The sequence below is a fragment of the Myroides sp. NP-2 genome (assembly GCF_014145665.1).
Classification (GTDB): Bacteria; Bacteroidota; Bacteroidia; order Flavobacteriales; family Flavobacteriaceae; genus Flavobacterium.
Map to the genome: position 1 here is coordinate 1 of NZ_JACHTD010000016.1, position 57671 is coordinate 57671.

A 57671-nucleotide genomic window follows, 5' to 3' on the forward strand; every position below is an offset into this window, starting at 1 on the left:
TAGTGTGTTGGAACTTACCGTTTCCTAAGTCTACTAAGCTGTCAGTTTTTGATGTAATTACCTGGATGATCGCATCGTAAACATCACCTTTGTTTGTAATATTGTTTACTACGTCTTCTGTTAAAGCAATAGTTGTGATTGCGTTTCCTGCTGCATCTTTGAAGATGTATGAAGTATTTCCGTTTGCGTCAACTACTTTCTCTACGTTTACTGTGTTGATATCAAATTCAACTACATCTCCATCAACTGTAGTGTGTTGGAACTTACCGTTTCCTAAGTCTACTAAGCTGTCAGTTGAACCATCAAGCTGTGCTTTCAGTTCTTCTAATGCATTTTGAACATTTGTTGAAGTAAAACCATTCGTTGAATTATCAAAAGCGATAGAACCCGCATTTGCATCGATTTCTCCTACTTTAGCTCCAACTGAATTGGTAAATTCGTATTTATTTGTCTTTGTATTTAAGGATACGCTTACTTCTTTTGGATCAATGGTTACACCTGTTGCTCCTTGTTTAGGAGTTCCATCAGCATTGATTTCGTTTTCATTGTAGTACGTATACGAACCGTTAGCGTTTTTCACTAAAACAGTTACGGTTTCGTTTGCTTTCACTACGGTATCTTTAGACACCCAGCTTACATTTCCAGCAGCATCGGTTACTAAGATCGTTTCATTTGCTCCTTTTTGGATTTGGGTAATTTGCAGTGTTCCTCCAATTTGAGCTAAATCAAATTTATCTTGGTTGATCGTTAATTGAACATCTTTTAGAACAACACCTGCTCCTACAGACACAGCTAATAACTCATTGGCAGAAGAAAGTTCTTTTCCTTCTACATTCGCTGCAGCAATATTTTGGTATACTACAGTACCGTCAGCTTGAACTACAGGAACTTTTCCTTGATCAGCTGCCTCTGCTCCTAATTTTTCAGCTGTAACTGATCCATTTTGGAACATTTCCGTAGCTAATTTATCTACTAAACTTACAGTAGAAGAAACTCCATTAACAGTAGAAACTAAATCCGTTCCGTTCAATGCTAAAACATTGGTTGTTATAGCATCATTTGCAGACCATACTACGTTTCCATTTGTATCAACAATTAGTACATCACCTGCATTTCCTGCTTGAATCTGGCTTACATTTAATGCACCACCGATGTTTTGCAAGCTTAATTTAGACTCGTTGATATCTAAACTTGTTGTTTTTAAAACAGCACCTTTTCCATCTGTAACAACGATTTTCTCGTTTCCTGTTAAGTCTTTAGCGTTAACTGCTGTTTCAAGATTTACAGTTAAATTTCCGTCTGCATCAATGTCTAAACCACTTCCTGCTTTAACAACACCTGCTACGTCTCTTGTTGCCGTAGGAACATCTAACGTATAGGTAATGGTATTATTCGTTGTCGTTTTCGACACTTGAATATTCTTACCTGCTTGTAATTCAGTCACATATTGATTCTCTTTCACAAGAGCATCTACATCAACATTGTGAGCTGCATTGTTTTCATCTGTATAAACTAGCTGTCTATTTGTAGTATTGTACACTAATGAAGTTAACGATTGTTCAACTTTCACCAATTGTTTCAATACATTGTATAAATCAGTATCTGTTTGATTGTTGATTACTTCAATAATATCACCGATAACAGTGATGTCTACAGCAGTTCCAGCTTCATTCGTATACGTATACTTACCAGGTTGAACACGTACTAATGTAGTAACTGTTTCTTGTGCTGCCACTAAATCTTTTAATGCTAAAACTGTTGGATTACCAGCTTCATCCATAAAGGTGATTGTACCCGCTGTGTGGTCAATCGCGATAGAAGTAACTGTTTCAAACGTTTTTACTGCATTTTTGATATCAATAGTAACAGCATTCCCTGCTTCATTAGCATAAGTCATTACTCCTGTAGCTGGATCGTAACCTAAAATAGTTACGGTTTCGTTTTGTTTAACAATTTCTTCAAAGTTGATTTCAACTTTGTTCCCACTGTCATCGATATAATATAATTTATCCCCTTCATAAATTACATTACCTGCTGTAGTATTAATTATGTTTTTGATAAGGTTTTCAACCTTATCTCCTTCCATTTGTAATATATTTTCAAAGTTATTCACCACAATTGCAGGAATGTCACTTTCTGTTGTTAAACGTTGCCATTTATCAACAAACCAGTAGTAATACCCTGGAGTGATTGCAGTATTAGTAGTTGTATTGAATACTAATAAACTGTTTATATTTCCATTGGTGATTGTTTTAGTATCTTTTGTATCTTTTAAAGACACATTCGGAATTAACAATCCACGATTACTAGCTTCAACTGTTAACTCAGCTGATTTATTAGGAGTAGCCGTTCCAATTCCCACCTGTGCGTTTGCAGACATAGCCCCCATTAATAGAGCAACTGGTATTAGTCTTTTTTTTCATAACTGAATATTTTGTGTCGTTTTAGTCTAAATTATATTATTGTACTTTGTGATAAATATGTGGATTAGTAATTAAAGGTCCACCGCCTTCTACTGGTGTAATCGTAGGATTACTATTGTTGATTTCCGTTCCAGAATTCGCTTCTACTGCTTTTTCTTTCGGAGACTTACCAACTACTTTCGCTTGATTCGTAACTTTTTCTGCATTGATATCTTCATCAGTTACATTATAGGTTGCTGTGATCGTCCAAGATTCTCCAATGGCTAGTGCTCCATTGGTGTCTGTATAGTTCACCTTGTAGTTAGCACCAAATAAAACATCGGTTAATTCAACTTCTTTCAGCGTTACGTTTCCAGTATTCTTCACTACGAAAGTGTAGTTAATTACACCATTGCCATGATCTCCATCTACTTCATCATTGAAGATTCCTGTTTTTACCAACACAATTTTTGGACTTTGAGGTAATATAGTCACTGTGCAAGTTGAACAATTTGTATGTTCAGGATCTGGTAGTGGATACTCAGGATCTGTAGGTGCAATTGGATTTGGATCTATAGAAACCGTATGAACAGGTACATTATTCGAATCCTTACCATCTGCATTTGCTAAATTGAATACCCCTCCTCTATCGATATCTTCTTGCGTTAGTACATATACTCCAGAAAATGCATCTGTACGTACTTCATTTTCTGCAAGAACAATTGGGTTTCCTACGATCGTAATTTTTGGATCTGTTACTTTAACATTAGTCAAGGAAATATTTCCTGTATTTTTTAATGAAAAAGTATAGTGTATCTCATCTCCAACATTAACAAGACCATTATTATCTTTATCAACATAAGTACCGACTTTTTCTAACGCTAAGCCTGGTTCAGGAATGATGACAATTTTACCACACATGTCAATAACATTCCCTGTTGTCTCACAATCGAAAGTATGAATCATATCTTCAGCTGCAATTCCATCCCCCATACTTCCGTAGACTTTATGTCCTACATAACAGTAGCGATCATCATCATTAACAATCATTCCTGTATGTCCTCCAACCTCAACATAAACAGCGCGGTTATTACCTAGTCCTTGTGGCTCAGTCGCCGCACGAACAAAACCTATTGCTTGAGGTTGACCTAGCATTTGATAGCCGTTCGATCCCCAAAAATAAACGCGTCCAAATTTATTAATTGCTGCAGCTGCTGCTTCGTAAGTTGAATTATCTTGTGCACTTATATATTTAATATCTAATAATTCCGCACCGTCTGTCCCTTTTACTGTTTGCCAGTTTACTTGCTCAGGTGTAGTATCACCTATACCTAATTGTCCACGACTGTTGTCTCCAATAGAATATACTTTTCCATCATTGGAAAGCGCGAAATAACTAACTTTATTATCTTCCCCAACTCCAGTGATACCAATCATTTTAGGTTCACCTGCAAAAGGTGCTTGTACTTCCACAGCCAAACTTTGTGTACTGTTTGTCACTGCAGCAGTTCCGTTGTATATTTTAGAACCCCATGCGTAGTATTTACCTGTTGACGTATAAGCAAAACCACCACTGTTGTGTAACTTCATCATTACAACATTAGATAAGGGTGTATTTTGTGCTGTACTTACTGTATGCCATTTCTTATCGGCATTCCAATAATTATCACCATACAAAGCTGACTTAGAACCCGTTACCATTATTTTTCCATTAGTAAGTAACAAGGCCAACCCTCCATAAGAAGCAGTCATATATTTAATATCCTCTGTTCTAACTCCTTCTGGTAATTCTAACTCTGTAAAAGCAGTATAATCCGTATCATTTTGTAAATCAGCATTTTTAAGCTTATAATCCGTGATTTTAGTACCCCATCCATATAGTCCGCCCGTAGTTAAAAGAAAGAACTGATTTTTAGCATAGTACTGAGAGCTCATCGTCGCCATTAAAGGACTTCCTTTATAGTGGAATCCATTAGCAAAGCTTATATCTGTAGGTACTAAGAAGTGTTCAAACGATTTTCCACTAGGCTTTGTTTGCTCTCCAAAAATTTGGAATCCAGTTGCCGTTTTAATAATAGTGGAGTGGTAACCAGAAATGAACTTATCACCATCATACTCACAAAAATCAGGACCTACAGGTTTAGTGAAGTCAATTAATCCTTCAGCTTGTTTACATTTTACTCCTGCCACTGCATCAGTTAATCCTGCTGGCCAAAAAGAACATGTACTTGCCTTAGCATTAGGTCCACAATAACTCGGTCCCATTTGTAAAGTAGTAACCGAATTCATCGCAATCACATTCACTTGATCCGAAGTTGTCAATTTACTACCTTGTCCGCCACTTGCTTGTGCTTTTACAATAAAATAAGACTTAGCTTCTCCTTTGCCTGCGTAGGTTACTACGGGGTAAGTTGTTGTATTCTGCTTGTACGTTTTACATACTTCTACAACAGAAGAATCGTACATTTCGATATTAACTTTTCCGTTTGTAGGCTCAAACTGCTCCAAAGACTCTGTAATAGTAAAATAACTATTCTCTTTCATAATAATCTTAACATCACCAGTTGCTCCTGCTCCTAACTTAGCAGATCCTGTCAATTCGATCCCTCCTCTCGGACAAATACTAACAACACCGCCACTTTGCGTGTAAGTACCGTTTATCTTTAATTTTGCGTTAGACTGAACGTACAAGGTTGCTCCTTGTTCTATTTTCAGGTCATTATTAATAGAAACTTCCCCTGTAACACAGTATACTTTACCTCTAGTTAATACTTGTGAAGTATTCGAATTTTCTAACTCAATCGCTCCTTCAGGACAACCACAAAAATTAGGATCAATAACTTGAGAAGATACAGTTGAAGTTAACTGATCATCAGATACAAGATCTTGTATTTTAGTAGGTAAGCTACTTTTTACAATCGTTGCAGTATTTTCTAATAAACCATTTTGTTGTGCTTTTTTCACTTTTCCTTTAATCGTAATGGTAGCTGTAGCTAAACGACTCAAGGTTACATCAACATTGTTCAATGTAGTACTGTTTCTAGGAATATTAATAGATGTTCCTGTATGACCATTGTTTGATGCTGTGATAGAAGTCACTTCAAAAAACTCGCTAATTGCAGCTAAGTCATCATTCAATTTGAATCGCAACGTTTCTACGTTTTGTCCTTTGATATCGATGGTATAAGTTAAATCCTCACCAACATTAGCCATGGTTTTATCTACAGTTTTCTGCACTACTACTCCACCTGGTGTAGTAGCAAATAAATTGCGGATCTCATGGTAGTTTGTATTTCCACCAGTTGAAGCACCAAAGCCCAGCTTAAATAATGCCGGTGGCACTTGATCGTAACTATAGGTAAATACATCTGTAAATTGTCCACCAACTGTAGTGGCCCAACGCACAGCAACATCATATTTCCCTGTCGTTGTATTTTTGTTCATTTCAATCTGCACTCGTCTATAGTACTGACTATCAGACGGACGTGTTCTCGTCGATGTTCCATAATCAATGCGTGTGCCTGATGAAACCGTTTTCAACATTTTATTTGTATTCGCACCAGATGTTGCGTTTTCTACAGTATGACCACGCAAGGTAAATTGATTCGGTGTGCGATTCTGATTTCCTTGTTTTCCTTCTGAAGTTGTAGCAAAGTTCCCATACTCATCAATACCTAATCCTAAGTACCCTCCTTTTAAACCTTTGATACCTCTATTATTTCCTAAATCACGAGGAGCATAACTTAAAGATCCACCATATCCTCCTACGCGAAAAGTAGTACGATCAATTGTTCCGTCAAAAAGAAATACACTAATACCATCTGCATTATTACCTCCCCATGTCTTGTATTCAAAATCAATGAACACCCCACGTCCAGAAGGAAAAGCTTCATCAATAAACGCATAACCGCTTCGGTCTCCTTCCGCTTCTGTTAAACGCAACCAGCCTTCATTATCGTTATCTATGAAATTGCCATTTTTCTTCGTAGCAGCAGTCAAATAGGCTTTATGATTATTATAACCTGTTCCTAAAACAATATTATTTCCAACCTCCTTGCTTCGGAAATTTTCACTCACCAAGAATTGCGCGTACGACTTACTCCCTATTCCTAAGAACAGTAAACCGATCATCAAAACTTGTAGTAGTACCTTTTTGTTCATGTTTCTTTTTTTCATAATTTTCTCGAACAAACAACTTTATTGTACACAAAATTGTTCTCCCTAATAGTTTTGCCAAAATTCAAGATTATATCCTCATTTTGTGTTTCAAATTATTAGTACGCACTACTTTCCAACAAATTGAATCCATACTAAATCACTCAATACCAACATTTTACAAAGAGTTAAAAAGAATCAATGTTTCAATTTCTATACGCACGAAAAAAACAATAAAAACCTGATAAAAATCATAGAAACAAAACTCCTCTGCTCCAATCAGCTGACAAAAAACTAATTTCACACCAACTTCATGGAGCAGAATCACAAAAAAATCAAAAAAAAACCACTTCTTTTGAGAATAATGCCAAGCTTCATCCTTGCCATTATTCTTCTATCTGATTTCCTGATTAAAAATTCAAAAAAAACGTTCTACCCAACTGGAAGCACCTACAGCCCAACGACAACTAAACAGAGAAAACGACCTTTATAAATTACCGCTAAGGCATTATTTTTCTTTTTTCGATACTATATACATTTCGCGTTAAAATAACGCAACAGAACGCTTGTATGGATGTTTGGGAAAATATTTTTGGCTTTTCGGACTTTTTTGTGATCCTTTTTATCATCCTAACTAGCCATAAAGACAACACAACAAGTGGAGTAGCGGAACAAAGCCAGTATACTTTTCTTTACCAAGAGAATAAAGCACAAACAAAAAGCAGCTACATTTTTACCAAATGCTAGAAATAAAAAAACCACGCCCGAGGGCGTGGTTCGTATTGTATGTTAGGTGTATTCGTTTACTTTGCAATCGTATGATACACGTTCAATGCTTCTTTTAAAATCGCTGCTGAGCGAATCAAATCTTCTTTTTTCAACACATAGGCCATACGTGCTTCATTTAATCCAACACCAGGCGTGGAATAGAATCCTGCTGCAGGAGCAATCATTACCGTAGCACCATCTAAGTTGTATTCTTCTAACAACCATTTAGCGAAGTGATCTGCATCTTCCACAGGAAATTTAGCGACACAATAAAAAGAACCATTTGGCACGGTTACTTCTACTCCGTCAATTTCTTGTAAAGCTTTAATAAATATATCACGACGCTCTTTGTATTCGGTGATTACTTCGTCAAAATACGATTGTGGCGTATCTAAAGCTGCCTCTGCTGCAATTTGCTCAAAAGTAGGCGGAGAAAGTCTCGCTTGTGCAAATTTCATAGCAGCATCCATTACTTCTTTGTTTTTTGACACAATACATCCAATACGCGCACCACACATGCTGTAACGCTTAGACACCGAGTCAATCATAATAGCGTGATTCGCCAATTCAGGAAAAGTCATCACAGAGATATGTTTAAATCCGTCATAGGCAAATTCGCGGTAAACCTCATCGGCAATTAAGAACAAATCGTGCTTGATCACCAAAGCAGCTAATTGCTCCATTTCTTCTTGAGAATATAAATAGCCTGTTGGGTTTCCTGGATTACAAATTAAGATGGCCTTCGTTTTAGGGGTAATTAACTTTTCAAACTCTGAAATAGCAGGTAAAGCAAATCCCGTGTCAATCGTTGACATGACTGGAACAATAGTTACACCATTTGAAGTGGAAAACCCATTGTAATTCGCATAGAACGGTTCTGGAATGATAATCTCATCACCTGGATCCATCGTACTGCCCAACGCAAACATCAACGCCTCTGATCCACCAGTTGTAATGATGATTTCTTGTGCGTTTACATCAATTTGATGGGCTTGGTAATACTTGGCTAATTTCACTCTATAGCTTTCAAAACCAGCAGAGTGGCTGTATTCTAAAACTTTAATATCTGCATCTTTTACCGCTTGCAAAGCGTCTACTGGAGTTTTAATGTCAGGTTGACCAATGTTTAAATGATAAACATGATGTCCTTTTTGTTTCGCTTTTTCAGCAAAAGGAACCAATTTTCTAATCGGAGACTCAGGCATTTGAATACCTTTTTGAGAGATTTTTGGCATGGTTAATTTTTTATTAATTCACTAAATAGCGACCAATCCTTGTTGATTTAATAATCATCGATCAAATGAGGTAAAGATCTTTGCAAATTTAGTTTTTTTTACGCATAAAAAAAGTAAATTTCATTCCTAAATAATAAGTTAAATATACGGGTTTACTGGGCATTTTGGTTATTTTTGTTCCATTATAAAAACAACGTATCAACAACTCATGGATAAAAAAATCATATCTTTTTTTTCCTCAACCCGACTAATGGCTGTTCTTTTCATTGTATTTGCAGTAGCCCTTGCCCTGGGAACTTTTATTGAGGATCGCTACAACACCACAACCGCTCGGATTCTTATTTATAATACCAAATGGTTTGAAGTTATCATGCTTATTTTCTTGATTAACTTTATCGGAAATATTAAACGTTACCGTTTACTAACCAAAGAAAAATGGTCCACCTTTATGTTGCACGCTGCCTTTATCTTAATTATGATTGGGGCTTTCATTACGCGATACATCAGTTTTGAAGGGATGATGCCTATTCGAGAAGGTGAAACAGCGGACAGTATTTTTTCAGACAAAACCTTCTTAACGGTAATGGCTGATGGGGAATACGAAGGAGAAACTAGAAGACGTACTTTCGAAATGGATCAGTACTTCTCTCAAGTGACCAACAACCATTTCAAAATGAAAAAAGACTTCAATGGCATTCCTTTTGAAGTGGAATACAAAGACTTTATCATGGCTGCTGAAGACGTAATTGAAGCAGACCCGAATGGAATAAACTACTTAAAATTAGTTGAATCTGGTGACGGTGAGCGTCATGAACACTACCTTGAAGAAGGAAAAGCGGCGAGTATTCACGGCATCCTATTCGGCTATAATGCACCTACAGAAGGGGCAATCAATATTACTTCAGAAAATGGAGAATTCTTTATCGACTCTCCCTTTGAAGGAAATTATATGGTCATGGCAGATCAGTCTACTGGACAAGTAACTGCCAATGAAAAAGCACCTTTAAACTTCCGCTCTCTTTATACCATGGCAGGTACGCAATTTGTACTACCTGAATTGCCAATGAAAGGAAAAACAACGGTGGTTTCCAACGGAGATTTCAAGGATCAAATGACTGCTGATGCATTAGTGGTAACTGTGCGCTCTCAAGGACTTGAAAAAGACGTAGTCTTAAAAGGGAAAGCAGGTAGAATGGGTGAACCTCAGGCTATTCAACTTGGTGATCTTGAATTTACGTTACTCTATGGTAGTAAGGTATATACGACGCCTTTCCAAGTGCGCCTAAACAAATTTATCGCTGATAAATACCCTGGAACGGAAAAAAGCTACTCTGCTTTTGAAAGCCAAGTAACAGTACTAGACGGAGATAACTCTTTTGACGCGCGTATTTATATGAACAATATTTTAGATTATCAAGGATACCGCTTCTTCCAAGCGCAATTTGACCCGGATGAAAAAGGAACCATTTTATCTGTTAATCACGATTTCTGGGGAACTTGGATTACATATATCGGCTACTTCTTCCTTTACGTAGGTTTAGTATGGATCTTATTTGACAAAAATTCGCGTTTTGCTGATTTAAAACGCAAATTGAACAAAGTAAGAGAGAAAAAAGCATCCATGTTAACACTGCTGTTGCTGTTGTTCTCAGTAGGAGCTTCTGCTCAACACATGCACGCACCTCAAAAACCAAGTGCTGCTGTAATTGACTCTATTATTCACGCCAATACCGTAAGCAAAGAACACGCTGCTAAATTCGGTTCTCTAGTTATTCAAGATTACGGTGGACGTATGAAACCTATTAATACGTTCTCTTCTGAATTATTGAGAAAAGTATACAAAAAAGAAAATTACCAAGGATTAACACCGGATCAAGTATTCTTATCCATCACCCAATATACAATTGCACAACAAATGGAAGGTGCACCAAACTTCTGGTATTTTGCACCTATCATTGAGCTACAAAGAGGGAATGATAAAATTACCGAAGTTTTAGGTTTGCCAAAAGGAACTAGACATGCTTCTTTCGTTGACTTTTTTGATGAAAAAGGAAACTATAAATTAGTAAAATACGTAGACGAGGCAAACCACGCAAGTGTGAAGAATAAATTCCAAACAGATTTCTTGGATTTAGACGGTAAAGTAGCCTTGTTAAACGCTGCTTTTACTGGAAGAATGTTAGCAATCTTCCCTATTCCTAATCACGATAACAACAAGTGGATCTCTCCACTAGAGTTAAACGAATCAGGGATGACAGGAATGGATTCTACTTTTACTAAGAATATCTTATCTCGCATGTATGTGCCAGCTTTGTTTGACGCAAAACGCTCAAATGATTATACCAAAGCAGACGAATACCTAGAACACATCAATACGTTCCAGCATTCGTATGGTAAAAACATTATGCCTTCAGACAACAAGATTAAATTTGAAATTTTATACAACCAATACGATATTTTCAAAACGTTGTATAAATATTATATGGCGGTAGCTGTATTCTCGTTTATCTTTATTATTTGGGCGATCTTAAAACCAAATCGATTTGCAGCAAAAGCAATTAAAATAGGGGGTTGGTTAACACTTACCTTATTCATTATCCACACTTTAGGTTTAGCCGTACGTTGGTATGTATCTGGTCACGCACCTTGGAGTGATGCCTATGAATCAGTAATTTATGTAGCATGGGCTACTACCCTATTTGGTTTGTATTTCGGTAAAAAATCCGAATTGACTATTGCTTCTACAGCCTTCGTTACAGGAATGATCTTATGGGCTGCCCATCTAAACTACATGGACCCAGCTATTTCTAACTTACAACCTGTATTAGACTCGTATTGGTTAATTATCCACGTGGCTATTATTGTAGCTAGTTATGGTCCGTTTACATTGGGTATGATATTGGGAATTGTCGCATTAATCTTAATGATCTTAACTAATAGCAAGAACAAAAAGAAAATGGACCTCAATATCAAGGAATTAACCTATATCAATGAAATGGCACTTACCGTTGGTTTAGTACTATTGACTATTGGAAACTTCTTGGGAGGTCAATGGGCAAACGAAAGTTGGGGACGCTACTGGGGATGGGACCCTAAGGAAACTTGGGCACTAATCAGTATCATGGTATACGCTTTTGTTATCCATGCGCGCCTTGTTCCAGCCATGCGCGGTACTTGGTTATACAACTTGTTTAGCATCCTAGCCTTCTACTCTATCATGATGACCTATTTCGGTGTAAACTTCTATTTAAGCGGACTACACTCGTATGCATCAGGGGATAAAGTAATTACTCCTGCCATTATTTGGTGGTCTATCGGCTTCGTAACCCTACTGAGTATTCTATCGTTTATTCAGTACAGAAGACACTTAAAAAAATAAGTACAATTCATACTATGTAAAAAAAGCTACTCGACTTCGAGTAGCTTTTTTTTTTGGCGTTTTCTTTATCCACTTTTGCCAATACTCCCTTAATAGTCTTCAGCCGATTAAAAAGTCTACCTCTACCTACCAAACACATCCTCTATCTTTCTGCCCTCAACTAAAAAACGTGCGTTACTATCTCCTTCATTCAACTCTTGGTGAAGGCGCATATTTTTGATTAATCAAAAAAAAAGAACAGTATTGTTATCTGCTTGCTTCTCCATATCGCTACAAATACATTAACAACAATACTTTATATTAAATAAACATAGTATTCAAATATTTATAGTTAATAAGATTAAATATTAAACATATATTTCAAAAATATACACTATTTTAATCTACTTAAAAAAAACAACCCAATTTTGGAATACAAAAATGCAAAACACTAGGAATCACAAGCCCTTAGATTGGTAATTCTAATCGAATTCTAATCTACTTTTAATTTCTTATTAATGCGACTCCAAAGCCCTTGTAATATGGGGGTAGTAATTTTGAACTATAAATTATGAGCAAAATGTTTAGACGTATACTAACCGCCTCAGTTTTTGTTTTTTCTACGTATATCGCCGTAGCTCAAAAGCAACAACAAGAGCAAAAATTGAGCAAACAAGAGATAGAGACCTTGTTTCTCGAACAAAATTTCGATTTACTAGCAAAGCGATTGGAAATATCCCAAGCAGAAGCCCAACTGATTCAAGCGCGATTGTGGCCAAATCCTACCTTTGAAATTTCAGAGGTAAACGCCTGGCGTACTACAGACATCGAAGAGCAACCAAACATAGTTGGAAACTGGGGATCTTCTCAACAAATCTCACTGCGTTTAGAACAAGAAATAGAAACCGCTGGAAAAAGACGCAAGCGCATTGACCTACAAAAACTGACCGTCGAAGAACGAAAAACAGATTTTGAAGTTATCTTACGCGAAACAAAACTCGCCTTGCGCCTAACGCTTACCAACATCCAAATGTTGCAACAACAACAATCGGTATATCAAAAACAAATCGACAATACTTCCTTGCTTATATCTGGTTATAAAAATCAGTTAACCCAAGGAAACATAAGTCACAGTGAATACATTCGATTAAAAGCCGCACAGCTGCAGTTTAAGAAAGAACTCGCCGATGCATCCAAAGACTTAGAAGAAGCGCGTAAAGATTTAAAGAACTTCATCAATATAGGCACTACATCCACAATCGTAATTACCGATGCACTTGATGTTCCAACAACAACGGTAAGTGAATTGCAAGTCGAAGATTGGATTCTCCATGCCCAAGAAAATCGTCCCGATGTTTTACTACAAGACAACTTAATTCTACAAGCAAAAAAACAGGTAGACATCGAAAAAGCGGAGCGCATTCCCAACCTTACCTTAGGGGTAGATTACGATCGCGGTGGAAATATAATGCGTGATTTTGTCGGTTTTGGACTTGCTTTTGACCTTCCGATTTTTGATCGTAACAAAGGCGGTATAAAAGAAGCTAAAATAGGTGTTCAACTAGCGGAAATAGAAGCTAAAAGCAAGAAAAATGAAATTGCAAACGACATTATTGAAGCGCTGAGAAACTACGTGCAAGCCAAAGACTTATACGATCAAATCGACGTCGACTACGAAGAACAACTCGACAAGCTGCTCGATGCTTATGTAAAAAACTTCCAAAAGAAAAATGTTAGTCTGATCGAATACTTGGATTTTGTAGAAGCCTATCTCGACAATAAAAACATCTTATTGGAAACCAAAAAAGAATTACACGAACAACTAGAGAACTTACAATTTGCTGTTGGAAAAGATTTATAACCATGAAACGTATACAAATGACTTCAAAATATACTCTTAGCTGCGCTGTGTTAGCCTTAGTAACACTAGCCTCATGTAAACAACAAGAAAACGCGGCACAACAAACCGAAAACTACTGCATTCCTGAAGAAATTGGCAAAGGATTAAATTTTGCCAAAGTAACCCAACGTCCAATTCAACGCACCTTGAGTTTAAACGGTACCGTGGAATACAACCAAGATAAAACAATCCCCTTCTACAGTTTAGTTGAAGGAGTCGTATTAAATGCTAAATTCTCCTTAGGGGATTATGTCAAAAAAGGACAGCTGTTGGTCGAAATAAGAAGCACTGACATCAACGAGTTTAAAACAGAACTACGCGCAACTGAAGCGGAATTAAAAGTAGCTAAACGAGAACTAGAGTCTGTTTCATCTATGTATCAAGACGGACTCTCTTCTCAGAAGGAGTTGATGGAGGCCGAAGAAGATGTTCAAGTACTCGAGAGTAAGCTGCGCAGTGCAAAGAGCAACCTAGCGCTATTTAACGGGCAAAACAAAGAAGGTATTTATCAAATTATCGCCCCACAGGATGGGTATATCGTAACAAAAAATGTGGTCACAGGTATGACGCTAACCGATACGGACGAACCGTTGTTTACCATCGCCAATCTAAATGACGTTTGGATTATGGCTAATGTATACGCTACTTCCATGCGCTATGTAAAACCACAGGCAGAAGTACAAGTGAGTACACTCGCCTATCCCGATGAAAAGTTTAAAGGACAAATTTCGACTATTTCACAAGTGTTTGACGCGGAAGAACGCGTGTTGAAAGCGCGTATTGTGATGAACAATCACGAAATGAAACTGCGTCCCGGCATGTCTGCTGAGATTCACTTACTCCTTGACGACAACCAAGGCGAAGCACTAGCCGTACCAAACAACGCCATTATTTTTGACAACAATCAAAACTATGTGGTAACCTATACCGATGCTTGTCATCAAGAAATTCGCCAAATTACACCTTTAACCAAAAACCAAGAATACACCTACATCAGTGCAGGCGTACAAGAAGGTGAAACTGTAATTACAACGAATGAGCTATTGATTTACAACCAATTAAACAATCACCTTTAATCCATAAACAGCGTAAAAAATGCAAAAATTTGTCAAAAATATTGTAGCTTTTTCCCTAAAAAACACCTTCATCGTTCTTTTTGGCGTGTTGTTATTGGTATTTGGTGGAATCTACAGCTATATTCATACGCCTATTGAGGCTTTTCCCGATGTAACCAATACCCGTGCCCGCATCATTACGCAATGGCCAGGACGAAGTGCAGAGGAAATTGAAAAATTTATCACACTCCCTATTTCAAAGGAGATGAATACGATTCCCAATAAAGCGGAAGTTCGCTCTATCTCCCTCTTTGGATTATCCGTTGTAACGGTAATCTTTAACGATGAGATTGACGATTTTTACGCCCAACAATACGCGTCAAACCGCATGGGAAACGTCAACCTACCCGATGGAGCTGATTTTGAAATTGAACCACCTTCTGGAGCAACAGGAGAGATTTTCCGCTATATCATTCAAAGTGATTTACCCATCAAGGAAGTTACATCAATCCAAGATTGGGTAATTGAAAGAGAATTATTAGCGGTACCTGGAGTAGCCGATGTGGTTAGTTTTGGTGGAGAAGAAAAAATATTTGAAATTCAAATCAACCCAACGGAGCTGGTGAACTACGGTTTATCGCCTTTGGATGTTTATGAAGCCGTAGAAAAGAGCAACATCAACGTAGGTGGTGACGTAATTCAACGTGGAGACCAAGCCTATGTTGTGCGCGGTGTGGGTTTATTAGACAATATCGAAGACATCGAGAATATCCTCATTGAGGTAAAAGGCAATACCCCTATTTTGGTGAAACACGTAGCCAAAGTAGAAGTAAATGCCAAACCGCGATTGGGTCAAGTGAGCTTTCAAGACGAGGACGATGTCGTACAAGGCATTGTCGTTATGCTGAGAGGAGAAAATCCAAGCGAGGTCATAAGCAAATTACGCACAAAAATAGACGACCTTAACGACCGTATTTTACCGAAAAATGTAAAAATAGTTCCGATTATTGATCGAACGGATTTAGTCAATACAACGGTACATACCGTAACTAAAAACCTTATTGAAGGGGTTTTACTTGTATCGGTAATCGTCTTTATTTTCTTGTATAACTGGCGTACTACCTTTATCGTAGCCACGGTAATCCCTCTTTCCTTCTTATTCGCAATCATTATGTTGAAGATACAGGGACTCCCTGCCAATCTGATCTCTATGGGAGCCTTAGATTTTGGGTTACTGCTCGAAGGTACCCTCGTTATTGTTGAACACGTCTTTGTGGGACTGGAGAAAAAAGCACAAATCGTCGGCATGAAGCGCTTTAATAAAATGTCCAAATTAGGAACCATTCGAAAAAGTGCTAGTGGAGTTGCTGGCTATATTTTCTTTGCCCTCCTCATTTTAATTGTTGCTCTAATGCCCATCTTCTCCTTTGAAAAAGTAGAAGGAAAAATGTTCTCCCCTCTAGCGTTTACTTTGGGTTATGCCTTGTTAGGTTCTCTAATCTTGAGTTTGACCTATGTACCAGCCATGTGTAAACTCTTGTTGACTAAAAACATTGAGGAAAGAGAAAACTTCATCTCGAGATTCTTTAAAACCTCGATTTACAAAATGTTCAATTGGAGCTTCTACCACAAAAAGCTTACATTCGCCTTATTTGGCTTAATCCTCGTTGTTTGTGGTGTGCGATTCCATTACTATGGATCCGAATTTTTACCAAAGCTAAACGAAGGTGCCATCTATATTCGCGCCACCTTACCTAGCAGCATCAACCTAGATGAATCCGTGCGATTAGCTAAAGAAATGAAAGGGTTATTGCGTGATTTTGACGAGGTAGAATTCGTGTTAACTCAAACAGGACGACCAAATGATGGAACTGATCCCACGGGATTCTTCAACATTGAATTTCATACGCAGCTCAAACCTGAAAACGAGTGGAAACGCCATATTTCAAAGGATGAATTACTAGAGGAAATGCGCGTTTCCCTAGAAAAATACCCTGGAATCAATTTCGGGTTTAGCCAACCTATTCAAGACAACGTCGAAGAATACGTTGCAGGAGTTAAGAGTTCGTTGGTAATTAAAATCTTTGGAGACAATCTCTTCGACCTAGAAAAATACGCAACAGAAGTTGCTCAAAGCATCAAGGATGTCCCTGGAATTACAGACTTAAACATATTCAAAAATATCGGTCTACCCGAATTGCGCATTTCCTTGAGTGATTCGAAAATGGCCAAATACGCCGTTACCACAGCAGATGCACAAGCAGTAATTGCAATGACCATAGGCGGACAAGCAGCAACAACCTTTTACGAAAACGAGCGCATGTTTGACGTGGTGTTGCGTTTCGAAAAAGAGTACAGAGATTCGGCAGAAAAAATTGGCGATATTCTCATTCCGAGTTTAGACGGCAAGCAAGTGCCTTTAAAGGAGATTGCAACCATTGATTACCACACCGGGCCTGCATTCATCTATCGCGAGGGCAATAGCCGTTATATCGGCATTGGATTCAGTATTGAAGGACGCGATTTGGGCAGTACCATTGCAGAAGCTAGAGCAAAAGTAGAAAAAGAAGTCCACCTACCTTCCATCAATAAAATGGAATGGGCAGGAGAATTTGAAAGCAAGGAAAGAGCCGCTAAACAGTTAATCCCAGTGGTTCCTGTATCATTAGTCTTAATTCTAATTTTACTTTACTTCAACTTTGGCAATGTTAAAGATACCGCAATTGCTTCGTTGACCTTGCCCTTTGCCTTTATTGGTGGATTTATCTCCCTTTGGGTTACAGGTACAACATTCGGAATCTCTGCCGGAATTGGATTCATTATCTTATTTGGGGTATCCACCATAGACGGAATCGTCCTCATTGGTGTGATGAAAGAAAACCTCAAGAAGCGAATGTCATTAGAAGAAGCGATTCGAGATGGCGTAAAAAGTCGTATCAGACCCGTTATTATGATTGCCTTGATGGGGTCTATGGGCTTACTTCCAGCCGCCTTGTCGAACGGAATGGGCTCCGAAATACAGAAACCCTTAGCCATTATGATTGTAGGGGGACTCATCATCGGAATGATCTTAGCCTTTACAATTTTACCTCAGGTGTTTTACTGGGCGTATAAAAACAAAGAGGAAGGAAAATAATAAGAATTAGTACTATAAAAAAAAGCTTGAGTCAAACTCAAGCTTTTTTTATTTATTTGATTGATGAACCACCGTTTGGGGTTCCAATTTACTAATTTGTGAACAACAATTCGCGGTACTTCGTCAAAGTCCACAATTCGTTGTCGACCATCATTTCTAATTTATCACTGTGGTAACGGATAATATCGAAATAAGGTTTTACCACGTGACAGTACATTTTAGCCTGTTCTTCTACATCTTCAACGGCATTCGCCAATTTGCGTTGATCTACCATTTCCGCAACTTTTAAGTTTATTTGTGCGATGTGGTAGGATATTTTTTTCAAGATGTGCAATTGTTCAGCCGCGTATTCTTTGTATGCTTCGTCTCCAAAAATTTCTTTTAATCCTTTTACGTTCTCAATCACTGAGTTTTGGTACTTAATTGCAGTAGGAATTACGTGATTCTTAGCGATATCTCCCAAAACGCGTCCTTCGATTTGAATGCGTTTTACGTACTCTTCTAGTTCAATTTCATAACGTGCTTCAACCTCAACTTTTGACATTACTTGCATTTCTTCAAACACAGCAATTGACGCTGGATATACTTTTGCTTTTAACGCTTCTGGCGTTGTTTTATGGTTACTCAAGCCGCGTTTTGCTGCTTCCTCTTCCCATTCTTTGCTATAGCCATCACCTTCAAATAAAATGCGTTCACTTTCTTTGATGTATTCGCGCAATACATTGAAAATAGCTTCGTCTTTTTTCAATCCCCCTTGCTCAACCAATCCATCCACTGCTATTTTAAACTCTTTGAGTTGTTTCGCTACAATTGTATTTAAAACAGTCATCGGACCCGCACAGTTTGCCGTTGATCCAACTGCTCTAAATTCCCATTTATTTCCTGTGAAAGCAAAAGGCGATGTACGGTTACGATCGGTATTATCCAACAATACGTCTGGAATTTTCCCTACAACATTCAACTTCAAGTCGGTCTTTTCTTCAGGGGATAATTTACCGTCCGTTACTTCTTTCAACTCCTCTAACACTTTGGTCAGTTGCTGTCCGATAAACACGGACATAATAGCTGGAGGCGCTTCGTTAGCTCCTAAACGGTGATCGTTACTCGCAGAGGCAATCGCAGAGCGCAAAAGCTCTTCGTTGTCGTTTACTGCTTTAATTGTATTGATAAAGAAGGTCAAAAACTGTAAATTGCTCTTTGGTGTTTTACTAGGGCTTAGTAGGTTCACCCCGGTATCAGTAGCCAAAGACCAGTTGTTGTGTTTTCCTGATCCGTTCACTCCTTTAAATGGCTTTTCGTGAAACAACACTTTGAAATGGTGTTTTTCCGCTACTTTTTTCATTACATCCATCAATAAGGAGTTGTGGTCTACAGCTAAATTGATTTCTTCGAAAATAGGCGCTAGTTCAAACTGGTTAGGCGCTACTTCGTTATGTCTTGTTTTTACAGGAATTCCCAATAAAATACAGTGATTTTCTAGATCGTGCATATAGTTCAATACGCGCGTAGGAATAGAGCCAAAATAGTGATCATCTAACTGTTGTCCTTTCGCAGCCGTATGCCCTAATAAAGTGCGCCCAGTAGTTAAGATATCAGGACGCGAAGCAGCTAAAGCCGCATCGACTAAGAAATATTCTTGCTCCCAACCCAATGTTGGGGTTACTTTTTTTACGTTTTTATCAAAATAACGCGCTACTTCTGTTGCAGCATCGTCAATAGCGTTGATCGCTTTTAAAAGCGGTGTTTTATTATCTAGCGCTTCCCCTGTATAAGAAATAAATACCGTTGGGATACACAACGTAGAACCAAAGATGAACGCTGGAGATGTAGGATCCCAAGCCGTATAGCCTCTCGCTTCAAATGTATTTCGGATGCCTCCATTCGGAAAACTCGATGCATCCGGTTCTTGTTGTACCAATTGACCTCCATTAAATTGCTCTACTGGATCACCGTCAAATTGTGTTTCAAAAAACGCATCGTGTTTTTCTGCCGTTGTTCCCGTTAAAGGCTGAAACCAGTGTGTATAATGAGTTACTCCTTTTGAAAGCGCCCACTCTTTCATCCCCAATGCGATGTAATCAGCTAAGCGACGATCAATCTTAATGCCCAATTGCGCATTTTTAACCGCCTGATAAGCTTCAGGAGTCAAAAATTGGCGCATCGACTTGTCATTAAAGACATGATCTCCAAATATTAATGATTTTCTACCCAGTTCTTCTACCTTCACAGCGCTCCTTGAGGCTGCTTTTTCAATTGCTCGAAAACGAAATGTTGACATAATTACACTTTTTTAAGGGACACCCCCTGTTTTGACTATGCAAAAATAATAAAAAACACAAAAAACCAACACACACCCCCTAGTTTTTTGCTCATTTTTTTTTTATTTCTACTTATTTTTTTTACTACCCACCGTTTTTCCCACACCTAAGTCACCTAATTTAGATTTGTTTTGGTGTGTGATGTACTAATCCTTCGTTTCAGAATTCCATCTCCATTATATATCACCATAAAAAAAAGCGATAGTGAAATTCACTATCGCTTTATCTTTTATTTATTTTTAGTACATTTTCTTTACTGGAGACTTCGTTAAGTCATACTTTATAAGCACTTCTTCGTAGCTCATTGGTTTTTCTATTGGATTCGTATTTGCACCTTGTTTCACACTAGCGCTCTTTTGCACTGGATCTTTCCCGGCAATATACACGACTCTAAAAATCATATCCGTTACAAATCCTGGATCATCATCTTTCCCTGGAGTTCCATTAAACAAACCTAGAGGCGCAGTTGCACGAGCTTCGATAGTAAAGTCATCCAAGCCGTATCGGTAGATGTACTCTAACTCCTCATCTTTATTTGTTGCTGTATCCTCTACAAAATAGCGAATTGGCAAGGGTGACCATATAGGACTATTATTCTTCTTATCTATTCCTTCAAATACAAAAACCATAAGTGCGTCCCCAAAATAGACTTTGGTAGGATGTTTTACCGTTTGTCCTGCGATATTTGCATTTAGATTTTGATTGAAGCTCAAGTGATATTCGAATACGTTAGCTGGTTCATAGCCTCCATTTGGTCCTTGAGGCCCTTGTGGTCCACGTGGTCCTTCACAGCTTACTGTAAATAAACTCCCCAAAACCACAGCACATAATAACATCATTTTTTTCATAAAATTGCCTTTTTCCTTTTTTCAAATGTATCGTTTAATTTACAAGCAGAATCCTTTATTAAGACATTTTTAGCATTCCCCGTCTTTTTATGACGAAAAGATTCTCTTTCTATCATTAAAGCTAAGATTCTTTTATCAAATAAAAAAAACAAATCTACAAAAAACGTTTTTCTTCGCGTCAATCTCTTATTTTTATGGGATAATTATTTCAAATTCAGAATAAAGTTATGAAAAAATTCGCGTGTATTTGTCTGCTCTTTATAGGTTGTGTTTCCTTAGCACAGCATCTTCAACCAGTAGCGGATTTACGAGAAATCAAAAACAGCTTGTATTTAGCAGAAGACATTCACAAACCATATGCAAGTGATTCCCTCCACTTGCTGACGCAGTATAAGAATATTTATCGATCGCCAGAAATGGGCTTAACCAATAAATGGGGGCTTTATTACCAAGAAGAAACGAAAGTGGCAGAGGTAGTTATTCGCGGTTCGGTCAATAAAGGAATAAGTTGGCTCGCTAATTACTACGCTGCCATGCTGCCCGCTCAAGGAACAATTGCATTGACACCCGAACACTTGGTCAACTATCGCTTTTCGGAAGACGACAAAGCTAGTGTTCACGCAGGATGGACAATTGCTTCTCTTTACTTATTGCAAGACATAAAACCCAAAATAGACAGTTTATATCGCGCCAACACAAAGGAAATTATCATTTCAGGTCATAGTCAAGGGGGAGTAATAGCTTATTTAATAACGGCCCAACTCAAACAATGGCAAAAGGAAAACACCCTGCCACGAGACATCCAGTTCAAAACGTATACGCTTGCTGCGCCAAAGCCAGGGAATGCATATTTTGCCTATCAATATGAAAAAACCATGCATCAATGGAGCTATTCGCTTATCAACACCCAAGATTGGGTGCCCGAAGTTCCTCCAACAACCCAACGCCTGCAAGATTTTAACCCCATTAGCCCGTTTAGCAGAGAAAACATCGACAAAAGCATGAAAAAAATTAGCTGGCCCAAACGCTGGTTTGCCCGTGGTATATACAATCGCGTGAGTACACCGACCAAGAAAAGTGTAAGGCGCTATGCAAAACTACTAGGTCCATTTTTATTTAAGGAAATTCAAAAATCACTTCCTGAATTACAAGAGCCACAGTACCGACAGGAAAGCAACTACAGCCGATGTGGAACCCCTATTGTGCTCGATGGATTACAAGATCCAACCTATCAAAATCAATTCAATCAATCTGACAACATCATGTCCCATCATTTACCCAATGCCTATTTGTATTTAATAGCACAACAAATCGAAAAATAAGCCTTCGATTTGTTTGCTTTTGTACGAGTATTTTCTCTCTAGAAGGAGAAATAGCCCTATTAAACCAAGAAATAAAAGAGTTCAAATCGCATTGACTGAGCAAGTTCAAAAAAAATCACCTAACTTAATCTCTATTTTTGTTACCTATATAAAGCAAAAATTAAGTTTTTCACATTTTTACAAACAAATGCAAAAAAAAATTTAATTTAATAATTCTTTAAATTATAAAGTAATATCCAATTTTAAACGCTAAACAAAAACCACTTTTCTCTAATATAAAGATAAAACGCATAAGTAATACCATAATTTTAACACCTATAAACCAACATATTAACACTATTCGATTTGGATTCTTGCTAAATTCTAACTAAACTAGCATTGGAATTGCATTAATATTATTGATGTAATTCTCCAACAACTCAACAACACTAGCAAACCTTATGAAACTCGAATTATTTGAAGAAGTACAAAGTAAACTAACCCACTTTGTACGGCATTTTGTTAAGATTACTCCTTATGGCAACTTGAACTCCCTTGCTTTTCAACATTATCACTATAATAATTTTAAAGCAATGACATCGACTTTATTTGAAGCACTACTGCATATCAACTATGCACAACTTCAAAAAAGCGAAGATAAAATTACCTATAGCACTCCTTTTTCTCTTACCTTAAATGAAAGTCAAGAATTAATACGAGAAATTGATTTTTCGAAAATAAAATTGGACAAACAAAGGAAAATACGCTGCGCTGTTCAGCAAGAAATAAAGGAAAAATTCAGCAACCAACCCGCCAATAGCTACAGCAGTATTTCGTTCAATTGTTTAGACCGAAGCAAACAAATGTGTGCCTTAGTAGGAACCATACACATTTCGGAAAACAGAGAGTATACAGTGAATCTCTTTTATCTAAAAATAGACACTCAACTCGAAGATCTTCTGCTCGATTTTAATTATTACCTCAAAGATAAAAACAAACACCTTTGCATTTATAACACGCTACTAGAATCTGAAACAGCCCATGATATAAAACTACTTTCTCTTTTACAACAACAACAGTTATCTCCTGAAGATTTTGAAGAAAATTTCATTTACTTTTTTGGCGATACCTTACTGGATTACCAGAAGAAAGAGCGCTTCTTAAAATCATTGGAATTGCTCCTTTTCTCTCCAAACTCAATGGAAGAAATTGCGAAAACTTGTGAAAAAAAGCGCACACCTTATACCTTATCTCAGTTTTTTAATAGTGCGAGATCCTCTAAAAATAACGCCGTGATCCGATATAACGTTGGGTAAATGGTTAAACGGTTAACTACAAACGGTTGACCGTTAATTTTTTTTTATATCTTTGTCTCTCAGGTGCAAAACTGTTACCTACAATAATAGATCATGAAAAAATATTTATCCATACTTGTACTGTCGTTATCCGTACTTGTTACAGCTAATCCAATCATCAGTTGGAACTGTAACGAGATGGTTATGTCGAGTTGTATGGAGATGGAGGAAGACACTCTACCGTGTTGTGCCACTGATGCCGAAAGTAGTCATCAGAGTATGGCTGACATGTTGTGCTGTTCTCCAATGGCCCGTATCAATACGGTTCACGTAGATCTACAAGTAGAGCAAACAGAAGCAGCCCCTGAAGCTAAAGGAAAAAAAGCGGCTATACAGGCAAAGTGGTTTAATTCCAACTACCTGACCGATTTAAAATCAGTATCATTTACCGCCTACCCTACCCCTATTGCCGTTGATGGTTTCAAATTCGATACCGTGGACCGGCTTTCCTACATTTGTATTTATCGCATATGATCGCGTTTGCCTTGTAAGTCTTTTCCTCTTGTGTCTTTCTTATGACCTTTCGAGACTTACTTCGCCCATTACCCTTTATTTAGAAACACAGCCGGCTATTCTCAAAAGGAATAAAGCCATACAACTGCATTAAAATCAATCCGTTGTATTTATTTTTTCCTTACCTTTAATAGGATAGACGGTAGTACTCGCCTCCTTTATTGGGACTATATGCGACGCCGTCGGTGTTTCTTATCGCGTATCATTAACACTTTAAAAACATCCATATGCTTAATAAAATCATTAAGTATTTTCTACATAATCGATTAATTACGATCATGATCCTAATTATCGTTATTGTATGGGGACTAATTACAGCCCCATTTACTTGGCATCAAAATCTTTTGCCAAGCGATCCAGTTCCCGTAGATGCCATTCCTGATATTGGTGAGAATCAACAGATTGTTGCCACAGAATGGATGGGACGATCCCCTAAAGACATCCAAGAACAAGTTACCTACCCTTTAACCACTTCGTTATTAGGCGTTCCAGGAGTAAAAACGATCCGCAGTAGTTCGATGTTTGGAATGTCGTTTATCTATGTCATCTTTGAAGAAGACGTCGAATTTTATTGGAGTAGATCTCGCATCTTAGAAAAATTAAATTCATTACCTGCGGGGACTTTACCTGAAGGAGTGATCCCAACATTAGGTCCTGACGCTACGGCTTTAGGGCAGGTTTATTGGTATACCTTAGAAGGGAGAAACCCTCAAACGGGCGAACCTACAGGGGGGTGGGATCCTGATGAATTGCGTACGATTCAAGATTTCTATGCCAAATACAGCTTAGCTTCTGCCGAAGGTGTCTCTGAAGTAGCTTCTATTGGAGGTTATGTCAAAGAATATCAGGTAGAAGTAAAACCCGACGCTATGCGTGCCTATAATGTTTCCATTATGGATATTATGGGGGCGATTCAGAAGAGCAACCTCGATATCGGGGCTGAAACCATAGAGATTAACCAAGCAGAATACCTTGTTCGCGGATTGGGATATATCAAGAGCATTCAAGATTTAGAAGATGCTGTCGTTACAGTGCGCAATAATACGCCTGTAAAAATAAAAGATGTCGCTTTCGTCAATTTAGGTCCTGCTACGCGCAGGGGTGGTTTAGACAAAGAGGGCATTGAAGCTGTTGGAGGAGTTGTTGTGGCCCGTTATGGCGCTAATCCTATGCAAGTTATTGACAATGTAAAAGATAAAATTGCCGCCATGGAAGCTGGTCTTCCACAAAAAACACTAGCAGATGGAACGATTTCCAAAGTAACAGTTGTTCCTTTTTACGATCGTTCAGGTTTAATTAAAGAAACCATTGGCACGCTAGAGACAGCCTTGGCACACGAAATACTCATTTGTATTATCGTTGTGATTGTATTGGTGATCAATTTACGCGCTTCCATTATTATTTCCAGTATTTTGCCTATTGGTGTACTGGCCACTTTTATCATCATGCGTTATATGGGGATTGAGGCCAATATTGTAGCCTTATCAGGTATTGCTATCGCCATTGGTGTTATGGTCGATGTGGGGGTCGTCTTTGTCGAAAGCATCATTCGCTACATGGAAGAGGAACGGGCCCGGGGGGTAGAAAGTAAAGGAAAAGCCTTTGCCAACCTGATCGTTAAGGCCGTTTCTGAGGTGTCTGGTGCCCTATCTACGGCAATGTTAACCACAATTATCAGTTTCTTGCCTGTGTTCGCCATGGAAGCCCAAGAAGGAAAATTGTTTAAACCCTTAGCCTATACCAAAACATTTGCTTTGGTATCTGCTTTTCTACTAGGGCTTATCATCTTGCCCACACTGGCCTACTATATTTACTCTATCAAAATAAATAAAGCAAAAGTGCGCAAAATTGCCAATTACATCCTGTGTGTATTGGGAATTGCCTTGTGGATCTATACAGGTATTTTTACCGCCATTGCTTTAACCTTTGTGGGAATCAACAACCTCTACACCCCTAAATGGAGAAATGAAAAAACAGCGAACTACATCAATGTGGGCATCACCTTGTTTGTAGCTGTTTACTACTTAGCCATCGAATGGCTTCCATTGGGTACACAAGCCCATACAGGTTTAAACTTTGTTTTTGTTATTCTCGCCATAGGCAGTATTCTAGCCATTTTGTGGACCCTCGTTATTTACTATGAACAGATCTTGCGCTGGGCATTAGCCAATCGTTGGAAGTTCATGTCCATCCCTATTCTCACTGTTATTTTAGGTCTGGTGGCTTGGCTGGGATTCAACACATCGTTTGGATTTGTTGCTAAAGGCTTCGAAAGCGTTGGTTGGAAATCATTTAGAGAAACGGCGTTTTGGGAAAAATCTTCCCAAACCTTTCCTGGTATAGGGGAAGAATTTATGCCGAGCTTAAACGAGGGTTCGTTTTTACTCATGCCTACGAGTATGCCTCACACGGGAATTGAGCAAAACTTAAACTTTATCCGAACATTAGACAAACGCATTCAACATATTCCGGAAGTAGAACTGACCATTGGTAAATGGGGACGTGTGAACTCTGCCCTTGACCCTGCTCCTACTCAAATGTTTGAAAACACCATCAACTATAAACCCGAATATTTCTTAAATGAAGAGGGACATCGCGAGCGATTTAAAGTTGCGAAAAACGGCGATTTTGAGTTGATCGACGGCTCTACCTATCACGTATCCAACGGCTATCGTCAGATTTCGAGAGACAGCTTGATTCCAGATAAGAATGGAAAGTTCTTCAGACAATGGCGTCCAGAAATTAAGAGTCCGGAGGATATATGGCAACAAATCGTCAACGTTTCCCATATTCCTGGCCTAACTTCAGCACCAAAATTACAACCTATTGAAGCGCGTTTGGTTATGCTGTCAACGGGTATGCGTGCGCCTATGGGATTAAAAGTTTCAGGTCCTGATCTAGAATCGATTGAAGAAGGAGGTAAAGCATTGGAAACGGCGCTCAAAGACATTCCTTCTATTATGCCGTCGACTGTTTTCTACGATAGAGCTGTAGGTGCTCCTTATGTAGAAATACACCTAAACAGAACCAATATGGCGCGTTATGGCATTACCGTTGCTGATCTACAAGAAGTCTTAGGCGCAGCAGTTGGTGGTATGCAATTAACAACTACGGTTGAAGGGCGTGAACGCTTCCCTGTTCGCTTGCGCTATCCACGTGAATTGAGAGACAATCCCGAAGCATTGGCCAAGCTTTTAATCCCAACAGGAACTGGTATTCAAATCCCACTTAGTGATGTTGCCGATATTGCCTATGCCAAAGGATCTCAGATGATTCAAAGTGAAAATACCTTCTTGTTAGGCTATGTAATTTTTGATAAAATTAGTGGAAAAGCTGAAGTTGACGTAGTACGCGAAGCAGATAAAATACTAAAATCGAAAATAGAATCGGGTGAATTGACCTTGCCAAAAGGAGTGACATATACTTTTGCGGGAAATTATCAACAACAAGAACGCGCGGCTCAACGCTTACTATACGTTGTTCCGATGAGTTTATTGGCAATTCTCTTGATTTTGTACTTCCAGTTCAAAACCATCACGGCCTCTTTGATTCATTTCTCAGGGGTATTTGTAGCCTTTGCAGGTGGTTTCATCTTGTTGTGGCTGTATGGACAACTTTGGTTTATGAACTTCTCAATTGGTGATATGAATATGCGGGATTTATTCCAAATGCACAGCATTAACCTCAGTATTGCCGTTTGGGTGGGATTCATTGCCCTCTTTGGTTTAGCAACCAATGACGGGGTACTGATGGGGACCTATATTCACGATACGTTTGAAGCTAGAGATCCCAAGACCAAAGACGAGATTCGCGAGGCTGTAGTTTACGCCGGACTAAAGAGAGTTCGACCAGCAGCAATGACTACGGCAACGGCTTTAATTGCCTTGCTACCCGTTATGACCTCCACCGGAAAAGGGGCTGAAATTATGATTCCGATGGCGATTCCAACCTTTGGTGGGATGCTCATCCAATCCATGACGATGTTTGTCGTTCCGGTATTCCAATGTTGGTGGCGTGAATGGGCCATCAAAAAAGAACAGAAGTCTAATAAAAAAATTGCTACAAATGAATAAGTTATATACAGTGCTCTTTGTTTTACTAGGGGTTTCCACCTCTATTTCACCGCTTTGGGCACAAGAAACGCCTGTGGATTCTCTGGGCTATTACACCCAGATAGCCCTTGAACGCAATCCAGGCGTGCAGGCCCAGCGTTTGGCATACGAAGCATTCCTAGAAAAAATTCCACAAGCAGGAGCCTTTGAAGACCCTGAATTGTCGATGGGATTTTATACCAAACCTATGGATATCGTAGGGGGAAGACAAATTGGCGATCTTACCTTAATGCAGATGTTGCCTTGGTTTGGAACAAAAAAATCAGCCAAAAAAGAAGCCAATCACATGGCTAGTATGCAAATGCAACAATACAGAGAGGTAAAAGAGTCCGTAATTTTACAAGTACACACCCAGTGGTACGTCTTACAAAAATTACAACAACAAGTCCACAATGCCCAACAAAATAAAAAACTGTTAGAGCAATTGGAACAATTGGCTATACAAAAATTTTCCTCTCCTTCTGGAGCAACTGCTTCTAACAGCATGGCTAGTACAGCATCCCCAACGAGTAGTACCGCTACTTCCACAGGATCGAGTATGGGGGGAATGGCGATGGGCGGTTCTTCTGCAGTGGCTACTACCCCTACACCAGCAAACGCGAGCAGCAGTGCAATGTCGAATATGGGAGGCAGTAGTGGCGGATCCGGCATGTCTGATGTTTTGCGCATTCGCCTAGAAACCATCGAAGTTGAGAATACAATCGAGAGCTTACAGGCGCAAATCAAAGCGGAAAAAATCAAGTTCAATGCCTTACTTGACCAGGAAGCACAAGCTGTTGTTACGGTTCCTAAACAAATTGAAAAAGTGCCTTTTTTCATGACAGATGAAGAGGTTCAAACCGCAATAGAAACCAATAACCCGATGTTGGCTATGCTGACCGAAGAAGGATTGGCCTACCAAGCCAAAGCGGAAATGGATCGCAAAATGAGTTATCCAATGCTGGGACTCGGTGTGCAGTATATGATTATTGGAAAAACCAATGATCCCATGCTGGCAATGGGCAATATGAATGGAAAAGATATGATTATGCCCATGGTTACACTTTCACTCCCCGTATTTAGAAAAAAATACAAAGCCCAGCAAGAAGAAGGTAAAAAGTGGTGGCAATCGAGTGAAGCCAAGTACAAGGATACCTATAATACCCTACTCGCTTCGTACTACAGCTTTAAAAATCAGGTGGAAGACACAGAACGTACGATCACCTTATTGGAAAAACAAACTACTTTGGCAGAAACGACATTCAATCTAATTGTCAAAGAATTTGTAACGGGAAAAAGCGATTTGACCAATGTGATTCAAGTACAACGTCAATTGCTCGACTACCAGCTGAAAAAAGCAGAAGCTATTGCGAACTACAATACACTTGTAGCCTCCATTGAGAATATCACTGCGACTACTAACGATTTATAAAACACAGACAATGAGTACATTTAAAGATATAATTAAAAATAACACAGTAAAATACGGAGTTATTTTATTGGTTGGACTTCTTTTAGGGTGGTTGGTTTTTGGTGGATCTGCCACACATGAGCACAATGGAGAAGCCGCGCCTACCGAAGAAGCTCCAATTGTATGGACGTGTTCCATGCATCCACAAATTAAAATGGACAAACCGGGCAAATGTCCCTTATGTGCCATGGATTTAATTCCGCTAAAATCCTCAGGTGGTGGAGATGAGGCGATTGATGATGACGCTATTCAAATGTCCAAAGAGGCCATTGCTTTAGCCAATATACAAACTACTGTCGTGGGTCGACAGGAGGCCATAAAGGACATCCAATTATACGGAACCATTCAAGTAGATGAACGTTTACAACAATCCCAAACCTCACACGTCAATGGGCGTATTGAGAAGTTGTACATTAATTTTACAGGAGAATCCGTCAAACAAGGGCAATTAATTGCAACGATATATTCCCCTGATTTACTCAACGCTCAACAAGAGCTTTTAGAGGCGCAAAAACTCACCGACTTCCAACCGATGTTGTTGGATGCGGCAAAAGAGAAGTTGCGCTTATGGAAAATGTCGGAGGGGCAGATCAACAAAGTCCTTTCAACGGGAAAAGTATCGCCTTATGTGAGTATTACAGCTAATACAAGTGGAATCGTAACGGCTAAAAACGTCAATCAAGGAGATTATATCAACCAAGGATCTGTTTTATACAGCATTTCAAACATGACCAAGCTGTGGGCTATTTTTGAGGCTTATGAAGGCGATTTACCATTTTTAAAAGAAGGAGACCTATTAGAGTACACTTTGCAAAGTATCCCTGGAAAAGTGTATCAAGGCAAAATATCTTTTATTAACCCCATTATTGATGCGACCTCGCGCACGGCTAAAATACGCGTAGAAACGGACAACAAAGATCAAGCATTAAAGCCTGAGATGTATGCTACAGCAAGTATTAAATCGCCCATTCGCGCCAAGGAAAACCAACAGCTGACAATACCTAAATCAGCCGTTTTATGGACGGGGAAACGCTCCGTAATATACGTCAAACAACCCCATACAACTACGCCAGCTTTTAAGATGAGACAAATTGTATTGGGACCTTCTTTAGGCGATCACTATATTGTTGCCTCAGGATTAGAAGATGGAGAAGAGATTGTAACAAGAGGGGTATTTATCGTAGATTCTAGTGCTCAACTTGAGGGTAAACCCAGCATGATGAATAACGATACGCCAACCATTGCAAAGGCTGAACACGAGGCACATGCCATGTTTGTCGTTCACGGTAATTGTGATATGTGTAAAGCCCGTATAGAAAAAGCGGCCAAAGCCGTTCCTGGAGTAGTTGGTGCTACCTGGAATTCCAAAGATCAACTGTTGCATCTAAACTTCGATTCATCGAAAACAGATCAAAACAAAATCAGCAAAGCCGTTGCTCAAGCTGGACATGATACGGCATTAGATCAAGCACCAGATCAAGTGTATAAGGATTTACCTCCTTGTTGTTTATACGATCGTGCTGCAATGAAACCCAACACAGCAGACCACACAAAACACGGAGATCATCAAGCAGCTACAACAACTAAGGGTAAAGCAACACAGCAAGAACATCACAAGCAAGGCCACAAACAGGAGCAGCAAGGACATGCCATGTTAGCGGTTAAAGGAAATTGCGCAATGTGTAAGGAACGCATTGAAACCGCTGCAAAAGCGGTAGCGGGCGTTTCAACAGCCACATGGGATGTCCATGGAAAAGTACTTCACCTCAACTTTGACCCTGCAAAAACCGATCAAAAGAAAGTCAGTAAAGCGATTGCTGCTGCAGGACATGACACTGCGTTAGACAAAGCCCAAGACAAAACCTACAACAGTTTACACGGTTGTTGTCAATATGACCGATAAATAAAGCTGGAACCCAGAAAATAGCTACAAACTGAGCATAGACAAATTTCTAATTTTCAATTAGTTATTCTATTATTTTCATTTTTATGCGATTATCCTTGGTGTTTCTGTAAAAAATAGAATATATTTGCACCATCAAAATGAGAAAGTATCACTACTATTTCTTTTGATGGTGTTTAAATCATCCATGATTTAATGGTCCAATAGCTCAGCTGGATAGAGCAACTGCCTTCTAAGCAGTAGGTCTCAGGTTCGAATCCTGATTGGATCACAAAAAGCCTTCGAAAAATCGAAGGCTTTTTTTATCAAAATCAATACAAACTATTATTTCACACTAAAATTAGACTCAAAAAACTCTCTATAGTCATACTATTTCCCATTCTGGTCTTGGTATTTTCTTTCCTTTTTAAGTCGATAAGTAGCAGAAAAACAACAAAAAGCAAGAAGGACGAATAGTCCTCCAATTACATAGGTATAGTTTCCCATCCGATCGAGTACAATCGCAACTTTATCTACTTCCTTTTCCACTTCTATTTCGCCATTTTCTAATGCTACTTGTAAAAACATTTCCTTCGTCTTCTCTTTTTGCAATTGAAGATCAAGCAAGTTTTTATCATTTGAAAACTTAATGCTATCCGAATACACAAATACATTTCTCTTGTAAGGATCAACAAGATTTAAAACTTTTATATAGGTTCCGTATGGAACAGTTCCGAAAGTAAATACGAGTCCATTTTTTTTATCGTCTCGAGAAATAATCTCTTCTATTTTGCGCTTTGCTTCGAGTAAAAGTATTTGATCTAGTTTAGGATCTCCTGTAAACTCAACCGACTCAAATACAACACCTTCAAATGGACCTCCACCAAAACAATCGTAAAAACCCGCATCTTCCAAAAAAACATCCACTCCCCTATAGTCACGAGTCGCTATCGTTTGTTGGATGTAGAAATACCCCAATAAAGGCAAAAACAGCAGCGTAATCATACCTGGTACGTAGTACTTTCTCATTCGAAGTGCATTGAATAGTTTGGAATGAAAATACGCAATTATTTTGAATTAATTTACGGCTTACGATCATCTTAGCTATCATAAGAAAAACTATGCTCTCAAACCTTAAAAAAACAAGCACACAATACACATGTCATATATTAACAAATAATACATTAAAACTGTAAGTTTAATCAAAAAAAATATATTAAATTTAGGTTAAATCAATTTAAAATTCATGTATTATGAAAAAAATCTTATTCCCAGCGATAGGTTGTATGTTTTTTGCTATTAGCTGCAGTAACGATGCTGAAAACAAAGAGACCGTAAAAGATGATCTCTTAAAAACTGAACTGGATTATACCAGTATTAAACAAAGTGCTGAATATTTAGCATTCGAAAACAGGTATATGCAATATGTCAAACTAGAAATTAGTCAAAATGATTTTTTATCTACTCAAACAAGTTTAGACCTTGCTAAAGCATTTTTAATTAGAATAGGAGAACCTAACTACGGTGGATATTCTTCTATGGAAGACATTATATCGTATGCCTTAGCTAAATATTTAGAAATCCATAATTCTTAATAGCCATGAGAAAATTTTTAGTTTTATTGTTTATTTGTGTTTTTTCACAAACCAGTTTTGCTACTAGGATACTAGAAATTCGAAACAATTCAGATTGTCCTAAAACTTTTTACGCCATACAGTTAATGCATTATTCCCCTATCCCTGAAGATACAATAGTTTATCGTTTTTCATTAGATCCTATTACCTTAGAGCCCCATCAATTTGTAAGGTTTTCCCAATATACAATGGGAGACAATATTACCTTCCCTTACTGTATTGAATCTCAAACCCCTCATAACAAGTATGTGATTCACAATTATTGCGATTATTTAGAAGAATTATATTATAAAGAATTCAGATGGTGGCATGGAGATTCTTCACCTTTTACTCACTATTATCCTCAATTTTGTAATGAGGTACCTCCCTACGTATTTTTTAATGATATTAAATTTCAAGGATTTAAACTATGTCAATTTAACCCATTAAAAAAGAATGGGACCAACTGTGATATAATTCCAGTAACTATAAATTCAACTATAGAATCTTTAGCGTTGTATGATAGAGATAATAGAAATCAACCTGGATATCTTAACCAAATTCAATATCAAGTTATTAGAAACAACGCCATTTATCATGAATTAGTTACTTTAAATAATCCTTGCCCATACTAGTATTAACAAATAAGTTTAATAATAAAAACACCTCAGTAATTCAATGATTGAGGTGTTTTTATTATTGCAATTTAAGCATTCTAGTCTAGGTAAAGCATTTCTCTTTAACTTCTGATAAATAGTAGAAAAACAACTACATACAAGGACTACAAACAACACCCTAATCACATAGGTATAATTTCCGAGACCGCATTATCCTTAATTTATCTACCTCTAGTTCCTCTATTTCTCCTACATTGAGAATAATCAATAGAAGCCTCTTTCATCAATATTATTGCTCTACCTATGTACAATAGCTCTTTTGTGTTTATCCCATTATCCATTCGTCTTTTCCTCCTTAATTATATAACAAGCCAGGTACAACACATGGCAAACAAATAGCGCCAATCCTGTTAGAAGTAATAAATCTACGGGAATCAAATTTGTTACTGCAGAGAGGACAAAAGTCAACAATAACTGTAAAGAACCCAACAAAGCGGAAGCCGAACCGCTCGTTTCCACAAAGGGTTCTAGGGCTAATTTAGTTGTTGCGGGGAATAAAACTCCCAAGGTTAATACCATAAAAAATAGCGGAATCAACAGCCATTCAATGGGTTGTTGTAGGATACAAAACACTAAGAAAACGAGGCTTACTCCTAGTCCAAAGATCGTCGTATACAAGATAATCTGACGAATTGACCACCAACGAGTAAAAGCACTTGACACCCAAGCGCCAAGCATTAATCCCACAGCATTAAAGGCGAAGATATAGCTAAAAGTGGCGGAGGACAATTGGCCGTACTCCATAATCAAATAGGGCGCATTGGCCAAGTAAATCATTAAAATACTATACGTTACACTGCCGATCAGTGTGTATTTTAAAAAGGTTTTAACCTGCAATATCTCCTTAAAATCTTGTATAAGATTGCGTTTTTGAACCACAGTCGTTTTCTTTTTGGTTTCAGGTAAAAACAAGACGACGAGGAGTAGAGAAATAACACCTAAGACAAAGAGGGTGACAAAGGTGGATTGCCAGTTGAAATGAGAAACTAAGAAATTTCCAGCTACAGGTCCGATAATGGGAGCCACTCCAGCAATAATCGCTAAAAGGGAGAATATACGCATCGTATCATCCTGTTCAAAGTATTCATTGACAATAGCTCTTGCAATAACAACACCTGCACATCCCGCAAAGGCTTGAAAGAAGCGTGCCACCCAAAATTGCTCAATTGTTTGGGCATAAATACAGGCGACTGTCGCCGCTATAAATAACAACAAAGAGAGTATTGTCGGCCATTTACGACCATACTTATCGGAAATAATTCCCCAAAACAATTGACCTATAGCGAAGCCCGCTAAAAAGGTGGAAATGGAAAACTGAATGGATTTCAAATCAGTTTGATAGTATTGGGCCATTTTTAAAAATCCTGGCAAATACAAATCAATACTAAAAGGCTCTAACGCAGACAAAAGGGCTAATATTAGCACTACGATAAACTGCTGTTTCTTTAACTTACTCATCATTTTTTCTTAAAGAGGCAAAAATACGCTGCCTTCAAAAAGCAAACCTTATCTAAATGAGACTTTATCTTGGACTTTTTGCACCTGTTCTCGAAAATCTTTGGGCGTTTGATGGGTGTGTTTTTTAAAAAAGCGGTTAAAATAGGTGACATCAGAGAAGTGCAACGCATGGGCGATACGCTGGATGGTATCTTCACTATACCCCACTAATCGCTTGGCTTCTAATAAAAGTCTCTCCTGTAATTGTTGTTTTAATGTCTTGCCTATCGCTCGAAAAAGAATCTCATTCATGCGCTTGACCGAAAGAAATACTTGCTCGGCGTAAAACTCATTTTTTTGCTGGGTGCTATAGTGTTCTTCGATGAGTTGCAAAATTTTATAGACGCGATCATCCATGGTCATATGGGGTTGTGAAAGCAAAGGAAGATCTTGTAAATGTATAAAATACAGCTGCAGATATTGCTCTAAAACGGTAGGTCGTTTAAAAGAATTAAATTCTATCTCCATCAATACATGCAAATACTCTAACCGTTGTCCATCGTGAAAGGGAACAGCAAACTTCAGTTGGCCATGCCCTATAAAGGATCGCAGTTTTGCCTCTTTAAACAACACGCTGTGAAAGTAGTTCTTGTCGATAGCAAGGCAATACCCCCTACTATAACGCGGATCGAAATGATGCACTTGACCGGGATAAATAATCCAAATTTCGCCCGCTATTACAGGATAGCTAACAAAGTCTATTTCCTGCTTATGCGGAATCAAAACTTCAGTAAACCAATAGATTTGATAAAAATCATATTGATAGTGTCCTTCGTACTCAAAAAGATCTACACTCTTTTCAATACGATATAATTCGATGGGGATATCTTTATCGAGTTGTTGAACGCGAACTACCTTTTTCTTTGTCTTCATCTGTACATTAAATTAGTCTCGGATCACAAGTGTCATTTTGGACTAAATCATAAGTTGTTAACTATCTCGACAAAGGTAAAGTATAAAAAACAAAAAAGATCCGCTAACGGATCTTCTTTCACTTTATAATTGAGTCATTGTGACTAAATTCACACAGGGAATTTTAACGTGCTCTACGCCGTTGCTAAAAATGTAATGGTTCACTTGCTGTTTTTCCGAGTAGTCTAGCGCAATAAGTTTTTTATCGAGGCTCACGGCTTCTACTTTTCCATTGCGTTCTTCTTTGTAAGAAACCATAAACCTTTTTCCCACTAATTCGCAAAGACTAGTATGATCTAGCTCAAAAATCTCAGTTGAAGTCATATTTTAAAATTTAAATTACAAAACAGACAAGATACGAAAAATAAAATCTAAAACCTATTTAATATAAAATAAAGACCTAAAAACAAAGTAGTTACAAAAATAGCAGCAGTAATAGGCTGTTGTTTCCCTACAAAAAAAATTGGTTGATTCTTTTTTTTCTATCGTTTTTCCAAAATAAACTACCTTTATCTACCCATTTATTATTGCAGTTATGACTCCATCCGCTCTAAATTTAACAACGCTTGAACTCAAGAATTTTATTCCTTGTAAGGACTTTAAAATTTCAGTTGATTTTTATACGCAATTAGGGTTTGACATCCTTTGGCAAGACGGCCAATTGTGTTTATTGGCACTTGGGCAAACCAAGATTTTCTTGCAGAATTTCTATGAAAAAGACCTAGCCGATAATTATATGCTACATTTACAAGTAGCCAATGCTGACGATTGGTATCAGCACCTCAACCAATTGGATTTACAAAGCCAATTTGACATAACCCTAACTAGCCCTGAAGATTGCCAATGGAATATGCGCGAATTTGTGCTGATTGATCCGTCTGGTGTGCTTTGGCGAATTGGCCATAGCCTTTAAGCATCTACCTACTGCCCACTTGGTTGTTAGACGATGGTAAAACTCGGAGTCAAGGCAAGTGGTATTCGCCTAGTACTTACAAAAAAAGTCTTTTGGAAAACCAAAGACTCATTATGTTATTTTGCTTGAATCAATTCATCTAAAGACACTCTAAACTTGGAGCTATTCCAATCTGCCGCTCTAAATTTCTTTACGACAATATTTCCTTTTTTGTCGATGACATAAGAAGCAGGCAAGGAGGTTGAATACAGTGCTGCTGGTGGGCCGTCTTGTTGAAAATAGGACGGCAGGTTATAGCCGTGTTTTTCTTTGAACGCTTTTACTTTATTGGGATCATCCGATGTGACAAATAAAAAGACAACGCTGTCTTTATAATCATTATATAACGCTTGAAAACTAGGTTTTTCGGCTATACACGGCGGGCACCAGGTCGCCCAAAAGTTGAGAATAACCACTTTTCCCTTTGTACTAGCAATATCAAATACCCGTCCTTCTTCGTCTAATAAAGTCCATCCCTCTAAACTTACTTGCTCAACATCTTCTTGTTTCTCCAAACTAGGACTCATCGCCAATAGTTGGTTTATCCATACCTTAAACGTAGTACCCAAGGGAGTAAATAGCACCACAAAAAGAATTAGGAGGAAAACTGCGTTTCCAATCCAACCTTTCTTCTTTTTTTCTCCTTTATTAAACATACCTAATTTTATTTAGCATAAATATATAAAATATATACCCATATTGCCAAATAAAACTAATTAAATTTAATTTTAATACACTTTAACTTTTTTTATCCAATATATTCACAAAATTATTCCTTAAACATATCATCAAAGGTAATTTCCTTTCTTCCTGGCAATACTATATTTAAAATAATACCAATAATAGAAGCCAAAGCCATCCCCTCAATCGACATTAAATCACCAATATGGATCGCTGCTCCACCAATTCCGATAATTAAAATTACAGAAGAGATAATTAGATTGCGTTTTACTTTAAAATCGACTTTATTTTCCACTAACATACGCAATCCACTAGAAGCAATAATCCCAAATAATAAAATGGAGACACCGCCCATTACAGGAGCAGGAATAGTTGAGAGTAAAGCAGTAATTTTTCCGCAGAATCCAAACAGAATAGCGAAACAAGCAGCACCGATAAAAACATAAATACTAAAGGCTCGGGTAATCGCTAAAACACCAATATTTTCTCCATAGGTCGTATTGGGTGGCCCACCGATTAGAGCGGCAAGCATAGTTGCTACACCATCACCTAACATGGAGCGATCCAAACCGGGTTCCTTGATTAAATCTTTGTTGATTACTTTGCTCAACACCAATTGATGTCCAATGTGTTCTGCAATAGGTACAATGGCAACAGGTAACATGACAAAGACTACATATAGGGTAACAGAAGGGGTATAATCGACAAATGGAATTGTAAAATTAGGTAGTTGAAACCAAGCGGCTTCCATCACAGGTGAGAAGTTAACAACGCCCATCGAAGCTGAAAATAAATATCCTCCTATGATGCCAACCAAAACGGGGATAACGCTTAAAAATCCTTTGGTAAAAATAGCGGCGATAATCGTAATGGTCAAGGTTACCAATCCAATGGTCACATAGGTAATGTCATATTCACCTGTGGGATTATTTGTCACCATTCCAACTGCTGTACTAGCTAATCCCAATCCGATCACCATAATCACAGGACCTACAACAATAGGTGGCAACAATTTCATCAGCCAATTGGTTCCCGCTTTAGCAATCAGGAGCGCTACTAAAGAATACACTACCCCAACCAAAAAGCTACCCACTAAAAAACTACCTACAGGTACGTCGTTTGTCGTAACTTGTTCCATGGCTTTGATAGCGATAATCGGGTTGATAAACGCAAAAGAGGATCCCAAATAGGAAGGAACTTTACCTTTGGTAATTGCCAAAAAAACAAGCGTTCCTATTCCACTCGATATCAAAGCAATAGCAGGATCCATCCCCGTTAGGGTAGGAACTAAAACCGTTGCGCCAAACATGGCAAATAGGTGTTGTATACTCAGTAAAAACCACTGCCCTGCTTTGGGCTTTTCATCAATGGCTAAAACAACTTTTTGATCCTGACTATCCTTCATGGTGTTATCTATTTAATACAAATGCGAAAATAGGTCATTTTGGAGCAAAAATAAAATAACAGTAGAGATGAGTATTATTTTGTAGTTTTATTTTTTGTCGCGACATAGGTCGCAAGCAAGGCTATTCCCCCCAATAGCATCAAGGTAGTAAAGAAGCCTCCCCAATTGTCATTGTTGATAAAAAAACCAGTGGAACTACCAATTAAGGTCGATCCCATATAGTAGAAAAACCAATACAAAGCTGTAGCTGAACTTTTAGCTTTGCCTCCCAATTGGGTCACAACGCGACTGGCGATGGTATGTCCGCTAAAAAAGGCGATGGTAAACAGCGTTAACCCCACTAAAATCACGAGCAAATGATCAACATACATCAAGGCAAGTCCTACTAAAAGTAACCCTAAAGCGACCAATAATAACTTTTTAGCAGCATAGCGATCGGACAAACGACCCGCTGCTAAATTGCCTACAATCCCAAAGGCATACATGAGAAATATCAATGCAATCAAATAATGAGGTAAGTGATAAGGAGGCGCTTCTAGTTTGAATCCTAAATAGTTGTAGATACTGACAAAGGTTCCCATCAAACAAATTGCAACGACGTACATCGCCAAGATTTTCTTATTGCGAAAAATGCGTTGCATTTGACGGACTTTCTTATCGAATTTTACTGTTTTAGGTTCAAAGAAGTGTGATTCAGGGAACAAGAAATAGAAGAAAACGGCAATTCCCAAAGCCAACAAACCAATAGTCAGCACGGCTATTTGCCAATTGTACCATCCACTGACCAAGGCGGCAATTATACGTCCAAACATGCCGCCAAACGTATTTCCTGCTAGGTAAAAACTAATGGCAGTACCAATGGATTTACTATCAATCTCCTCTGCTAAATAAGCCAAGGTCACTGCAGAAACCCCTGAAATACAAATCCCCTTAACGAGATTAATATTAATCAAAAGTGAGAAATCATAAACAAATACGGAAGTCAAAGTTAGTACGGTAGAAGAGACCAACGAAAAAAGCATGACCTCTTTTCGAGGGTAACGGTCGGCAATAAAGGCAAACAACAACAAACCTATAGCCATTCCCAAGGTCGAAGCCGACACCAAATAGCTACTCTCAGCAGGCGTAACCCGGAAGTAATGCGTGATTTCTGACAACAGAGGTTGATAATTGTAGAGCTGTGCAAAAACAGAAACACCAATTAAAAAAATCCCCCATTTAATTCGCTTGTAACGCACGCTACCTTTCACAGCTTTCTCAGAAGCTCTCAGCTCAATATAGGTCGTTGTTGCCATTTTTATCTAAAATTTTACAGTAAAGGTAAACTTATGTTCTAAATTTGTAAAATGGTATTTTTCTATAACATCAATCGATAAAACCGATTATCAAATGGAACTCAGACAGCTCAAATATTTTTTAAAAGCAAAAGAATTGCTCAATTTTACGGAAGCAGCAAAGGAACTTTATATCACACAAAGCACTTTATCTCAACAAATTAAGCAACTCGAAGATGAATTAGGGATTCCCCTCTTTGATCGCATTGGCAAACGCGTGTCTATAACCGAAGCAGGTGAACTTTTTGCCACATATGCAGCAAAGAGTATTCAAGCTTCTAACGATGGTAAATTAATGTTAGAAGATTTAAAGCAAATTAATACAGGAACGTTGAGTATTGGTTTAACTTGGGGGTTGAAGTCGATCGTTATTACTGCTTTTAAAAACTTCATTGAGCAATTTCCCATGATAAAGTTACAGGTTACTTTTGGCACGACAACGGAGCTCATTGATGCTTTACTGAAGCAAGAGATTGACTTTGCCTTGACCTTTTACGAGGATAAACACAGCGATGAACTCCTACATGAACCCATTATGAGTTCAGATATGGCTGTCATTGTATCTGCTCATAGTCCTTTAGCTACAAAAAAGAGTATGAACTTCAACGAGGTAGAAAAACTAACCTTAGCCCTTCCTGTCAAAGGTTTTAACACGCGCGACTTCTTAGATCGTCAATTTGAGAAACACAAGGTAAAACCCAATATTGCGGTAGAAGTGAACTATACAGCTACCATTGTCGATTTAGTTCGCACGGGTGCTTTTCAAACCATCTTGACTTTGGCTACAGTACATGGCGAAAAAGATTTATGTGCTATTCCCATCCGAGGTACAAATATGAAAAGAGAAGCGGTTACTTTGCGTTTAAAGGATAGCTACCAAAAGAAAGCTGCAGCGTATTTTATTGATTTATTAAAAGCAGAAGACAAAGAGGAGTATAATCAGTTGTGAATAATAGATAAAAATAAGGGTTGAATTGTAAAACAATTCAACCCTTATTTGTATATCTAAACTGTCAACCGTAACCTATTTTCCTGCTGCGATTAAATTCAAAGCTGATCCTGCTTTAAACCAATTCACTTGACTAGCGTTATAGGTATGATTTGCAGCAATTACATCTTTAGATCCATCCGCGTGAACGAATTCTAAGTGTAGTTGTTTACCTGGTGCAAATTCAGTTAAATCTAAGAAATTGATGGTATCATCTTCTTGTACTTTATCGTAATCCGCTTCGTTGGCGAAGGTAAGCGCAAGCATTCCTTGTTTTTTCAAGTTTGTTTCGTGAATACGTGCAAATGATTTAACCAATACGGCTACTACGCCTAAATGACGCGGTTCCATAGCTGCGTGCTCACGAGAAGAACCTTCACCATAGTTATGGTCTCCCACTACGATAGAAGGAATCCCTGCTGCTTTATACGCTCGTTGTACGGCAGGTACAGCATCATACGCACCTGTTAGCTGATTTTTCACTTTGTTTGTTAAGTGGTTGAACGCATTTTCAGCACCAATCAGCATATTATCGGAGATATTGTCTAAGTGTCCGCGGAAACGCAACCAAGGTCCAGCCATGGAGATATGGTCTGTCGTACATTTTCCAAAAGCTTTAATCAGCAATTTAGCTCCTGTAATATTTTGTCCATTCCAAGGCGAAAAAGGTTCTAACAGCTGAAGGCGATTAGAGGTTGGTGAAACGATTACTTCCACATTGGAACCGTCAGCAGCTGGGGCTTGATAGCCAGGATCTTCCACGTCAAATCCTTTTTTAGGCAACTCATCTCCTGTTGGAGGTAATAATTTCACTTCTTGCCCTTCGTCATTGATTAGGGTATCCGTTATTGGGTTGAACCCTAAATCACCAGCAATCGCTAAAGCGGCTACCATTTCTGGAGAGGTAACAAAAGCATGGGTATTGGGATTTCCATCGGCGCGTTTAGAGAAGTTTCGGTTAAACGAGTGAACAATAGTGTTCTTTTCTCCTTTGTCTGCACCTTCGCGATCCCATTGTCCAATACAAGGTCCACAAGCATTGGTAAATACTTTAGTTCCCATTTTTTCAAAAGTCTCGATGATTCCATCTCTTTCGATGGTATAACGGATTTGTTCTGATCCTGGATTGATTCCAAACTCAGCTTTTGGTGTAATTCCGTTTTTAACTGCTTGCTCAACGATAGAAGCAGCTCTTGACATATCCTCATAAGATGAGTTTGTACACGAACCGATTAACCCCCACTCTACTTTCAACGGCCAGCCATTTTTTTCTGCATCGGCTCTCATTTTAGAAACAGGTGTTCCCCTGTCTGGTGTAAAAGGTCCATTGATATGGGGTTCTAATTCTGACAGATTAATTTCGATTACTTGATCGAAGTATTGTGCTGGATTTGTGTATACATCTGGATCAGCTGTTAAGTGTTCTGCTACTTGATCTGCCGCATCAACAACGTCTTGACGTCCTGTTGCTGCTAAATATCGACGCATAGAATCATCATAACCAAAGGTAGACGTTGTCGCTCCAATTTCAGCACCCATATTACAAATAGTTCCTTTTCCAGTACAAGACATAGATAGGGCCCCTTCTCCGAAGTACTCCACAATAGCACCAGTTCCCCCTTTTACGGTAAGAATATCTGCTACTTTTAAAATCACATCTTTTGGCGCCGTCCAACCGTTTAATTTACCTGTTAGCTTCACACCGATTAACTTTGGAAATTTAAGTTCCCAAGCCATTCCAGACATTACATCTACGGCATCAGCACCACCTACTCCAATGGCTAACATTCCCAATCCTCCAGCATTTACGGTATGGGAGTCTGTTCCAATCATCAATCCTCCTGGAAAGGCATAGTTTTCCAACACAATTTGGTGGATAATTCCTGCTCCTGGCTTCCAGAATCCGATTCCATATTTATTTGATACGGATGATAAAAAATTAAATACTTCTGACGATTGTGTTTCTGCCACTTTTAAATCAGTAGCGGCGCCAACTTTTGCTTGAATCAAGTGGTCACAGTGTACCGTTGTCGGTACAGCTACCTTCTCTTTTCCCGCATGCATAAACTGCAACAACGCCATCTGTGCCGTAGCATCTTGACAAGCTACGCGATCTGGAGCAAAATCAACATAATCTTTTCCGCGTTCAAAGGTTTGAGCTGGCATACCTTCCCATAAGTGCGTGTATAAAATTTTCTCTGTAAGTGTTAAAGGACGTCCTACTAATTCACGTGCTTTCGCTACGCGATCAGGCATCTTTTCATACACTTTTTTAATCATTTCGATATCAAAAGCCATAATAACAGTTCTTTTTTAAATGTTTGATTTATAACACAATTTACCGCTTTTACTACAGATAAAAATGATGAAAATGTTAAAGAAAGATATTTAAAATGATTCTATTTTGTTCTTTGCTCTTTGCGCGGTTTGTTCTTTGTATGGTTTGTTCTTTGTATGGTTTGTTCTTTGTATGGTTTGTTCTTTGTATGGTTTGTTCTTTGTATGGTTTGTTCTTTGTGTGGTTTGTTCTTTGTGTGGTTTGTTCTTTGCGCGGTTTGTTCTTTGTGTGGTTTGTTCTTTGTGTGGTTTGTTCTTTGTGTGGTTTGTTCTTTGTGTGGTTTGTTCTTTGTGTGGTTTGTTCTTTGTGTGGTTTGTTCTTTGCTCGGTTTGTTCTTTGCTCGGTTTGTCTTACATGCTTGAGTTAATAGTTATTCTTTCAATTTTTTACGTAAACTTACTAGTTGATTTGTAATATGTTCTAATTTTTCTCGAAGATTAGAATATTCTTCAGCAGATATTAACTCTAAGTCTAAACTTAAAACAAGAAAATTAATGACTTCAATAGCAGAAGAGTATGAAATATTTATCATATGCGCTTTGTCTTTATTTGTCGTTCTGGCCATTCCTTCTGCTATATTAGCCATTACACTGGACATCGCTCGTCTTAGTTGAGAGACCAAACCATACTTTTCTTGGACAGGAAATTTATTAGTGAGTAAGTAAATATCTTTGGTTGTATTTCTGGCATTCTGCCATACGGTAAGCTTTTCAAAAAAATAATAGTGCATAATGTGGAAAATTTTAGCGTTATAAATTTATAATGCATTCAAAATTTATTCCGTATTTCATAATGGGTCATAATATTTTTTGTACTAATTAAAATCACACCCTGTTCACAAAAAAACAAAGAGCAAACAGCGCAAAAAAAGAACAAAGAGCAAAGAACAAAGAGCAAAGAGCAAAGAACAAAGAGCGAAGAACAAAGAGCAAAGAGCAAAGAGCGAAGAACAAAGAGCAAAGAACAAAGAGCAAAGAACAAAGAGCAAAGAACAAAGAGCAAAGAACAAAGAGCAAAGAACAAAGAGCAAAGAACAAAGAGCAAAGAGCAAAGAACAAAGAGCAAAGAACAAAGAGCAAAGAACAAAGAGCAAAGAACAAAGAGCAAAGAGCAAAGAGCAAACCGCGCATAAAAAAAAGACCCTCTTTAAAAAGAAGGTCTAGTTTTTATTGTATCTATTCTATTAAAAGAACTACTTCGTCGAAATTGGTTTAAACTTCGTCAAGTTGATTCCTTCAACAGAAGCTTTATATTCTTCCATTGTAGGAACTCTACCTAAGATAGCAGAAAGTACAACTACTGGTGTTGAAGCTAACAAAGATTCTCCTTTTTTGCGTTCTGAATCCTCTACTACACGTCCTTGGAATAAACGTGTAGATGTAGCCATTACTGTATCTCCTTTTGCTGCTTTTTCTTGGTTCCCCATACATAGGTTACAACCAGGACGCTCTAAATACATGATATTCTCATATTCCGTACGCGCGTTGTTTTTAGGTAAAAGATCGCTAAATTCGAATCCAGAGTACTTTTGTAAGTATTCCCAATCACCTTCTGCTTTTAATTCGTCGATGATGTTGTAGGTTGGAGCTGCAACAACAAGTGGCGCATTAAATTTCACTGAACCTGTTTGTTTTTCGATGTTTTTCAACATTTGAGAAACAATTTTCAAGTCATCTTTATGGACCATACAAGAACCAACGAATCCAAGATCAACTTTTTTATCTCCCCCGTAGAAAGAGAGCTCTCTAATCGTATCGTGTGTATAGCGTTTAGAAACGTCTTCATTGTTTACGTCTGGGTCGGCGATCATTGGTTCTTCGATAATATCTAAGTCAACAACAACCTCTGCGTAATATTTAGCGTTATCATCTGGCATTAATGCTGGTTTAGCACCAGAGCGAATTTCTTCAATACGCTTGTTTGCTTTATCGATTAAGCCTTGTAACACTTGGTTTTTATTGTCCATCCCTTTATCGATCATGATTTGGATACGGCTTTTCGCGATTTCCAATGATTCGATTAACGTATCATCTTGAGAGATACAGATAGACGCTTTTGCTTTCATTTCAGCAGTCCAGTCTGTGAATGTAAACGCTTGATCTGCCAAAAGAGTACCGATGTGAACTTCGATAATTCTTCCTTGGAATACGTTTTCTCCTCCGAATTGGTTTAACATTTGTGCTTGAGTAGCGTGAACCACATCGCGGAAATCCATGTGTTCTTTCATGTTTCCTTTGAATGTTACTTTCACTGATTCTGGAATTGGCATTGAAGCCTCTCCTGTTGCTAAAGCTAAAGCTACCGTTCCGGAATCCGCTCCAAAAGCTACCCCTTTAGACATTCTTGTATGGGAATCTCCTCCAATGATGATTGCCCACTCATATACAGTAATATCGTTTAATACTTTGTGGATAACGTCTGTCATGGAATGGTATTCTCCTTTCGGGTCACGCGCTGTAATTAAACCGAAGTCGTTCATGAACTTCATTAATTTCGGGATGTTTGCTTGTGCTTTTTTGTCCCATACTGATGCAGTGTGACATCCTGATTGGTATGCACCGTCTACGATAGGAGAAATAACTGTTGCAGCCATTGCTTCTAACTCTTGAGCGGTCATCAATCCTGTTGTATCTTGAGATCCAACAATGTTTACTTCTACGCGAACGTCAGAACCTGCGTGTAATACTTTTCCTTTTGTTACCCCTACTGCGTTGCGGTTGAAGATTTTCTCTACTGCTGTTAACCCTTGTCCTTCGATAGAAATTTCTTTAGAAGGAGCAAATACTACTGGTGCATCAACACCTAATACGTTAGCAGCAAATGTTTGGATTTTTTTACCAAATACGATAGCATAAGAACCACCTGCTTTGATAAATTCCATTTTTTGTGGAGTTAAAGCTTTCGAAATATCGATTAACTCTTGGTCTCCGTTGTATAATTTTTTTGTTTTGGTATTGATTGTCAAAACAGTTCCTGTAGCTACAGAGTAAACCTCTTCTAAAATAGGTTCTCCTTTTTCATTGCGAACAACTTCACCAGCTGCATCTGTTTTTTTCACCCAGTTTTTCAAGTCGATTCCAATTCCTCCGGTTACGTCAACTGTCGTTAAGAAAATAGGAGAAATACCATTTGTACCTGCAACAATTGGCGCGATATTTACGAATGGTACGTATGGACTCGCTTGTTTCCCTGTCCAAAGAGCTACGTTATTTACCCCAGACATACGAGAAGATCCTACACCCATAGTCCCTTTTTCAGCAATCAACATCACTTTTTTACCAGGGTGTTGTGCTTGTAGGTCTCTAATCGCTTGTTGCGCTTCAGGGGTGATCATACACAATCCATGTAATTCACGGTCAGCACGTGAGTGCGCCTGATTACCTGGAGAAAGTAAATCCGTAGAGATATCTCCTTCCCCTGCGATAAAAGTTACCACTTCGATTTTTTCTTCTACTTCAGGGAGTTTAGTAAAGAACTCTGCTTTTGCATAGCTTTCTAAGATCTCTTTTGCAATAGCATTTCCTTTTTCAAATGCTTCTTTCAAACGATCTGTATCTGCTTCGTATAAGAACACTTGTGTTTTTAATACTTTAGCAGCTTCTTGAGCAATTGCTGCATCGTTACCTAACGCCAAATCTAAGAGCACTGCGATAGAAGGTCCACCCTTCATATGCGATAATAATTCGAAGGCAAATGCAGGTGTAATTTCACTTACTACTGCTTCACCTAAGATGATTTCTTTTAAAAATTTAGCTTTAACTCCAGCCGCACTTGTCGTACCAGGTAAAACATTGTAAATAAAAAGTTGCAGCGATTCCGCACGATGTGGGTTTGCTGTATCTTTTATTTGTGCTATGATTTCGCTTAAAAGCTCAGCACCATCAATTGGCTTAGGGTTAAGTCCTTGATTTTTTCTTTCTTCAATCTCGTTGATGTAATCTGTATAAAAGCTCATAATTAATATCTATTGCTTACAGGTTATCGAAAAGGACTTGCCTTTTGGCCCCCATAAACCATTATTTTGTATTAGTTTTTACTCCTTGTGTTTCTTTGCCCATCTGGTGGTTTGTTCGCCTTCCCTTTTGTATTTGCCTTACCTGTCACCCCCCAATTGTAATCCTCCTATAAAAAATAGAACGCTCATTGGGGTGTTATAGGGAAACAAAGGTAAACCTCACACCTGGTGTTCAAAAAGAACGTTTGACTTGTATTTTATTTTTTGTCGTCGCAAATTTAATCAATCTAATTAATTTTCAAAAGTTTTTACTATTTCCTACAAATCCAAAAATTATTATTTATAAACATTCTACTTTACTGAATAAACAACAATACTTTTAGTATTTATTATCAATTAATCTGAAATTAATTATTTTTTACCTTATAAAATTAAGATATTTCAAATATTCAATCTTATTTAATAAAAAACGACATTTTAGTCTATTGCTAAAATGTCGTTTTCAACCGTTTAGATTATTATTTTCTTAGTTTTTAAGCCAATTATTACGGAATTTACAGTCTTTATATTCGCCTTGAATATTAATATAGGCATCTTTTATCTTCTTTGTTACCCATTTTTGTAACTCCTCTTCTTGTTTTTTGTTCAACGCCATGTTTTTTACCTTGGTATAATCGTCGACAAAGTCAATTTTATGTGAAGGAATCTTCTTGTTGATCGTCACAATGCGGTAGCTTTTTTGGTCTCTGTGATCTGTTTTTAAAGAAACGGGAGATACTTCATTTTCTTTGAGTGCATTTACTAAAAAGTACAATTCGCGATCTTCCATTTTGTTTAGATCAAAACGCGTATCCATCGTCATTGGATCTCTCAACACCCCCCCATTTTGTCTAGTGTCTTTATCATCAGATGAAGCGGCAGCTGCTTCGGCAAATGAGATTTCTTTATTCATTATTTTTTCGCGAATTCCCTCTGCTTTAGTCTTTGCCTCTTCTAGTGCTTTTTCTGTTGGTTTAGGAACCAATAAGATATGACGAACATCTAAGTGTTGTCCTCTAATTTTTTCCAAGTAAATGATGTGGTATCCAAATTCTGTTTCAAATGGTGCAGAAATTTCGCCCTCTGCTAAACTGAAGGCAACTTCTTTAAACTCTTTGGCAAAAGGGTCTTTTTTGGTAATAGAATAAAATCCTCCATTAGCTGCAGAACCTTTATCATCGGTAAACAAAACTGCTTTACTAAAGAAACTCGCTCCATTTTCCAAAACATCAGTTCGCATTTCATTTAAGCGATCAATCACTTTTTGTTTTTGTTCTTTTGAGATTTCTGGCTTAATCACAATTTCAGCAATTTCAACCTCGTCTCCTACTGTTGGTCTTTCATCTTCTGGAATAGCGCGAAAGAACTGTCGAACTTCTTCTGGTGTAATTGTTACTTTCTCAACAATGTGGCGTTGCATTGCCTGAGTTAACTTATTTTGTTTTACAATATCAAAAAAGTAATCTCTAAAATCTTCTTCTGATTTTTTGTTGTAAAAGCTTAAAATACGCTCAATACCGCCGACTTCTTCCACCATGCGATTGATCTGATCATTCATAAAGCTAGTTACCTCTGCATCACTTACTTCAATACTGTCTTGAACAGCTTGGTGGGCATATAATTTATCTTCTAATAAACGCTCGAATAAATCACATTTTGACAAATTATCAATAGGAATACGCTGTGCTTTTAACTCCAATAGGGTCTTATCAATCTCTGATTCTAAGATTACGTAATCTCCAACTACACCAACTACACCGTCAATCTTTCTTTTTCCCGTTGGATTCTGTGCTTGCATTCCCCCTATCACAACAAGTGATAGCCCCAAAGCAAACATTACCTTCTTACTGATAAATTTCATAATTTTTATCTTTTTTTGCATCTTTTAAAATATCTTCTTCTATCTGTTTTAATAATTCCATTTTTCGGTTATTTAGCACCATCAAACGCAAAGAGGGTTCTAAATAAGAATAGGGAACAATATCTCCTTTTCTCAATACTTGACTAATGCGCACAAAGTACGTACTATTTTCATCCTTAACCTCAAAATAGGTGTTGTTTTTTAAATATTGTTCTCTATTCTCCGAATTAATAAAGGGCAACTTCTCGTAAATTTGAGATACATTAACCCAAAGGGAGTCGTTTAAGACATAGGATTTCATTTGAAGGGATAATTGGTCTAAGAGTTCGTACTTTACGTCTTTTCCACCATTAAAACCGCTTTTCACCTTATTGTAGTGAGAGTTGGAGTTTAAAATGTTGACATAAGACAGTTTGACCAACATATCATCTACTTTAAATCCGGATTTTATTTTATCGTAATATTCTTTTAAATCACTTGTACGAACTACAGTATCGACAGATTGTTGCACTAATTTCTCCAGATAGCCTTTGATTAAAAGTTCTGATTTGAAATTGGCAACTAATTCATCTATTTCCTTTTTCTTATCGTCTGATAAATTAAACGCTGCGGCATCCATCAACAATTGTTTGGTTGCCCATTTGTTGATAAACAACTCTACCATGGCTATACTATCTTTGACAGTAGTCTGCGGTGGAACGATATTTTGCAGAGAGGAACGATCTAAATATTTATCATCTACTCGAGCGATATAGTTATCGCCGTCAAGTTTTTTTTGTTTATTACAACTCGTATAGCCCAAAAGCACTGCCAATAAAACAACAGCGTGTTTGATATACTTTATTCTCATATCCTCCATTACCTATACTATTCTTTTATTTATTAAGCTAACAAAAATAACATTTCTAAGCCGTAAATGATATTATTTTTAAAAAAACGGATAAAAATACGTTTAAACAAACAAGTTAAAAAACTTAATTAACAATATTACTAATACCGCATTTATTTACCTTAAGGATTAACATTCTCTTTAGTTTTTTCCTGAGGATTTTCTTTGTCATCTATGCAATTGGATGTGCTTTGGGTCTTGATTTTTAAGGAGAATCTCTCCTTTAGAAAACGATTACTGGGCATAATTATTATTTTCAGCAAATAATGAGTATTTTTGCGTCCTAATTTTTTTAGAGATGAGTTTTTTAACAGAAATACAACGCAGAAGAACATTTGGTGTAATTGCTCACCCCGATGCTGGTAAGACTACCTTAACAGAGAAATTACTTCTTTTTGGAGGCGCTATTCAAGAAGCAGGTGCAGTAAAGAATAACAAGATTAAAAAAGGAGCTACTTCGGATTTTATGGAGATTGAGCGCCAAAGAGGAATCTCAGTTGCTACATCTGTATTAGCCTTTAACTATAAAGACAAAAAGATCAACATTTTGGATACGCCAGGTCACAAGGACTTTGCTGAGGATACGTTTCGTACGTTGACGGCAGTAGACAGTGTTATTGTGGTGATTGACGTAGCAAAAGGAGTTGAGGAGCAAACGGAAAAGCTTGTTGAAGTATGTCGCATGCGCAACATTCCGATGATTGTATTCATCAACAAATTAGACCGTGAAGGACGTGATGCCTTTGACTTGATGGATGAAGTAGAACAAAAACTACAACTAAAAGTGACTCCTTTAAGCTATCCTATTGGCATGGGATACGACTTTAAGGGAATCTATAACATTTGGGAAAAGAACGTTAACTTGTTTACGGATGACAGTCGAAAAAACATCGATGATGTAATTAATATTTCGGACTTAGCGTCCAAAGAATTAGACAACCTAATCGGCAATACGGCAGCAGATAAATTGAGAGAAGAATTGGAAATCATCCATGAAATTTACCCTGATTTTGATCGTGAGGCCTATGTAAAAGGAGAATTGCAGCCTGTATTTTTTGGTTCAGCATTGAATAATTTTGGTGTACGCGAGTTATTGGACTGTTTTATTCAAATTGCTCCGTCTCCTAGACCAAAAGAATCGGATACGCGTTTGGTTGAACCAACGGAAAAAGGATTTAGTGGTTTTGTCTTCAAGATTCACGCGAATATGGACCCCAAACACAGGGACCGTTTAGCTTTTATCAAAATTGTTTCGGGTACGTTTGAGCGCAATACGCCCTACCTACACGTTCGTCAAAATAAAAAATTAAAATTCTCCAGTCCGAATGCCTTTTTTGCAGAAAAGAAAGAGATTGTTGACATTTCCTATGCAGGAGATATTGTCGGCTTACACGATACAGGAAACTTTAAGATTGGAGATACTTTAACGGAAGGTGAAATTATGAGCTTCAAGGGTATTCCAAGCTTCTCTCCTGAGCACTTTAGATACATCAACAACGCCGATCCAATGAAGTCGAAGCAGTTAGAAAAGGGAATTGATCAATTGATGGATGAAGGAGTTGCACAGTTGTTTACGTTAGAGATGAATGGGCGTAAGGTAATTGGAACAGTAGGTGCCTTACAGTATGAGGTAATTCAATATCGCTTAGAGCACGAGTACGGTGCCAAGTGTACGTATGAAAACTTTCCGGCGTACAAAGCGTGTTGGGTGCGACCTGAAGATCCGAAAAACGAAGAGTTCAAAGAGTTTAAACGCATCAAACAAAAATTCTTGGCGTTTGATAAATCAGGACAACTGGTTTTCTTAGCAGACAGTGAATTCTCTATTCAAATGACACAAAGTAAGTTCCCAACGGTAAAATTGGGCTTCACTTCAGAAGAAATTGACAAATAATTTAGTTATATAGTACGCGAATAGTGTTCAAATAAGAAGAGGGTGACCCAAAAGGTCATCCTCTATTTTTTATAGGGTGAATCATCTTTGGCTATCAAAGACAAATGTCCTTTCCAATTCTACAGAATTGTAGATATTTACACTTTTATTACAAAAGGATAATAGGATGCAACTAGACCGTACAATTACAACCATAGCTTTTGATGCAGATGACACCCTATGGGTGAATGAGCCTTATTTTCAAGAGGCGGAACAACAATTCATTTCACTTTTAAAAGACTATCACTCAGCTGAATTCCTCTCTCAAGCGCTGTATCAAACGGAAGTAAAAAACCTACCGCTATACGGATTTGGTATTAAGGGGTTTGTTTTGTGTATGATTGAAACAGCACAGCGCATAACGGAAAACCGAGTAGCTCCTGAGCGCATTGCTCAGCTAATCGACTTGGGACACGATTTATTGCAACGTCCAGTTGAGCTATTGGACGGGGTGCAAGACACCCTCGAAGCTCTGCAAGGAAAATATCAATTGATTCTCGCTACGAAAGGGGATCTATTAGATCAAAAAAGAAAAATTGACCTCTCGAATTTAGCTCCCTATTTTAATCATATTGAAATTATGAGTGACAAGCAAACAGCAGATTATCAACGATTACTTCAACGTTTGTCGTGTAAACCTGAAGCATTCTTTATGGTTGGCAACTCGATGAAATCTGATATTTTACCTGTACTTGATTTAGAGGGTTACGCTGGTTATATTCCCTATCACGTGACTTGGTCACACGAACAGCACAGCGAGTTGCCTCAACACGATCGCTTTATCGCCATGCAAGCACTACCTGATTTACTTCATTATCTCTAATAAACGATGAAACAACGCATTGACTTAAACAACTGGAATAGAAAAGAAGCTTTTGCTTTTTTCTCCACCTTTGACGAACCCTTTTTTGGACTAACGATTTCCATCGATTGTACCATCGCATATGCAAATGCCAAAGAAAAAGGACAATCATTTTTCTTGTACTATTTGTACCGCGCATTACAAGCAGCAAATCTAGTAGAGAACTTCCGCTATCGAATAATCGGAGAAGAAGTTTACCTTTTTGACGAGATTCACGCCTCTCCTACGATCAACAGACCTAATGGAACCTTTGGTTTTGCATACATGAATTACTTTGTGGACGAAGCAAATTTCATACAATGTGCACAGGAAGAAATCAAAAAAACACAAGAATCAACCGCTTTACTTCCTGCGATAACAGGAGAAAATGTCATTCATTTTTCTGCCATTCCTTGGTTGGACTTTACTTCACTTTCTCATGCTCGGAATTATTCTTTTGCCGATAGTTGCCCGAAAATATCTTTTGGCAAAGTAACGGAACACAGTGGTGTACAGCGTATGCCGGTCTCCATACACGCCCATCATGCCCTTGTTGATGGATATCACGTGGGCTTATTTGTTGCGGAATTTCAACGTTTAATGAATGAAAAATAAGGAAGTGTAATTTTTGACATTTCAACATAAAAAAACAAGCTTGAGTAAAACTCAAGCTTGTTTTTTTTATTTTAATTTGTCCTTAACGGTCAAAGGCTCAATCTATCTTATTCCAGATTGGTTCAACCATGCGCTGTATTTTCTACTGTTTTGGTTGTGTTGCGCCAAGGTAGTGGCAAATTCGTGATATCCCATTCGATCAACACTTGCGCAGAAGTACATATAGTCGTGTTTTTCAGCGTTTAATACAGCATCAATTGACACTTTATCTGGCATGAAGATTGGTCCTGGAGGAAGTCCTACGTTTTGGTAAGTGTTATAAGGAGATTCCAGTTCTGTATCTTTGTGGTACACTCGTTTGATCACTTGATCAAAATCATTGGTATACAATTTTTTAGCAAAAACAACGGTTGGATCCGCTTGTAAAGGCATACCGATGCGCAAGCGATTGAGGTAAACCCCAGCAACTTTGGATTTTTCGTCGTTTTTACTCGTTTCTTTTTGTACGATAGACGCTAAGATAGCTACTTCAACGGGGGTTAATCCTAGTTCAGCGGCCTTAGCTTTTCTCTCTTCATTCCAAAATTTCAGGTATTCTTTATGCATTCTGTTGCGCATTCTCAGTGGGGTTACAGTCCAATAAAACTCATACGTTTCTGGCAAGAAGCCCACCAATACGCTTTCTTTAGTAAATCCGTTTTCCTCTAAAAAAGTTGGATCGAGGAATACTTCCATCATTGCCGTACTATCTGCTTCCACTTGATCTGCGATACGAGCGGCTAAGTTTTCAATGCGTTCTTGGTTGTTAAAGGTCAAGCGAACAGGGGAATTTTTTCTCAAGGCTTCAATTAAACTGTAGCTGTCCATACCGTTAGTCAATTTGAATCGCCCTGCAATTAGGTTGCTGTTGTAACTTCTTTGACCAGCAATTTCTTCAAAGCCTTCAGGATCATTTAAATAAGGACGTAAGGCTTCTAATACATCTTGGAAGTTGTCTGAGGTTTGAATATAGAAATACTCTTTTTCATTCCAATCGTGAAGGTTGGGAGAAAAGGCTTTCTCATACCACAAATACAAATAACCTATTAAAGCAAAAGCACCTACTACCGAAAGTGCGATCAGTATATTTTTTAATTTCATTTCTTTTTAAAATATTAACTGGTACATTATTTCATCTTTATATTCTTGGCCCACTCTAGTCCAGGCTTTTTTCACGCCAATGGCTGTAAAATTATATTTTTCAAACAATTGAATACTCGCTTGATTGTCGGTTGCAATATTAGCATAAAGTTGGTTTAGATGCAGGTATTCTCGGCTATAATTCACAACTAATTCTAATGCTTGAGAGCCAATTCCTTGCGAGCGATTTTGGCTATTCTGAATGACAATCCCCACTCCTGCTCTATCATTTTTGGGGTCAAAATCGAACAAATCGATCAATCCTAATGTTTCACCTGTGTCTTTAGCGCAGATTACCAAGCGCAATTGTTTTGCTTCGTAAATATCTTGGTGTGCATTTTCTAAATACTGGTGAATCAAAAAACGGCTATAAGGAGTTTGGGTATTACTCACCTCCCATAGGCTGAGATCATTTTCAATTTGATAGATAAATTCTAAATCTTCGGGTTCTAATGCACGGAGAACTATCTCGGCAGTTTCTAGTCTAATCATGTTTTTATATGCTAATAGTTCCTTGGAAAACAAAGGTAGCAGGTCCTTTTAAGAAGACCTGTTTATAGGTTTGGTTTTCCCAGTTAAAGGCTACGGAGAGATCGCCGCCTTCTACTTCTATTTTCACTTCGTTTTGATCCACTTTTCCCAGGGCGTGCATGGCTATGGCTACCGCAGTTGCCCCTGTTCCACACGACAAGGTTTCGTCCTCTACTCCTCTTTCATAAGTGCGAATTCGGAAATGGTTGGGTCCTTCTTGTTCTACAAAGTTAACATTTGTCCCTTTTGGTGCATACTCTTGGCTATTTCTAATTTGCTTTCCTTTTTTATACACGTCAAAGTACATCAAGTTGCGCACAATTTCTACGTGATGAGGAGAACCCGTATTGACGAATAAATGCTTATCTCTTACTTCTACACCATCTACATCGATCATTTGTAGAGATACAATTCCCGCTTCGTCAATGGTAGCATAGTGCATTCCATCAATGGCGCTGAAGTGACATTCCTGTTCAATAATGCCCAGCTGTTTGGCAAAAGCGACAATACATCGCCCACCATTGCCACACATGGTGCTTTCTTTGCCGTCTGCATTAAAATACACCATCTTAAAATCGGCTTGTTCATCCTCTTCGATTAAAATCAACCCATCGGCTCCAATTCCGAATCGGCGATCACATAAATCGGCGATTAAATCTGCATTAGAGGCATCTACTATTTTTTGACGGTTATCTAGCATGACAAAGTCATTTCCCGTTCCTTGGTATTTCCAAAAGGACAACATATAGAATTGTTTTTAGCTAAGTTTGGAACCAAATTTACAAATAATCCCTTGGATTTTATACTTTGTTAACCATTGGTTAAACACTTTTTAATTCCTTTCCCCTTTTTTATTTTTACTCTAGTTTCATTTTAACCGTTATTGTATTATGAAAAGATTTTTTACTACATTTTTCACCTGTCTTTTAACGGCAGCGATTACCTTATTCGGCTATACGTATTACTTGGATCAAAAAGATCCGCAAAAACAAGAAGAAACAGTTGGGCTAGATACACCCAACTCGAGTCGTGTGATAGCGGGTGAGCCTATTGATTTCACTGCTGCTGCAGAGAACACGGTCCATGCAGTGGTTCACGTAAAAAACCTAAGCTACATCACGACGCGAAGCAATCCTTTGTTGGAGTTTTTCTATGGCTATAAGGGGGGTACGCAAACCCAAATTGGAACTGGATCAGGGGTTATTATTTCTGAAGACGGTTATATTGTCACCAACAATCACGTGATTGCCAATGCATCAGAACTAGAAGTGACCTTAAACAACAATAAGACATATAAGGCGAAGCTCATAGGAACGGAGCGAGAGATGGATCTTGCATTACTCAAAATTGACACCAACGAAAAATTGCCTTTTTTGACCTTTGGCGATTCGGATGCGCTTCAGTTAGGCGAATGGGTACTTGCGGTTGGGAATCCGTATAACCTTACATCAACGGTTACAGCGGGTATTATTTCGGCTAAGGCGAGAAATTTGTCTGAGACAGGTATTCAATCGTTTATTCAAACTGATGCTGCTGTCAACCCTGGAAATAGCGGAGGTGCTTTGGTCAATGTACAGGGCGAATTAATTGGTATCAACACGATGATTTCTTCCAATACTGGGTCTTATGTGGGGTATGCGTTT

The 57671-nt window shown here is 38.1% G+C and carries 37 protein-coding genes, 1 tRNA gene and 1 pseudogene (1 of these 39 running past the window's edge); 19 read left to right on the plus strand and 20 right to left on the minus strand.

What is annotated here, in order from left to right; genetic code table 11:
* From H4K35_RS13590 to H4K35_RS13600, 3 genes and pseudogenes are all read right to left on the minus strand, one after another.
* Positions 1-2380: pseudogene (locus H4K35_RS13590) on the minus strand (hypothetical protein); the annotation flags it as partial.
* A gap of 79 nt (positions 2381-2459) precedes the next feature.
* Positions 2460-6578 carry a hypothetical protein gene (locus H4K35_RS13595; protein WP_182628505.1) on the minus strand — a complete coding sequence of 1373 codons (4119 nt, stop codon included), beginning with the start codon at positions 6576-6578 and terminating at the stop codon, positions 2460-2462.
* A gap of 782 nt (positions 6579-7360) precedes the next feature.
* Positions 7361-8560, minus strand: coding sequence for a pyridoxal phosphate-dependent aminotransferase (locus tag H4K35_RS13600; protein WP_182628506.1), 1200 nt, complete (start codon positions 8558-8560; stop codon positions 7361-7363).
* 208 nt (positions 8561-8768) lie between these two features.
* On the opposite strand from H4K35_RS13600, the gene ccsA reads away from it, so the two are divergent.
* The 4 genes from ccsA to H4K35_RS13620 all read left to right on the plus strand — a co-directional run bounded on the left by ccsA (position 8769) and on the right by H4K35_RS13620 (position 18009).
* On the plus strand, positions 8769-11939 hold the full coding sequence (gene ccsA / locus H4K35_RS13605) for a cytochrome c biogenesis protein CcsA (protein ID WP_182628507.1): 3171 nt from the start codon (positions 8769-8771) through the stop codon (positions 11937-11939).
* Between the two features lie 559 nt (positions 11940-12498).
* Positions 12499-13779: a TolC family protein gene (locus tag H4K35_RS13610; protein ID WP_182628508.1), complete on the plus strand. Its 1281-nt coding sequence runs from the start codon at positions 12499-12501 to the stop codon at positions 13777-13779.
* Positions 13780-13781: 2 nt separating this feature from the next.
* Entirely contained in the window at positions 13782-14894 is a 1113-nt protein-coding gene (locus H4K35_RS13615) for an efflux RND transporter periplasmic adaptor subunit (protein ID WP_182628509.1), read from the plus strand.
* Positions 14895-14913: 19 nt separating this feature from the next.
* Entirely contained in the window at positions 14914-18009 is a 3096-nt protein-coding gene (locus H4K35_RS13620; protein WP_182628510.1) for an efflux RND transporter permease subunit, read from the plus strand.
* 91 nt (positions 18010-18100) lie between these two features.
* On the opposite strand, the gene H4K35_RS13625 is transcribed toward H4K35_RS13620, so the two are convergent.
* Together H4K35_RS13625 and H4K35_RS13630 are read right to left on the minus strand one after the other, a co-directional pair.
* A complete protein-coding gene (locus H4K35_RS13625; protein ID WP_182628511.1) occupies positions 18101-20287 on the minus strand; it encodes a glutamine synthetase III in 2187 nt (728 codons plus the stop codon).
* Positions 20288-20566: 279 nt separating this feature from the next.
* The gene (locus H4K35_RS13630; RefSeq protein WP_182628512.1) at positions 20567-21175 is read right to left on the minus strand and encodes a hypothetical protein; all 609 of its coding nucleotides are present in this window, start codon (positions 21173-21175) and stop codon (positions 20567-20569) included.
* A gap of 227 nt (positions 21176-21402) precedes the next feature.
* On the opposite strand from H4K35_RS13630, the gene H4K35_RS13635 reads away from it, so the two are divergent.
* The 7 genes from H4K35_RS13635 (at position 21403) to H4K35_RS13665 (ending at position 32080) form a co-directional block, all read left to right on the plus strand.
* On the plus strand, positions 21403-22497 hold the full coding sequence (locus H4K35_RS13635) for a lipase family protein (RefSeq protein WP_182628513.1): 1095 nt from the start codon (positions 21403-21405) through the stop codon (positions 22495-22497).
* Between the two features lie 440 nt (positions 22498-22937).
* Positions 22938-23792: a hypothetical protein gene (locus H4K35_RS13640; RefSeq protein ID WP_182628514.1), complete on the plus strand. Its 855-nt coding sequence runs from the start codon at positions 22938-22940 to the stop codon at positions 23790-23792.
* Positions 23793-23885: 93 nt separating this feature from the next.
* On the plus strand, positions 23886-24305 hold the full coding sequence (locus H4K35_RS13645) for a hypothetical protein (RefSeq protein ID WP_182628515.1): 420 nt from the start codon (positions 23886-23888) through the stop codon (positions 24303-24305).
* A 266-nt stretch (positions 24306-24571) separates the two neighbouring features.
* Entirely contained in the window at positions 24572-28417 is a 3846-nt protein-coding gene (locus H4K35_RS13650) for an efflux RND transporter permease subunit (RefSeq protein ID WP_182628516.1), read from the plus strand.
* Entirely contained in the window at positions 28410-29867 is a 1458-nt protein-coding gene (locus tag H4K35_RS13655) for a TolC family protein (RefSeq protein WP_182628517.1), read from the plus strand. Before H4K35_RS13650 ends, H4K35_RS13655 begins: the two co-directional genes overlap by 8 nt.
* 10 nt (positions 29868-29877) lie before the next feature.
* Positions 29878-31809 carry an efflux RND transporter periplasmic adaptor subunit gene (locus tag H4K35_RS13660; protein ID WP_182628518.1) on the plus strand — a complete coding sequence of 644 codons (1932 nt, stop codon included), beginning with the start codon at positions 29878-29880 and terminating at the stop codon, positions 31807-31809.
* Between the two features lie 197 nt (positions 31810-32006).
* Positions 32007-32080 (plus strand) — tRNA-Arg (locus H4K35_RS13665).
* A 98-nt stretch (positions 32081-32178) separates the two neighbouring features.
* Here the strand turns inward: H4K35_RS13665 and H4K35_RS13670 are convergent.
* Entirely contained in the window at positions 32179-32817 is a 639-nt protein-coding gene (locus tag H4K35_RS13670) for a hypothetical protein (protein WP_182628519.1), read from the minus strand.
* 224 nt (positions 32818-33041) lie between these two features.
* Between H4K35_RS13670 and H4K35_RS13675 the strand changes: the two genes are divergently transcribed.
* Together H4K35_RS13675 and H4K35_RS13680 are read left to right on the plus strand one after the other, a co-directional pair.
* Positions 33042-33383, plus strand: coding sequence for a hypothetical protein (locus tag H4K35_RS13675; RefSeq protein WP_182628520.1), 342 nt, complete (start codon positions 33042-33044; stop codon positions 33381-33383).
* Positions 33384-33388: 5 nt separating this feature from the next.
* Positions 33389-34036: a hypothetical protein gene (locus H4K35_RS13680; protein ID WP_182628521.1), complete on the plus strand. Its 648-nt coding sequence runs from the start codon at positions 33389-33391 to the stop codon at positions 34034-34036.
* 315 nt (positions 34037-34351) lie between these two features.
* Here H4K35_RS13680 and H4K35_RS13685 read toward each other — a convergent pair whose 3' ends face one another.
* From H4K35_RS13685 to H4K35_RS13695, 3 genes are all read right to left on the minus strand, one after another.
* A complete protein-coding gene (locus H4K35_RS13685; protein ID WP_182628545.1) occupies positions 34352-35536 on the minus strand; it encodes a multidrug effflux MFS transporter in 1185 nt (394 codons plus the stop codon).
* 48 nt (positions 35537-35584) lie between these two features.
* Positions 35585-36448 (minus strand): AraC family transcriptional regulator, encoded by an 864-nt coding sequence (locus tag H4K35_RS13690; RefSeq protein WP_182628522.1) that lies wholly within the window; start codon positions 36446-36448, stop codon positions 35585-35587.
* Positions 36449-36571: 123 nt separating this feature from the next.
* Positions 36572-36811, minus strand: a complete 240-nt coding sequence (locus H4K35_RS13695; RefSeq protein ID WP_182628523.1) for a hypothetical protein — start codon at positions 36809-36811, stop codon at positions 36572-36574.
* A 211-nt stretch (positions 36812-37022) separates the two neighbouring features.
* Between H4K35_RS13695 and H4K35_RS13700 the strand changes: the two genes are divergently transcribed.
* Positions 37023-37400, plus strand: a complete 378-nt coding sequence (locus tag H4K35_RS13700; RefSeq protein WP_182628524.1) for a VOC family protein — start codon at positions 37023-37025, stop codon at positions 37398-37400.
* A 116-nt stretch (positions 37401-37516) separates the two neighbouring features.
* On the opposite strand, the gene H4K35_RS13705 is transcribed toward H4K35_RS13700, so the two are convergent.
* The 3 genes from H4K35_RS13705 to H4K35_RS13715 form a co-directional block, all read right to left on the minus strand.
* The gene (locus tag H4K35_RS13705; RefSeq protein ID WP_182628525.1) at positions 37517-38095 is read right to left on the minus strand and encodes a TlpA disulfide reductase family protein; all 579 of its coding nucleotides are present in this window, start codon (positions 38093-38095) and stop codon (positions 37517-37519) included.
* A gap of 113 nt (positions 38096-38208) precedes the next feature.
* On the minus strand, positions 38209-39525 hold the full coding sequence (locus H4K35_RS13710; RefSeq protein ID WP_182628526.1) for a solute carrier family 23 protein: 1317 nt from the start codon (positions 39523-39525) through the stop codon (positions 38209-38211).
* Positions 39526-39599: 74 nt separating this feature from the next.
* Complete coding sequence (locus H4K35_RS13715) at positions 39600-40820, minus strand: MFS transporter (RefSeq protein ID WP_182628527.1); 1221 nt, start codon at positions 40818-40820, stop codon at positions 39600-39602.
* Between the two features lie 94 nt (positions 40821-40914).
* Between H4K35_RS13715 and H4K35_RS13720 the strand changes: the two genes are divergently transcribed.
* Positions 40915-41808, plus strand: a complete 894-nt coding sequence (locus H4K35_RS13720; RefSeq protein WP_182628528.1) for a LysR substrate-binding domain-containing protein — start codon at positions 40915-40917, stop codon at positions 41806-41808.
* Between the two features lie 75 nt (positions 41809-41883).
* On the opposite strand, the gene H4K35_RS13725 is transcribed toward H4K35_RS13720, so the two are convergent.
* From H4K35_RS13725 to H4K35_RS13745, 5 genes are all read right to left on the minus strand, one after another.
* On the minus strand, positions 41884-44145 hold the full coding sequence (locus tag H4K35_RS13725) for an aconitate hydratase (protein ID WP_182628529.1): 2262 nt from the start codon (positions 44143-44145) through the stop codon (positions 41884-41886).
* 410 nt (positions 44146-44555) lie between these two features.
* Entirely contained in the window at positions 44556-44915 is a 360-nt protein-coding gene (locus H4K35_RS13730) for a four helix bundle protein (protein WP_182628530.1), read from the minus strand.
* A 462-nt stretch (positions 44916-45377) separates the two neighbouring features.
* Positions 45378-48140 carry a bifunctional aconitate hydratase 2/2-methylisocitrate dehydratase gene (locus tag H4K35_RS13735; RefSeq protein WP_182628531.1) on the minus strand — a complete coding sequence of 921 codons (2763 nt, stop codon included), beginning with the start codon at positions 48138-48140 and terminating at the stop codon, positions 45378-45380.
* A 526-nt stretch (positions 48141-48666) separates the two neighbouring features.
* Positions 48667-50040: a peptidylprolyl isomerase gene (locus H4K35_RS13740; RefSeq protein ID WP_182628532.1), complete on the minus strand. Its 1374-nt coding sequence runs from the start codon at positions 50038-50040 to the stop codon at positions 48667-48669.
* Positions 50024-50890, minus strand: a complete 867-nt coding sequence (locus H4K35_RS13745) for a hypothetical protein (RefSeq protein ID WP_255492482.1) — start codon at positions 50888-50890, stop codon at positions 50024-50026. Before H4K35_RS13745 ends, H4K35_RS13740 begins: the two co-directional genes overlap by 17 nt.
* A gap of 337 nt (positions 50891-51227) precedes the next feature.
* Between H4K35_RS13745 and H4K35_RS13750 the strand changes: the two genes are divergently transcribed.
* The 3 genes from H4K35_RS13750 to H4K35_RS13760 all read left to right on the plus strand — a co-directional run bounded on the left by H4K35_RS13750 (position 51228) and on the right by H4K35_RS13760 (position 54318).
* Entirely contained in the window at positions 51228-52823 is a 1596-nt protein-coding gene (locus H4K35_RS13750; RefSeq protein ID WP_182628534.1) for a peptide chain release factor 3, read from the plus strand.
* Positions 52824-52989: 166 nt separating this feature from the next.
* Positions 52990-53685 (plus strand): HAD family hydrolase, encoded by a 696-nt coding sequence (locus tag H4K35_RS13755; RefSeq protein ID WP_182628535.1) that lies wholly within the window; start codon positions 52990-52992, stop codon positions 53683-53685.
* Between the two features lie 6 nt (positions 53686-53691).
* Complete coding sequence (locus H4K35_RS13760) at positions 53692-54318, plus strand: chloramphenicol acetyltransferase (protein WP_182628536.1); 627 nt, start codon at positions 53692-53694, stop codon at positions 54316-54318.
* Between the two features lie 102 nt (positions 54319-54420).
* On the opposite strand, the gene mltG is transcribed toward H4K35_RS13760, so the two are convergent.
* Genes mltG through dapF form a run of 3 tightly spaced genes read right to left on the minus strand, consistent with a single transcriptional unit; the run spans position 54421 to position 56773 of the window.
* Positions 54421-55458 (minus strand): endolytic transglycosylase MltG, encoded by a 1038-nt coding sequence (gene mltG / locus H4K35_RS13765; RefSeq protein WP_182628537.1) that lies wholly within the window; start codon positions 55456-55458, stop codon positions 54421-54423.
* Between the two features lie 6 nt (positions 55459-55464).
* Positions 55465-55989 (minus strand): GNAT family N-acetyltransferase, encoded by a 525-nt coding sequence (locus tag H4K35_RS13770; protein ID WP_182628538.1) that lies wholly within the window; start codon positions 55987-55989, stop codon positions 55465-55467.
* 4 nt (positions 55990-55993) lie between these two features.
* Entirely contained in the window at positions 55994-56773 is a 780-nt protein-coding gene (dapF, locus tag H4K35_RS13775) for a diaminopimelate epimerase (protein ID WP_182628539.1), read from the minus strand.
* A gap of 145 nt (positions 56774-56918) precedes the next feature.
* Here dapF and H4K35_RS13780 point away from each other — a divergent pair, with 145 nt between their 5' ends.
* A protein-coding gene (locus H4K35_RS13780; RefSeq protein WP_182628540.1) for a trypsin-like peptidase domain-containing protein crosses the window boundary here: on the plus strand, positions 56919-57671 show its 5' portion. 636 nt of this gene lie beyond the right edge of the window; 753 of the gene's 1389 nt are visible here — the first part of the coding sequence; it begins with the start codon at positions 56919-56921; its stop codon lies beyond the right edge, outside the window.

Coding starts and splice junctions, on each gene's coding strand:
- H4K35_RS13660 (WP_182628518.1), top strand. CDS start 29,878: ATGAGTACATTTAAAGATATAATTAAAAATAACACAGTAAAATACGGA.
- H4K35_RS13745 (WP_255492482.1), bottom strand. CDS start 50,890: ATGAGAATAAAGTATATCAAACACGCTGTTGTTTTATTGGCAGTGCTT.
- ccsA (WP_182628507.1), top strand. CDS start 8,769: ATGGATAAAAAAATCATATCTTTTTTTTCCTCAACCCGACTAATGGCT.
- H4K35_RS13600 (WP_182628506.1), bottom strand. CDS start 8,560: ATGCCAAAAATCTCTCAAAAAGGTATTCAAATGCCTGAGTCTCCGATT.
- H4K35_RS13690 (WP_182628522.1), bottom strand. CDS start 36,448: ATGAAGACAAAGAAAAAGGTAGTTCGCGTTCAACAACTCGATAAAGAT.
- H4K35_RS13755 (WP_182628535.1), top strand. CDS start 52,990: ATGCAACTAGACCGTACAATTACAACCATAGCTTTTGATGCAGATGAC.
- H4K35_RS13705 (WP_182628525.1), bottom strand. CDS start 38,095: ATGTTTAATAAAGGAGAAAAAAAGAAGAAAGGTTGGATTGGAAACGCA.
- H4K35_RS13630 (WP_182628512.1), bottom strand. CDS start 21,175: ATGAAAAAAATGATGTTATTATGTGCTGTGGTTTTGGGGAGTTTATTT.
- H4K35_RS13650 (WP_182628516.1), top strand. CDS start 24,572: ATGCTTAATAAAATCATTAAGTATTTTCTACATAATCGATTAATTACG.
- H4K35_RS13655 (WP_182628517.1), top strand. CDS start 28,410: ATGAATAAGTTATATACAGTGCTCTTTGTTTTACTAGGGGTTTCCACC.
- H4K35_RS13675 (WP_182628520.1), top strand. CDS start 33,042: ATGAAAAAAATCTTATTCCCAGCGATAGGTTGTATGTTTTTTGCTATT.
- H4K35_RS13680 (WP_182628521.1), top strand. CDS start 33,389: ATGAGAAAATTTTTAGTTTTATTGTTTATTTGTGTTTTTTCACAAACC.
- H4K35_RS13645 (WP_182628515.1), top strand. CDS start 23,886: ATGAAAAAATATTTATCCATACTTGTACTGTCGTTATCCGTACTTGTT.
- H4K35_RS13635 (WP_182628513.1), top strand. CDS start 21,403: ATGAAAAAATTCGCGTGTATTTGTCTGCTCTTTATAGGTTGTGTTTCC.
- H4K35_RS13595 (WP_182628505.1), bottom strand. CDS start 6,578: ATGAAAAAAAGAAACATGAACAAAAAGGTACTACTACAAGTTTTGATG.
- H4K35_RS13685 (WP_182628545.1), bottom strand. CDS start 35,536: ATGAGTAAGTTAAAGAAACAGCAGTTTATCGTAGTGCTAATATTAGCC.
- H4K35_RS13760 (WP_182628536.1), top strand. CDS start 53,692: ATGAAACAACGCATTGACTTAAACAACTGGAATAGAAAAGAAGCTTTT.
- mltG (WP_182628537.1), bottom strand. CDS start 55,458: ATGAAATTAAAAAATATACTGATCGCACTTTCGGTAGTAGGTGCTTTT.
- H4K35_RS13750 (WP_182628534.1), top strand. CDS start 51,228: ATGAGTTTTTTAACAGAAATACAACGCAGAAGAACATTTGGTGTAATT.
- H4K35_RS13670 (WP_182628519.1), bottom strand. CDS start 32,817: ATGAGAAAGTACTACGTACCAGGTATGATTACGCTGCTGTTTTTGCCT.
- H4K35_RS13770 (WP_182628538.1), bottom strand. CDS start 55,989: ATGATTAGACTAGAAACTGCCGAGATAGTTCTCCGTGCATTAGAACCC.
- H4K35_RS13735 (WP_182628531.1), bottom strand. CDS start 48,140: ATGAGCTTTTATACAGATTACATCAACGAGATTGAAGAAAGAAAAAAT.
- H4K35_RS13730 (WP_182628530.1), bottom strand. CDS start 44,915: ATGCACTATTATTTTTTTGAAAAGCTTACCGTATGGCAGAATGCCAGA.
- dapF (WP_182628539.1), bottom strand. CDS start 56,773: ATGTTGTCCTTTTGGAAATACCAAGGAACGGGAAATGACTTTGTCATG.
- H4K35_RS13615 (WP_182628509.1), top strand. CDS start 13,782: ATGAAACGTATACAAATGACTTCAAAATATACTCTTAGCTGCGCTGTG.
- H4K35_RS13715 (WP_182628527.1), bottom strand. CDS start 40,820: ATGGCAACAACGACCTATATTGAGCTGAGAGCTTCTGAGAAAGCTGTG.
- H4K35_RS13610 (WP_182628508.1), top strand. CDS start 12,499: ATGTTTAGACGTATACTAACCGCCTCAGTTTTTGTTTTTTCTACGTAT.
- H4K35_RS13710 (WP_182628526.1), bottom strand. CDS start 39,525: ATGAAGGATAGTCAGGATCAAAAAGTTGTTTTAGCCATTGATGAAAAG.
- H4K35_RS13720 (WP_182628528.1), top strand. CDS start 40,915: ATGGAACTCAGACAGCTCAAATATTTTTTAAAAGCAAAAGAATTGCTC.
- H4K35_RS13700 (WP_182628524.1), top strand. CDS start 37,023: ATGACTCCATCCGCTCTAAATTTAACAACGCTTGAACTCAAGAATTTT.
- H4K35_RS13695 (WP_182628523.1), bottom strand. CDS start 36,811: ATGACTTCAACTGAGATTTTTGAGCTAGATCATACTAGTCTTTGCGAA.
- H4K35_RS13725 (WP_182628529.1), bottom strand. CDS start 44,145: ATGGCTTTTGATATCGAAATGATTAAAAAAGTGTATGAAAAGATGCCT.
- H4K35_RS13620 (WP_182628510.1), top strand. CDS start 14,914: ATGCAAAAATTTGTCAAAAATATTGTAGCTTTTTCCCTAAAAAACACC.
- H4K35_RS13640 (WP_182628514.1), top strand. CDS start 22,938: ATGAAACTCGAATTATTTGAAGAAGTACAAAGTAAACTAACCCACTTT.
- H4K35_RS13625 (WP_182628511.1), bottom strand. CDS start 20,287: ATGTCAACATTTCGTTTTCGAGCAATTGAAAAAGCAGCCTCAAGGAGC.
- H4K35_RS13740 (WP_182628532.1), bottom strand. CDS start 50,040: ATGAAATTTATCAGTAAGAAGGTAATGTTTGCTTTGGGGCTATCACTT.